This window comes from Mannheimia sp. ZY171111 (genome assembly GCF_017750945.1).
GTDB lineage: Bacteria > Pseudomonadota > Gammaproteobacteria > Enterobacterales > Pasteurellaceae > Mannheimia > Mannheimia pernigra.
Map to the genome: position 1 here is coordinate 2,133,838 of NZ_CP046532.1, position 57,671 is coordinate 2,191,508.

The following is a 57,671-nucleotide window of genomic DNA, read 5'->3' on the forward strand; positions in this document are numbered from 1 at the left end:
CTCAGTTTGATGATGATATATGCAAACAACCTTTTTAGGGGGTGAATAATGAGAGAATGGGGAAAACAAATGCCATTTAGTGCAAATTTACATATAAGACCTGCAGGAAAATTTGAAGTGAAAAATGTAAACATAGAACAAATAATAGAAGAACGAGGCAAAAACTACGGTAGTTTTGATGATGTTGCCACAATGAGCCAGCAGTTAAAAGCAGTGTTACTGGATACTAATACTCAACTTAAACCACATCAAAAAGAGGCAGGCGAGATGATCTGCTTGAAACTGGCTCGCATTTTTGCTGGTCGTAATCCGGATTATGAGGATAACTGGCGAGATATTGCCGGTTATGCGGTGTTGGGAGGACAGTTAAATGAGAAATAAAATGGCGAGTAAATTTATACGAGTCAGAGTTGAGCATCCACAGCCGAAAAAAGAAGATATTGAGCTTATGCAGGATGTGATTGCTTATCATATTTTTAATCTTTTTAAATTTGAGGAAAATGGGTTAAGAGGGTTTAGTCAGTATGATTTGGAAATTGATGTGAAAGTTAAGCCAGTGTTAGAACAAAAAGAAATACCTGTAACGGTTTGGATTGATGATTTAGGTGGTAAAAATGGAACAATTACAAGCGGTCAGTAATGAGCAAGTTTTTGCAAAATTGTGTGAGGTAGAGCAGCTTTTAAAAGTGAAAGGCGTGAATGAACATAGCCGTGAAGTATGGGGGTTAGAAGAAGTCGCTGCCTATTTTGGTTATAGCAAAGAACATACGAGCAGAAGTATTACATCAAGCCCCCATTTTCCTAAACCGATTGCCATTGACGGCTTGCGAGGCAAGGGAAGAGCCTATAAAAAATGGGTTTCGGGGGAAGTGGTGCAGTTTTGTTTAAGATGGAAAGTGAAATAATGGAGAGTAGCAAAGACAATTTTTGGGGAATAATTGGTGCAATATTCAATCTTGGTGAGGCTTTGGGGTATAAAGAGGCAGATATGAATATATCATCTTGGGACGACACGCAAGAAGATTGCATAAAAGTAACATTTGAGCTAGGTAATAGTGGGAAATCATTGGATTTTGTTTTTCCAAGACCTAAAGAATAAGTAGATAAAGGCGTATTAACACGCCTTTATTTTTTACTGATTTTGCTTGAATAGCTGAACAGCCTGAATAATTAGCTGATTTTGTGGAATATTGAGTTTTTGGCTAAGTGCTTCGATTTCTGCGATCACCTCAAGCGGTAGTTTAAAGGATTTTTGCTTTATTCCTCGTTTTGCCTCGCTTTTAGCTTGGATTTCATTTCTTGACATTGCCATAATTTATCCCTATTATAAATTTGTTTGAAGAGCTGGGAGCTTTCGCCCCCAGCGAGTTGCTTCAAATTAGTAAGCTGGGGAGCTAAGGACTAATAAGAAGACAACTAGGATAATGTATTTAAACATTTTCTTATCCTTCTTCGTTTTGTAAGGTTTAAGCCTTACTCTCACTTTCAAGCTATCCGTTGAAAGTGAGGTTATTATAATATAGGGAATCCTATATCTCAACTAATAAATGCAAAAAAAGCCGATAAATTTTCGTTTATCGGCTTTTGTTTTTATTGCAACTTGCTGACAAGCTCTGATATATCGGGGTTATAGTAGGTGTTTTGCAGAATACTTAAATCTCGGTGGCCCGATACTTTGGCAAGCTCCATTACCGTGAGATATTTCGATAAGCGTGTGAGGGCTTCTCGCCGAGTGTCGTGGAAATGGAGATCGCTTTCGTGTAAATTCGCTTTGCGTTTGAGCTTGCGGAATATCGCATCAAGGCTTCTGCTTGAGAGCTGGAAAACGCTGTTTTCTTTGTCTACTTCCAACTCTGCAAGGTGTTTTAGTATTTCCACTGCTTTTGTTGACAAAGGCACGGTGCGTGCGTAGCCGTTTTTAGTTTGTGGCAAGTAAGCGGTGCGTTGTGTTACGTTAATATGCTCCCATTTTAAGCTCGTGATTTCGCCTGCTCGCATTGCGGTTTCTATCGCAAATAATATAGCTGCTCCCACCCTGTTTTGCATTGTTAGTGGTGGTTGGTTAGAGGTATAGCCCGAAACGAAGATCAGCATTTCTATTTCTTCATCGCTATAGCGACGTGTGCGTGGTGGTGGAGTTTTCATTTTTTCTAGCGTTTTTAATGGATTTTCTTTTAAATAATCCCATTCCATTGCTTTTGTGATTACCGCTGATAGCGTGGCTCTCTCCCTTGCGACAGATACAGGCTTCACTTCTTGCAAGCGTTGGTTCTGCCATTTTCTAAAGTGTTCTTTCGTTAAAGTTGGTAGTGGTACGTTGCCTAAATCGCTCCGTGCAATTCGGAGTAAGCGGAAACGCTCTTCTCTTTTTCCTCGCTTGGTTGGGGTAACTTCTTTGAGGTATTTGTCTATCAACTCGCAAAAAAGAATATTTGGGGTAGTGTTGTATTCCCCAGAATCAATTTGTGCTTCCAGTAGGTAAGCCCATCTATTTGCTTCGTTTTTTGTGCTAAAAGTAGCTGTTTTGCAAATGCCTTTTTTGCGAACTTGAGCACGGTATTTGTTACCGTTCTTGATGATTGTCGCCATTTTTTATTCCTTTGAATGTGTGCAGTTTGTGTGTGCAAATGTGTGCAAAGGAATGTTAATAGAGATCATAAACGATCAATAAATATTAAGTTTTCATAAGAAAAACACTTGATTTATTGACATTATGCTACACTCGGGGAAGTGATATAAATCAATAAGTTATTGATTTATTAAGGATTTTTTTAGGAAAAAGCACGAATGGGGATTTTCGTGCTTAAAAATAATGGTGCGACTAGCTGGACTCGAACCAGTGACCCCCACCATGTCAAGGTGGTGCTCTAACCAACTGAGCTATAGTCGCATTAATGGGGTGCATTCTATTGGAAAAAACGCATCTATGCAATATACTTTTTCTTGAATGCTTTTATTTTAAACGCTTTTGCGTGAAAATTTGTTTATCTTCCCAGCGAAGCATTGTTAAATCGTTACCCCAAGCACAGCCTGTGTCCAAAGCATAAATATTAGGAATGGGGCATTTACCCATTAAGCTTGCCCAATGCCCGAAAATAATGTTCTGTTCTTTATATAACGGATTATCTGATTCAAACCAAGCAATCAGCTCTTTTGGTGCTTCTTCAATCGGTAATTTACACTCGAAATCTAACCGCTTGTCGGTATAGCAAAAACGCATTCGTGTAAATACATTAATAATATAACGCCAACGCTCAATACCTTGCAAATCGTCAGACCAGCGTTGAGGGCTATTTTCATACATTTGGGCGATATAATTAGCATATTCTGAACTTTGTAATACCGCTTCGGCTTCTTTGGCACAATGTAATGTTGTAGATAAACTCCATTCTGGGCTGATGCCTGCGTGAACCAGCAGAAACTTATAGGTTGGGTGTTGTATGACAAGCGGTTGATTTCTTAGCCAATTTTGCAATTCAAGACAATCTTCAGATTGAAAAATAGGTTCAACTTTATCATTCGGCTTAATTCGCTTTATGCCAAGTAGGGTGGACAGTAAATGTAAATCGTGGTTGCCTAAAACCATTTTAGTATTATTTGTGGGGTCTTTTACAAAACGAAGACAGGCTAGTGAATCTTTACCACGAGCGACTAAATCGCCTGTTACAAAGAGTTCATCTTGTTTAGGATCGTAGTTCCCTTTTTTTAATAAAAGTTGAAATTCGTCAAAGCAGCCGTGTAGGTCGCCTACAATATAGGTTGCCATTTCTTCTCCTTTTAATTTAATAAGCAAGCGGTTATTTTTTGAAAAAAATTTGCAAAAGATAACCGCTTACCATTAAATGATTTGCCCTACAATTGAACGCGTTTCTAACCGCACTTCTGTTAGTTTTACGCGTACGGATTGTCCTATTTGATAAGCTTTTTCACCTTTAATGTAAATGGCGAGTTCTTCTTGGCGGTATTCCATTTCATCTTTATTATTGTGTAAAGTTGAAAAGGGGACGAAAATTTGTGCACCATTTTGAATTATTTTTGCACGTAAACCGCCTCGGGAGACATCTGCAATTTCACATTCAAATTCGACCGCTTGTGCGACCATTGGGAAAAGATAACGTGCATAAAGCCAGTCGGCAATATCGCGTTCTACTAATCGATTTTGTCGTCGGGCTTCTTGTAGGCGAATTAAAACAGATTCATCAACTGCGGTTACCTCTTGGTTTAATAAGACTTGTTTGATTAAACGATGATTTACCATATCACCATATTTACGAATGGGTGATGTCCAGGTTGCATAGTGGCTGATACCCAAACCAAAATGGGGAGCAACATCTGATTTAAATTCAGCAAAATTTAAATAGCGACGTAACCGAAGTTCTAAAAACTTCTCTGGAAAATCTTGAATATCACGTTGCATTTGACAATAGCCGTCCAATGTCGCTAAGCGTTCAGCAGAATAGCGTTCTTCCAGTTCATTACGGTTTTCGTCTGTGGCTAAGGTTTGTAGTAAGAATGATTTAACCAACTCGTAGTTTTTCGGAACAAATCCTGAATTTGTGTTGAATATGCCTGTTTTTGCATATTTGCTTAAGAATTGAGCACAGCTGATGTTGGCAATAATCATTGATTCTTCGATCATTTGATTTGAGATTCGGCGATATTCAATATGAATATCTTTCACCGAACCATCTTCATTTAATTCAAATGCGTAATCCCCCTGCTCTTTAAATAAAAGTGCATTGTTTGCACGCCATTTTATACGAGCTTGGGTAAATTGATGTAACCAATCAATTTGCTGTTTCGTTTTTTCTGAGGTAGGCTGCCACGCATTTACGGAGCCTTCAAGGTAATCAGACACATCATCATAAGCTAGCTTTTCTTTAGATTCTACCCAAGCTAAAGTGAATTTTGCTTCTTTAGTTAAGTTACCTTCTAAATCGGTCTCAATAAAAGCGACTAAGGCAGGTCGTTTTTCATTCGGTACGAGTGAGCAGAGATCATCAGACAACTCGCGTGGTAACATTGGAATATTAAAACCAGGTAAATAGTTAGTAAAACAACGTTGGCGAGCAGCTTTTTCAATCTCGGAATCTTCAGGAATATAAGCGGTTGGATCGGCAATTGCCACGGCTAAACACCAGCCAATTTGTGCGTTATTTTCTTTGATGGGTTCGATGAATAAAGCATCGTCCATATCTTGTGTGCTTGGGCTATCAATCGTGGTGAAATAAAGGTGAGTTAAATCTTCACGTTCTAATTCATCGTGCAATTCATAACTTTTTTCATTAGCAACAGGTTCACAAGGCTGCTCGTGGCGAGCAAGCGTTACCCACCACGGGGCAAAGTTATCATTTTCTTTACAAATAAATTGAGTTACTTGAGCAAAGAAAAAGCGATCATCACGCAAGGGGTGCGTTTTTAGTTGGGCAACAACCCAATCACCATTTTCTAATTTTTCAGTCACTTTTTTGTGTGTGTTGGCAGGAATATGTTGCTTAATGCTTGGATGATCGACCGATAATTGCAATTTTCCTTCTTTATTTAAATGCACCTGAGCAATAAATCTGTTGAGCATTGGCTCAAGTAGAGTATCAATTTCTACTTGTTCTTTATCACCCTCACGTTTTACCACAGCTTTAACTAAATCACCGTGCATTACTTTTTTCATTTCCATTGGTGGAATGAAATAGCTTTTCTTATCACATTCTAAAAAACCAAATGCTTTTTCTGAGGCTTTAACAAAGCCTTCTACATATTCTTTGCTTGCCTCAATTTGTTGTTTGAGTTGAGCTAAAAGGGGGTTATCTTGAAACATATAATGACATCTTTAAAAATAAATAAACCCTCTTTCGGATCGGCCAGAAAGAGGGACTAGCGGTTAAATTTTCATAAAATTTTGCAATTACTTGAGAAATTACTCTTCTTCGCCTAATTCACCCATTGCCATTACGCTAAAGCCTGCATCAACGTGTAATACTTCGCCTGTTACACCTGAAGCTAAGTCTGAACATAAGAACGCAGCTGAATTACCCACATCGTCAATAGTAACAGTACGGCGTAGTGCGGCAGTTTTCTCAAATGTTGAAAGCATTTTCTTGAAGTTTTTGATGCCTGAGGCGGCTAATGTACGGATTGGACCAGCTGAAATAGCATTGACACGAATGCCGTCTTTACCTAAATCGGCTGCCATTACACGAGTGGCTGCTTCTAGCGATGCTTTTGCTAAACACATTACATTGTAGTTAGGAATGGCACGTTCAGCACCTAAATAGCTCAATGTTAAAAGTGACGCATTTTCATTTAAGAACGGGCGAGCGGCTTGTGCCATTGCAACAAAGCTATAAGCACTGATATCGTGTGCAATACGGTATCCTTCACGAGTTGCTGCGTTTACATAATCGCCATCTAATTGATCACCTGGTGCAAATGCAATTGCGTGAACGAAACCATCAAATTTTTCCCAATGTTGGCTTAATGCCTGAAAGCACTCTGTAATGCTTTCATCTGTTGAAACATCTAATGGGAGAATAATGTCTGAACCAAATTCTTTAGCAAACTCTTCAACACGAGGTTTTAATTTATCATTTAAGTAGGTGAAAGCTAATTCTGCACCTTGTTGTTTCATTGCATTTGCAATACCGTAAGCAATTGAACGGTTACTTGCTAAACCTGTTACTAAGATACGTTTGCCAGTTAAAATACCCATAAAAATTCCTCTATTTGTATTAATTGGGGGTCAAAATTTTGTCGATTATAGCGGATATAGTGAATATCGGCAAATGGAGTTGATGGCTCATCGGATCAGAAATCCCTTCTTTAAAAATCAAGAAGGGATTTTTCAAACGTTACGCTGTTGTTTGGGTAATAATATTTTGTTGGGGTTTGATTGCACCAGCTAATTTAGCCAATTCTTCCATACAGTTAATATGAATATATTTTCCCTGTACGGATATCATACCACTTTTTTGGAAGCGACCAAGTAAGCGGCTAATCGTTTCAATAGTAAGCCCTAAATAATTGCCAATATCGCCACGAGTCATAGTTAAGCGAAATTCTTTGGCTGAAAATCCGCGAGCAGAATAACGTTGGGAAAGATTATATAGGAAAGCGGCCAGCTTTTCTTCCGCATTCATTTTAGAGAGTAACAAGATCATTTCTTGATCGCTTTTAATTTCATTACTCATTAAACGCATAATTTGGTGACGGATTTTGGGCATTTTGCCTGCGAGATCATCTAAAATTTCAAACGGAATTTCGCAGATCATTGAAGTTTCTAAGGCTTGAGCATAGCCTTCGTGCTGCATATTGATAATGGCATCAAAACCAATTAAGTCTCCAGGCAGATGAAAGCCTGTAATTTGTTCCTCACCACTTTCACTTAATGTGTAGGCTTTTAATGTGCCAGAACGAATTGCATAAAGAGAGCGAAGTTCATCGCCAGATTTGAATATTACTTGGGATTTTTGGACTGGTTTTTTACGCTCAATAATATTATCAAGCTGTGTTAGCTCACTTTCATTTAGTGTAAAAGGTAAGCATAGCTGACTGATGCTACAATTCTGACAATGAATTGTGCAAGTATGGCGTCCGCTAATCTTCGATTCTGATACAATTTTCATATATTCAACCTTAGAAGATTAGAAAAATTTTTCTAAAATTTGATTTAGAGCAAAGTCTATCATCAAATTTAGAATGAAGCAAAGTTATAGTTTATTAGAAGAAAAGTTTAGCAACTTGAAACGTAGTAAAAAGAAAATATTGGTACATTTTCAATTTTGCGATCTACTTCAAATTTTTATTTTGAACGGTATGTTAGTATAACTTAAACTTTTAAGACAAGTCTAAAAGGAGATGATTATGTATAAACATATTTTAGTGGCCGTTGATCTTTCAGAAGAAAGTTTGGTATTAGTTCGAAAAGGTGCAGGATTAGCCGAAAAATGCGGAGCTAAATTATCACTTATTCACGTTGATGTTAATTTTGCTGACTTATATACAGGGTTGATTGATATTAATATGTCTTCTGTACAAGATGGCACGATGGCAGAAACGAATTCCGCATTGGCAGAATTAGCAACTAAAGTGGATTATCCTGTATCAGATTGTTTAAATGGCACTGGCGATTTTAGCCAAGTGCTGGAAGAAGCGGTAGAAAAACATAATGTAGATTTATTGATCACAGGTCACCATCAAGATTTTTGGAGCAAATTTATGTCCTCAACTCGTCAAGTAATGAATAATATTACGGTTGATATGTTAGTTGTTCCATTAGCCGATGAATAAATAGTGTAAATTTTTGCATAAAATGAACCGCTTGAAGGTTTGCCTTCTCTACAAGCGGTCATTTTTTAGCAAAATTTTGCAAAAATCCTTTAATTATCAAAAAATAAGCCGAACTTAACTAACAAAATAATATAAAAAATGTGTAAAATAGAGATAAATCAACGTTTATCTTCTATTTAAAAAGAGTATTTTAATGAAAACAACTTCAGAAATCAGACAATCTTTTTTAGCGTTTTTCGAAACTAAAGGACATACCATTGTACCTAGTAGCTCTCTTGTGCCTGAAAATGACCCAACATTGTTATTTACCAACGCAGGAATGAATCAATTCAAAGATGTTTTTCTTGGTTTAGAAAAACGTCCTTATACCCGAGCAACCACAGCTCAACGCTGTGTGCGTGCTGGCGGTAAACATAATGACTTAGAAAATGTAGGTTATACCGCTCGCCATCATACTTTCTTTGAGATGATGGGAAATTTCAGTTTTGGTGACTATTTCAAACAAGATGCAATCAAATTTGGCTGGGAATATTTAACGTCGCCACAATGGCTAGGTTTACCGAAAGAAAAATTGTACGTTACGGTTTATGAAACTGACGACGAAGCATACGATATTTGGCACAAAGAAGTTGGTGTTCCAACAGATCATATTATTCGTATTGGCGACAATAAAGGAGCGCCTTACGCTTCTGATAATTTCTGGGCAATGGGTGATACAGGTCCTTGCGGACCTTGTACCGAAATTTTCTACGATCACGGTCCAGAACATTGGGGTGGTTTGCCAGGCACGCCAGAAGAGGATGGTGATCGCTATATTGAAGTTTGGAATATCGTATTTATGCAGTTTAACCGTTTAGCAGATGGCACAATGGAAAAATTACCAAAGCCATCGGTAGATACAGGTATGGGCTTAGAGCGTATGACGGCGGTAATGCAACACGTAAACTCTAACTATGAAACCGATATTTTCCAAACGCTGATTAAAGAAACGGCAAATTTATTAAATGTACAAGATTTAGATAATAAATCACTACGTGTGATTGCCGACCATATTCGTGCTTGTTCATACTTAGTTGCTGATGGCGTTTTGCCATCTAACGAAGGGCGTGGTTATGTGTTACGCCGTATTATTCGCAGAGCAGTACGCCATGGTAATTTATTAGGTGCTAAATCAGCATTCTTCTATCAATTAGTACCAATTTTAGCAAAAGTGATGGGAGATGCTGGTGAAGTTGTTGCACAAAAACTAGACCTTGTTCAAAAAGCCCTAAAAACGGAAGAAGAACAATTTGCACGTACATTAGAGCGTGGCTTAACGCTGTTAGAAGAGGCGTTAGCAAAAGTGGAAAATAACACACTTTCTGGTGATGTTGCATTTAAACTTTATGATACTTACGGATTTCCACTAGATTTAACGGCTGATGTTTGTCGTGAGCGAAATATTACTATTGATGAAAAAGGCTTTGAAGCGGAAATGACCGCTCAGCGTGAGCGTGCAAAAGCTAACAGTAATTTTGGCGTAGATTATAATAATGTCATCAAAATAGATGGCCAAACGAAGTTCTTAGGTTATGAACAAACAGCACATAATGCAAAAGTAGTGGGGCTATTCTGTAATGGAGTTGCCGTAGAAAAAATTGAATCAGGCGATGATGCGGTGGTGATTTTAGACCAAACGCCGTTTTATGCAGAATCAGGCGGTCAAATCGGCGATGCGGGTGAGATTAGCTCACCTCTCGGTTTATTCCAAGTGAATGACACTCAAAAATATGGACAGGTTTGGGGACATATCGGGAAGCTTAATGGCGGTGTTTTAGCGATTGGTGATGTGGTTTCTGCTTTAGTAAATGTTGAACGCCGTCAAGCTATTAGCTCAAACCATAGTGCTACCCACTTGCTTCATTCGGCACTTCGCCAAGTATTAGGGGAACACGTAGCACAAAAAGGATCGCTGGTATCTGATAGTAGCCTGCGTTTTGACTTCTCCCAGCCAGAGGCGATAACTAAAGCGGACTTAGAAGAAATAGAGCGTATTGTGAATGCGAAAATACGTGAAAATATTCAAGTTCAAATTGAAACAATGGGCATTGAACAAGCGAAAGAAAAAGGGGCAATGGCATTATTTGGCGAAAAATACGGCGATGTAGTGCGTGTAGTCGAAATGGGACCATTCTCAATTGAGTTATGTGGCGGCATACATATAAGACAAACAGGTGATATAGGCTTGTTCAAATTTGTCTCTGAAGGGGCTGTTGCGGCAGGTATTCGTCGTGTAGAAGCCGTAACAGGGGAAAATGCAATTATGTTACTGCACAGCCAGCAACAAGTATTAAACCAAATTGCTGATCTTCTTAAAGCAGATCAAGCCTCTATTGTTGAAAAAGTTCAACAACTACAAGATAAAGTCAAAAAAGCGGAGAAAGAGCTACAAAACTTAAAAGAAAAGCAAGCAACGCAAGCGGGTGGAGAATTGGCAAAATCTGCAAAACAGATCAATGGCGTAAATGTCATTGTTGAAAAATTGAATAATGTAGATAGCAAAGCACTCCGTATCATCGTAGATGACTTGAAAAATCAACTTGGTTCTGGCGTTATTGCTTTTGTAACCGAGGTAGAAGGTAAAGTAAATTTGATTGTAGGTGTAACTAAAGATTTAACCGCTAAACTGAATGCTGGAGAATTAGTTGGTTTAATGGCGGTTGAAGTTGGAGGAAAAGGTGGTGGCAGGGCAGATATGGCTATGGCAGGCGGCACTGAAACACAAAATATTCCTCAAGCACTAAAAGTTGCCCAAGAGTGGATTGCTCAAAAACTTTAAAAAAATAATAACAAGGCGAGATAAATTCGCCTTTAAACTTTACTCTAATGGAGTGATAACTTAGTAAGGAGACAATTATGCTTATTCTAACTCGTAAAATTGGGGAAGTTTTGCTCGTAGGGGATGATGTTGAGATTACGGTACTCAGCATACGAGGAAACCAAGTGAAGCTGGGTGTGAATGCACCGAAAGAGATTTCAGTACATCGCCAAGAAATTTATGAAAGGATTAAAGCCTCAAAAGAGGATAAATTTTAATTCATTAATTATAAGGATTTAAAATGAAAGTGATAATTCCTGTTGCAGGTCTTGGTACTCGTATGTTACCTGCAACAAAAGCAATTCCCAAAGAAATGCTTACCCTTGCCGACAAGCCGTTAATTCAATATATCATTAATGAATGTGTGGCAGCAGATTTTAAAGAAATTGTTCTAGTCACGCATTCCTCTAAGAACGCTATTGAAAACCACTTTGATACTTCTTTTGAATTAGAAACTATGCTTGAAAAGCGTGTTAAACGCCAGTTATTAGATGAAGTTCGTTCGATTATTCCAAAAGATGTGCGATTAATTCACGTTCGTCAAGGTCAAGCTAAAGGGTTAGGTCACGCTGTTTTATGTGGACGAGCGGTAGTGGGTAATGAGCCTTTTGCTGTTGTTTTGCCTGATGTTTTATTAGGTGATTTTACAGCTAACCAAAAAACAGAAAACTTAGCGGCTATGGTTAAACGTTTCAAGGAAACTGGCCATAGTCAGATTATGGTTGCACCTGTGCCAATTGAAAATGTAAGCAGTTACGGTGTGGCGGACTGTAATGGAATCAATATCCCGTTAGGCGGATCGGCACCTATTGCGAAAATGGTAGAAAAACCGAATGTGGAAGAAGCCCCGTCTAACTTAGCCGTTGTAGGACGTTATGTTTTCTCAGCCAATATTTGGGATTTATTAGAGCGAACACCTGTAGGCGTTGGTGATGAAATTCAGCTAACCGATGCGATTGATATGCTTATTCAGCAAGAAACGGTGGAGGCTTTCAATATGACAGGTCGTTCTTTTGACTGTGGTGATAAAGTAGGTTATATGCAAGCCTTTGTGGAGTACAGTTTAAACCACGATAAGTGCGGGAAAGCGTTTAAAACTTTTATTAAAGATTTAGCAAAATCACTGTAACTAAAAATTACTATGAATAATAGGCAGCATAGTGCTGTCTATTTTATTTGAATAATAATTCTTGCTCTAAATCTTCAATTGCTTTTATACATTTCATTTTTCGATATTCTGTTTCCACAATTTGATTTTGCAACGCCTGCCTCAAAATTTCACTGTCCTCATTATAATTTTTCTCCACTAACCAGCTCATTTTTTCATTCAATGCTCGTAATGCTTTGCGATATTCCTTCAAGCGGTTATGTGGTGAAAGACGATGAATGTTGGGCGAAAATTGAAAAGAAGGGCGGAATTTTGCAGCTTTTTTTTGTTCTGGCATTTTTTCAATCGCATTATTTAGGGTATCAAATTGCTTAATCAATTTATCAGCATAAAATTCACTGTATGAAATATCGTTTTGACCTAATAATAGTTCGGCTGTTTGTTCAATTTCAGTAAGAAAAAAGCTGACTAAGCCTGATTGTTTAGAGAAATAGGCAGAATTAAGGGTAATTTTTTGTTCAGAAAATGATGCCAAGACAGCTAAATTTTTTTTTATTTGAGCAAGGAAAAGGTGTTTTTGCATAGTTATAACTTTATCATCAATAGAGGCTATGCCATTTTATATTAACTTGCTACAAAAGCAATGCTGGGTTACAAGCGGTGGAAATTTTCTCATTTTTTGCAAATTGAGCAAAAAACAAGCGAAAGGTTCTATTTTTGATTAAAATACAATCAGAATTGTAAAATGAATGAACTTTTTATGCATTTTATAATGCACAAAATAGAATTATAAAAAAGCCTTATTTTTCAATGAATTACGAAATTTTAAAATATGGAGTGATAATGAAGAAATTCTCTAAATGAAAAATTAGCCATTTAACTTATTGATTTATAAAGGGTATTTCTATGTATGGAAAAGGAACTAATCTATTGACATCAACTTTTGTTTTTGAGATTATGCTCACGCAAATAGTATGAGCCATTATAGCGAATACATTGTGATTTAGGGTGTTGCTCTATACCTTAAAGAGAGTAATAGCTTGTCTATACAACATATAAAAATCTAAGGTGAAAATTATGAAAAAAACATTAGTTGCATTAGCAGTAACTGCATTCGCAGCGTCTGCATCTGCGGTAACAGTTTATGAAGCAGAAGGTTCAAAAATTGATTTCTATGGTTCTGCTCGTGTTCTTGTAGAGAAGAAAACACAAAAAGTAGAAAAAGTAGATGGCGTAAAAAAGGGTAATGATAACACAAAATTACGCAATCAAGGCACTCGTTTTGGTGTAAAAGTAAAGCACGCACTAAGTGATGATGGTTTTTACGCATTAGGTGAAGTGCAAGTTCGCTTCAAAAACAACCAAAACTCTGGCTTCGGTGATGCTTATGCACATAAAGCTTATGTAGGTTTAGGTCAAAAAGAGTTTGGTCAAGTTACTTTCGGTAAACAATCTGTGATTGCTGATGACGTAGGTTTAGCAAATGACTACGTATATGGTTTATTACGTGACTATGTACCAACTTCTAGCACCAGTGCAATTCGTTATGACTATCAAGGCATTGAAGGTTTAACATTAAGTGCTAACTACAACTTTGCTCAAAGCGAAGAAAATGACGGTGAAGCATTAGAAAAAATTAAAAACGGCTACGGTTTTGGTGCAGTTTACGAAGTAAATAACTGGATTTTCCAAGGTGCTTTCGGTCGCACACATTTCAAATCAAACTCAGCGGATAAAATTCGTGCAAACGCTTTTGATGCAGCAATCGGCTACAATGCAAGTGATGTGGTATTAGTAGGTGTTGATGGCGGTTACGAAGTGAAGAAAACGGGTTTAGCTAAAAACAGACAATACTACGTTGGCCCAATGGTTAAAGTTGACTTAACAGATAAATCATCTGTTTACGCTAACTATAGATATGGTAGTGCTAAAGATAACAGTAACAAGAAAACCAAATCTCACGGTTTCTTAGCAGGGACTGATTACAAATTCCACAAAAACGTAGTGGCTTTCGTTGAAGGTAAATATTCGACAGAAAGAGATCATTTTTCAGATGGTACTCGTTCAGGTAAAACAACAGAGAAAGCGATTGGTGTAGGTTTACGTGTAAACTGGTAATCGCTGATTGTAATATTGAACCCCTAACAACTAAAATTGTTAGGGGTTTTATTTTGCCAATTTTTAAGAAAAAATGACCGCTTGTAAGAAAAAGAATTTCTTAATCGTTCTAGTATTTCATTATTTTTCGGATAGAATATAACCATTATTTTTAATATAAGAGGTGAAAAATGACAAAGGTGTATAACTTCAGTGCAGGGCCGGCAATGATGCCGAAAAAAGTGTTAGAAAAAGCACAAGAAGAATTATTAAATTGGCTGGAGCAAGGCACATCGGTAATGGAAGTGAGCCATCGTGGTAAATTATTTGTGGAATTGGCTGCCCAGTCTGAAGCTGATTTACGTAAACTTTATAATGTGCCCGAAAATTACCGTATTCTATTTTTACAGGGCGGAGCAAGAGGGCAATTTGCCGCTATTCCAATGAATCTTATTGGACAAAAAGGTAAAGCACTTTATTTAAACTCAGGGCATTGGTCGGCAACTGCTGCGAAAGAAGCTCGTCATTTTGCTGAAATTGATGAAATTAATATTTTAGAGACTGAACCACAATTAAAAGTAAATCGTTTAGATTTTAGCGATATTAGCGAACAATACGACTATGTGCATTACTGCACAAACGAAACCATTAGTGGTGTGGAAATTTTTGATATTCCCAATGTGGGTAACACGCCACTAGTGGCGGATATGTCATCAAATATTCTAGCCCGTGGCATTGATATCAGTAAGTTTGGCATAATCTATGCAGGTGCGCAGAAAAACCTAGGGCCAGCAGGGATTACGATTGTTATTATCCGTGATGATTTAATAGGTAAGGCACGTAAAGACACCCCATCTATTTGGAATTATGCAATACAGCGTGACGCTGATTCGATGATTAATACGCCACCTACATTTGCGTGGTATTTATGTTCATTGGTATTTAAACACTTATTGGCAGAGGGTGGATTAGAAGCAACTGAAGAGCGTAATTTAGCTAAAGCATCGCTATTGTATGATTATTTGGATAGCTCAACATTCTATTACAACACGGTAGCGAAAGAAAACCGTTCTTGGATGAATGTGACTTTCACTACAGGCAACGATGAGCTAAATGCAAAATTTGTGAGTGAAGCAACCGCTTGTGGCTTACAAGCGTTGAAAGGGCATAAAGTGCTAGGGGGAATGAGAGCCTCAATTTATAACGCAATGCCAATTGAAGGCGTTAAAGCATTGATTGAATTTATGAAAGCGTTTGAACAGCGTAATGCTTAAGCTGTTTACAAGCGGTTAAATTTATTTAATTTTTTGCAAAACTTTCTATTTTTTTAACCGCTTGTTGGGGTAGCTCAACAAGCGGTTAAAATTTTTCAATTTTTTGCAAATCTTATGATTTATCCATCGACTCAAAATCACGTTCGGTATGCCCTGTGTAGATCTGGCGAGGACGAACGATTTTGATATTGCCTTGTAGATACATCTCTTTCCAGTGTGCAATCCAGCCAACCGTTCTTGCTAAAGCAAACATTACCGTGAACATTGAAGTTGGAATACCAATCGCTTTTAATACGATACCAGAGTAGAAATCTACATTTGGATAAAGTTTATGCTCAATGAAGTAAGGATCGTTTAGTGCGATTTTTTCTAGCTCTAGTGCAACTTCAAATAATGGATTATCAATATTCAGCTCTTTTAATACTTCGTGGCAGGTTTCACGCATTACTTTCGCACGAGGATCGTAATTTTTATAGACGCGATGTCCAAAGCCCATCAAACGGAATGGGTCATTTTTATCTTTGGCTCGAGCGATAAATTCAGGAATCCTATCTACAGTACCAATTTCTTCTAACATATTAATACAAGCTTCGTTTGCACCGCCGTGTGCAGGCCCCCAAAGAGAGGCAATCCCTGCTGCAATACAGGCAAAAGGATTCGCACCAGAAGAGGCTGCCGTACGCACTGTTGAAGTAGAGGCATTTTGTTCGTGGTCGGCGTGTAAAATGAAAATTCTATCTAATGCACGTTCTAATACTGGATTGACTTCATAAGGCTCACAAGGGGTTGCAAACATCATATATAAGAAATTACCTGCATAAGATAAATTATTTTGTGGGAACATAAACGGCTGACCGATGGAGTATTTGTAACACATCGCAGCGAGAGTTGGAATTTTAGCTAATAATCGAATTGCAGTAAGTTCACGGTGCGCTTGGTTATTAACATCAATGGAGTCGTGATAGAAAGCCGCTAATGCACCACTTACACCACACATTACCGCCATAGGGTGAGAATCTCGGCGGAAACCAGAGAAGAACTTAGTGAGCTGTTCGTGTACTAACGTGTGTTTTTTGATAAGCTGAATAAAGTCATTATATTCTTCTTTGGTAGGGCGTTCCCCAAATAAGAGCATATAGCTTACTTCTAAGTAGTCAGAATTTTTTGCCAGTTGATTAATCGGGTAGCCGCGATAGAGTAAAACACCTTTGTCGCCATCTACATAAGTAATGCTTGATTCACAAACGGCCGTTGAAACTAAGCCAGGGTCGTAAGCGAACAATTTATGTTTTGAAAAAGGTTTAATATCAACGTTTTGATACCCTAGTGAGCCTTTTTTCATAGCAAGTTCAATTTTTTCACCTGTTTCTAGTGTTAATGTTACTGCTGACATACATACTCCTTTTCTAATTTTAGCTTCCCAATAAACTAGATTATTTTTAACAGAATAACAATATTTTTTTATAATTCATTTACAAAATGTGCGATGGATCACAAATCTTTTCTTAGAGAACTTTCTTTATTTACATTTACAGATTTCCTGTTTATAGTTGATTTGTTATTCAATCATAAACATTTATTTTTCGTCACGACAAGGGGGAGAAAATGCAAACACAAGTCCAAATTCCACAAGGCGAAACCATTCAACTAAATCAAGACGGCTCATTGCAAGTGCCTGATAATCCTATTATCCCATTCATTGAAGGTGATGGTATCGGTGTTGATGTCACCCCTGCAATGAAAGCAGTATTAGATGCTGCCGTTGAAAAAGCTTATCAAGGCAAGCGTAAAATTGCTTGGATGGAAATTTATGCTGGTGAGAAAGCAAATGAACGCTATGGTGAAAATACTTGGCTTCCAGATGAAACACTCGATCTCATTCGTCAATATCACGTTGCAATTAAAGGCCCTTTAATGACACCTGTCGGCGGTGGTATTCGTTCTTTAAATGTAGCAATGCGTCAAGGGTTAGATTTATATAACTGCTTACGCCCAATTCGTTATTACGACGGTACACCTAGCCCAGTTAAACAGCCTGAATTAATTGATATGGTGATTTTTCGTGAAAATTCTGAAGATATTTACGCTGGTGTAGAGTGGGTGGCAGGCTCCCCTGAAGCGAATAAAGTGATTGAATTTTTACAACAAGAAATGGGCGTAAAAAAAATCCGCTTTACTGAAGATTGCGGTATCGGCATTAAACCTGTTTCTAAGCAAGGTACGCAACGCTTAGTGCGTGCAGCATTGCAATATGTGATTGATAATAATCGTAAATCACTTACCCTTGTGCATAAAGGTAATATTATGAAATTTACCGAAGGGGCATTTAAAGAGTGGGGCTATCAAGTGGCGGAAGAATTTGGTGCAAAATTAATTGATAAAGGCCCTTGGATGAGTTTAGCTCACCCCAAAACTGGCGAGGAAATCATTATTAAAGACTGCATTGCTGACGCATTCTTACAAGAAATTTTATTACACCCAGCAGAATATGATGTAATCGCAACCCTTAACTTAAATGGTGACTATATTTCTGATGCATTAGCGGCTCAAGTTGGCGGCATTGGTATTTCTCCAGGAGCGAATATTGGTTTTGATAGTGCAATTTTTGAAGCTACGCACGGCACCGCTCCCAAAATTGCAGGGCATAATAAAGGTAACCCAGGGTCATTAATTTTAAGTGGTGAAATGATGTTACGCCATTTAGGCTGGGTTGAAGCAGCAGATTTAGTCGTTAAAGCTGTCTCTAAAACGATTATGGATAAAACCGTTACCTTTGATTTTGCAGAAATGTTAGAGGGTGCAACATTACGCTCAACATCAGAGTTTGCACAAGATATTATTGCAAATATGTAATTCAAGGAAGGATAAGGAGTAATTTATGGCAAATTTTATAGAAAACTATCAACAGCAGGTTGATGAGCGTGCAAAGTTGGGGGTTGTGCCACAGCCATTAACGGCAGAGCAAACCGCACAGTTAGTTGAGCTGCTTAAAAATCCACCAGAGGAACAAGCGGTCTTTTTATTGGAACTTTTTGAAAATCGTATTCCAGCGGGTGTTGATGAAGCCGCTTATGTTAAAGCGGCATTTCTAGCTGATCTTGTAAAGGGCACCACTTCATCGCCACTTATTTCGCCCACTCACGCCGTGAAATTATTAGGCACAATGCAGGGAGGATATAATATTGAAACCTTGCTTTTAGCATTAGATAAACCTGAACTAGCCTCTGTTGCGGTAGAGGCTTTATCTAAAACTTTATTGATGTTTGATAATTTCCATGATGTGCAGGAAAAAGCAGAACGTGGCAATGCATTTGCAAAACAAGTTTTAGCATCGTGGGCAAATGCAGATTGGTTTACCTCTCGCCCTAAACTTGCTGAAAAATTGACTGTGACGGTGTTTAAGGTAACAGGTGAAACAAATACAGACGATCTTTCTCCAGCCCAAGATGCTTGGTCTCGCCCTGATATTCCACTTCACGCTCAAGCAATGCTTAAAAATGAACGTGATGGTATTTTCCCTGATGATAATGGGCAAGTTGGTCCAGTAAAACAGTTAGAAGCATTGAAGGAAAAAGGTTTTCCACTGGCTTATGTAGGGGATGTTGTAGGCACTGGCTCATCTCGCAAATCTGCGACTAACTCTGTTCTTTGGTTTATGGGGGAAGATATTCCGTATATCCCCAATAAACGTGCAGGTGGTATCGTATTAGGTGGTAAAATTGCCCCGATTTTCTTTAATACACTTGAAGACGCTGGTTCTTTACCTATCGAGGTGGATGTTACGCAACTTAATATGGGTGATGTGATCGATATTTACCCTTACGAGGGTAAAATTTGTAAGCACAATTCTGATGAGGTATTGGCTGAGTTTGAATTAAAAACCGATGTATTATTGGATGAAGTCCGTGCAGGCGGTCGAATTCCACTCATTATTGGACGAGGTTTAACCCACAAAGCAAGAGTGGCTCTTGGTCTGCCCGAAAGTGAGATATTTATCAAACCGCAAGCTGTTTCAGACAGCGATAAAGGCTATACACTTGCCCAGAAAATGGTTGGGCGTGCTTGTGGGGTTGAGGGGGTTCGCCCTGGTCAATATTGTGAACCAAGAATGACCTCTGTTGGCTCTCAAGATACCACAGGTCCAATGACAAGAGATGAGTTAAAAGATTTAGCTTGCTTAGGCTTCTCGGCTGATTTAGTTATGCAGTCATTTTGCCATACCGCGGCTTATCCAAAACCAGTTGATGTAGTCACACACCATACATTACCTGATTTTATTATGAATCGTGGTGGCGTTTCACTTCGTCCAGGCGATGGTGTTATCCACTCTTGGTTAAACCGTATGTTATTGCCTGATACGGTTGGTACAGGTGGCGATTCTCATACTCGTTTCCCAATCGGGATTTCATTCCCTGCAGGTTCTGGTTTAGTCGCATTTGCAGCCGCAACTGGCGTGATGCCGTTAGATATGCCAGAATCCGTTTTAGTCCGTTTTTCAGGCACAATGCAACCAGGTATTACACTACGCGATTTAGTTCACGCGATTCCCTATTATGCAATTAAGCAAGGGTTATTAACCGTTGAGAAAAAAGGTAAGAAAAACATTTTCTCTGGGCGTATTCTTGAAATCGAGGGTTTAGAAGATTTAAAAATCGAACAAGCCTTTGAGCTATCCGACGCTTCTGCAGAGCGTTCTGCAGCAGCTTGTACTATCAAACTGAATAAAGAACCCATCATTGAATATCTAAACTCTAACATTACGCTATTAAAATGGATGATCGCAGAAGGTTATGATGATAAACGTACTCTTGAGCGTCGTATTGCTAATATGCAAGCGTGGTTAGATAATCCGCTGTTATTAGAAGCGGATGAAAATGCAGAATATGCGGCAATTATTGATATCAACCTAGATGAAATTAACGAGCCGATTGTATGTGTGCCAAATGATCCAGATGATGCTCGCCTGCTTTCTGAAGTGCAAGGCGATACCATTGATGAAGTCTTTATCGGTTCTTGTATGACCAATATCGGACATTTCCGTGCGGCAGGTAAATTGCTAAGCCAAGAGAAAGGGGAGTTACCGACTAAACTCTGGATTGCACCGCCAACGAAAATGGACGCCGCTTTATTGACCGAGGAAGGTTATTACAGTATCTATGGTAAAAGTGGGGCAAGGGTTGAAATGCCAGGCTGCTCGCTCTGTATGGGCAACCAAGCCCGCGTTGCGAATAATGCAAATGTGGTTTCAACCTCAACCCGAAACTTCCCGAACCGTTTAGGGCAAGGTGCAAATGTGTATTTAGCCTCAGCGGAATTGGCGGCAGTTTCTGCCTTGTTAGGTAAATTACCTACACCAGAAGAGTATCTTGGTTATGTAAACGGTCTGCAAAAAGACAAAGACGACATCTATCGCTATATGAACTTTGACCAAATCAGCAGTTATGTGAAAAAAGCGGATAATGTGATTGTGCAAGTAGCTGTTTAATTATACAAACAGAACCTTTGCTTTTTTAATCAGCACGTTATTTTTTGAAATAAGATAATGTGCTGATTTTTTATGCGCCATTTACAAGCGGTCTAAATGTCTTTATTTTTTGCAAATTTCAATAAAAAAACAACCGCTTGCAGTTGCAACTTTCCACTTAATCCAGTAAATTCCAAACAATTTTTACCTTTAAAAGGCACATTAAATGAATACAGCATTAGAAAAAGGCAAATTTGTTTACCTCGATAAACCCCAAAATACGATTACCACTGCAGCCCACTGGGGGGCGTTGAATGTGACGGTGGAAAATGGAAAAGTGATTAAATCGGAGGGCAGTTTAGCGAAAAATCATCAAAATGAACTGCAAGATGTAGTCGCTGATCAACTTTATAGCCCTGTGCGTGTGAAATATCCGATGGTGCGTAAAGGTTACTTGGATGGCACCCCAGACACCACTTTGCGTGGACGTGATGAATGGGTTAGAGTCTCTTGGGATAAAGCCTTTGAGCTGATTTCAACCGAGATCGAACGTGTACGGCGAGATTATGGTAGCGAATCCATTTTTGGTGGTTCTTACGGTTGGTATAGTTGTGGGGCATTACACGCCTCTCGCACGCTATTACAGCGTTATTTAAATGTAACTGGCGGTTTTATCAACACCAAAGGGGATTATTCTACAGGTGCCGTTCAAGTAATTATGCCTTATGTGTTGGGCAATATTGAAGTTTACGCCCAGCAAACCAGCTGGCACACTATTGTTGAAAATACGGAATTATTGGTCATTTGGTCATCGAATCCACTCAATACGCTACGCATTGCGTGGACTTCCGCTGAGCCCGAAGGAATTGATTATCTGGCTAAATTAAAAGCAAAAGGCAAGCGAATTATCTGTATTGACCCAGTAAAAAGTGAAACCTGCCAATTTTTAAATGCCGAATGGTTGCCAATTAACACAGGAACGGATGTTGCTTTAATGTTGGGCATCGCTCATACCTTAATCACTGAAAACAAGCACGATCACGACTTTTTAACCAAATATACCGTAGGTTTCGAGCCATTTAGCGACTATGTACTTGGTAAAACGGACAATCATCCTAAAACGGCTCAATGGGCAAGCCAAATTTGTGGCATTCCTGCAGACACAATCCAAGCATTAGCCCACGCTTTTGTTGAAAACCGCACGATGCTGATGGCGGGTTGGGGCTTGCAACGCCTACAGCACGGCGAGCAAAGTCATTGGGCGTTAGTGACATTAGCCGCAATGCTTGGACAAATCGGCTTACCTGGTGGTGGCTTCGGGCTGAATTATCGCTATTCAACAGACGGTTTAAACACCCATTCAGGTGTGCGGATTGGTTCGATTAACGCAGGCAAACCAAACCCAGCAATGCCATTTTTCCCTGTTGCTCGCATTGCCGATGCGTTGCTCAAGCCAAATCAACCCTTTGAGTACAATGGACAAACATTTCATTACCCAAATATCAAATTAGTCTATTGGGCAGGAGGCAATCCATTTGTTCATCATCCGGACACCAACTATTTAGTGAAAGCGTGGCAACAGCCTGAAACGGTGATTGTAAATGAATGCTATTGGACGCCAACGGCCCGAATGGCAGATATTGTGTTGCCTGCCACCACGAGTTACGAACGCAACGACGTCACGGTTTCTGGTGATTATGTGGTGAAAAATATCATTCCGATGAAGCAAGTTGTGCCACCGCAATTTGAAGCGAAAAACGACTATGATATTTTTGCAGAACTAGCGAAACGAGCAGGCAAAGAAGCTGAATTTACCGAAGGTAAAAGCGAAATGGAGTGGCTGCAAGCGTTCTACCAAATTGCCTTTGAAGCAGCAGAAAAAATGAATAATCCCTTACCAACATTTGATGAATTTTGGGCAGAGAACAAAGTGCTCAGTTTTGATACTGAAAATAAAAATAGCTTTGTTCGCTATCAAGATTATCGTCACGACCCGATTAAGCACAAACTCGCCACGCCATCAGGCAAAATTGAGATTTTTTCTGAAACTGTCGCAAAAATGAATTATGACGATTGCAAAGGGCATCCAACGTGGTTTGAACATCAAGAATATTCAGGCAAAACCACGACAGCAGAACCGCTGGCGTTAGTCACACCACACATTAAATATCGTCTGCATAGCCAGCTTGCGTACTCTTCTCTCCGCCAATATTACGAAGTCAATGGCAGAGAACCCTTGCTTATTCATACCCAAGATGCCGCTGCACGAGGCATTACAAGCGGTGATATTGTGCGAATTTTTAACAAACGAGGGCAAGTACTGGCTGGAGCGGTGGTAACAGATGGCATTATGCCAGGCACGGTTGCTCTTTACGAAGGCGGTTGGTACGACCCACAAGATCTTGGCTCAACATCACCACTTTGCAAAAACGGCAACCCGAATGTGCTGACTAGAAACGACGGTTCGTCCAAGCTCGGGCAGGGCAACGCCCCAAACACCACCACGGTGCAAGTCGAGAAGTTTGAGGGAGAAGCCCCGAAAGTGACGGTGTTTGAAGCACCTAGCTTTATTACGCTCTAAATAACCTACAAGCGGTGATTTTTTGTAAAATTTTTGCAAAATTTCACCGCTTGTAAGCTCTCACAATATGATATAGTAAATTATTTATCACTCTCTCTATTTAAATTTATGAAAAACAAATTTATTACCCTTGCTGCATTAAGCGGTTTATTTACCGTGGCGTTTGGGGCTATTGCCAGCCACGCATTATCAGCCCAATTAGTAGAACCCAAAGCATTAGGTTGGATTGATACAGGCATTAAATACCAAATGTTCCACACTCTTGCCATTTTTGCCTTGGGCTTATTCCAAATTGCCAATGCTTCGCAAAATTCGCCCGCTTGTAGAGCAAAAGCCTTTAATATAATTGGCGATAGTTGGGCGTTAGGAATTTTATTATTTAGCGGAAACCTCTATCTATTAGCCTTGGGAATACCAACAATCCATTGGCTAACGCCAATTGGTGGGCTGAGCTTTATGCTTGGCTGGGTGGTGTTAATTTATATCAGCGTGAGACGTCGAAATGTTCAATAAATTAGCCCTATATTGCCGTGCTGGTTTTGAAAAAGAAGTGGCTGGAGAAATTAGCGATAAAGCCGCTCAACTTGGCATTTTTGGTTTTGCTAACCTCAAAGAAAACAGCGGTTATGTGATTTTTGAATGCTACCAAGCAGGGGAGGCGGATAAATTAGCTCAACAGTTAAAATTCGAGCAATTGATCTTTATTCGCCAAATGGTCGTGGTGGGGGATTTGCTGCAAAACTTACCCGAAAATGATCGAATTTCGCCGATCTTGGCACAATATGCAGAGTTAAATCCTCGCAACAGTTCGGACGTTTTAGTGGAAACGCCAGACACCAATGAAGCCAAAGAATTATTAACGTTCTGCCGAAAATTCACCGTACCGTTGCGTTCTGCATTGAAAAAACAAGGCTGGCTTGGCAAAGCTGAAACGGCAAAGGGTAGTGTCAGCTTGCATATTCTGTTTGTTCGCTCAGGAGCTTGTTATGTGGGATATGCTTATAATCACAATAAATCGCCGTTTTTTATGGGCATTCCTCGCTTAAAATTTCCTGTCGATGCACCGAGCCGCTCAACACTGAAATTGGAAGAAGCTATCTTAACGTTTATCCCACCAGCGGAAGAGAAAAAACGTTTTAATGATACGATGACAGGAGTAGATCTTGGTGCTTGCCCAGGCGGTTGGACGTATCAACTGGTGAAGCGTGGTGTATTTGTGTATGCGGTCGATCACGGCAAAATGGCAGCCAGTTTGCACGATACAGGACGAATTGAACATTGCCCTGAAGATGGTTTTAAATTCCAGCCACCAAAACGTAAATCTGTAGATTGGCTAGTTTGCGATATGGTCGAACAACCGATTCGGATTGCTAAATTAATCGCAAAATGGCTAATTAACGGCTGGTGTCGAGAAACCATTTTTAATCTAAAACTGCCGATGAAAAAGCGTTATCAAGAAGTGCAGCTGTGCCTAAATTTTTTGGAAGAGGAACTCACAAAGCAAGGGTTTTGGTTCAGCATTCAAGCAAAGCATTTATACCACGATAGAGAAGAAATCACCGTACACATTGCGGTGCTAGGAAAATCGGAAAGGCATCATTAGAAAAATAACCTACAAGCGGTAAAATTTACACAATTTTTTGCAAATTTCTTGTAAAATCAGACCGCTTATTATTGTCGTACACACATAACAAAAAAGGAAAAAAGATGGCATTAAAAATTGGAATCGTAGGGGCTGGTGGCAGAATGGGACGCCAATTAATTCAAGCCGTTCATAATGCAGAGGACGTTGAATTAGGTGCTGCTTTTGAGCGTAAAGGCTCATCATTAGTTGGTAGCGATGCAGGTGAACTAGCTGGTGTTGGTGCGTTAGGCATTATGGTGTCTGACGATGTAGCAAAAAACGTAGCGAATTTCGATTTGTTAATTGATTTTACCCGCCCTGAAGGAACCTTAGAACACATCGCAATTTGCGTTGAAAATAAAAAGCAGATGGTGATTGGTACAACAGGTTTTGATGATGCAGGCAAAGAGGCAATTAAAGCGGTGTCTAACAAAATCGGTATCGTGTTTGCTTCAAACTACAGCGTGGGCGTAAATTTAGTGTTCAAACTGTTAGAAAAAGCAGCGAAAGTAATGGGGGATTATTGCGACATCGAAGTGATTGAAGCGCATCATCGCCACAAAGTGGACGCTCCATCTGGCACGGCATTATCAATGGGGGAACATATTGCGAAAACCCTTGGGCGTGATTTAAAAACGCACGGCGTTTTTGAGCGTAATGGTATTACTGAACGTAAACGTGATGAAATTGGCTTTGCCACCATTCGTGCAGGCGATGTAGTGGGCGAGCATAGCGTTTGGTTTGCTGATGAGGGAGAGCGTGTAGAGATTGCCCATAAAGCCTCTAGCCGTATGACATTTGCTAATGGTGCAGTGCGTGCTGCAAAATGGTTAAGCACCAAACAAAATGGCTTATTTGATATGACCGATGTACTTGATTTAAACAATTTATAATTGAAGGATAATAAAAATGACAACGTTCAATAATATTGAAACCACATTAGTACAAATTGGTAACCGCACCGACCCAAGAACAGGGGCGGTTGCAATGCCAATTATTTTATCGACTGCTTATGGGCGTGATGGGCTAGGCGAATCAACGGGCTGGGATTACACACGCACCAAAAACCCAACCCGTGCCGTGTTAGAGCAGGGTATCGCTGATTTAGAAGGTGGCGATGCAGGCTTTGCAATGGCATCGGGAATGGCAGCAATTCAGCTAATTATGTCTTTATTTAAAGGCTCTGATGAATGGATTATTTCAAGCGATGTATATGGTGGATCATACCGCTTGTTCGATTTTAGCCATAAAAATCACCATACATTAAAGCCTGTTTATGTAAACACCGCAGATTTAGCCGCGATTGAAGCCGCAATTACACCCAATACCAAAGCGATTTTTGTTGAAACGCCATCTAATCCATTAATGGAAGAGTGTGATGTTGCTGCAATTTCTAAAATTGCAAAAAAACACAATTTAATGTTAATTGTAGATAATACATTTTTAACACCCGTATTGTTCCGCCCAATTGAATATGGTGCTGATATTGTTGTGCATAGTGCAACCAAATATCTTTCTGGCCACAATGATGTATTAGCGGGTTTAATTGTGGCAAAAGACTCTGAAGCCACTAAAGTAAATGGTCAAAACTTAACAGAGCGTTTATTCTATTTCCAAAACTGTGCAGGTGCGGTGCTTTCGCCATTTGATTCATACCTTGCGGTGCGTGGAATGAAAACTTTGGCATTACGAATGGAGCGTCATCAAGCTAATGCAACAGAATTAGCCGCATTTTTAGCCGAGCAACCTGAAATTGACAGCGTATTATATTCAGGTAAAAGCGGTATGTTATCTTTCCGCTTACAAAAAGAAGAATGGGTACCTAAATTCCTTAAAGCAATTAAATTAATCACTTTTGCGGAAAGTTTAGGCGGTGCAGAGAGTTTCATTACTTATCCAGCAACCCAAACCCATATGGATATTCCAGAATCAGAACGTATTGCTCGTGGCATTACCAACACCTTATTGCGTTTCTCCGTTGGTTTAGAACATATTGAAGATATTAAAATGGATTTACTACAAGCATTTAAGCAATTAAGCTAAATCCCAACAAAAAATACAAGCGGTCATTTTTGTAAAAATATGTGCAAATATGATCGTTTTTTAGAACTATAAATAAAAGGAAGGTAGTTAGTAGTTAGTAGTTAGTAGTTAGTAGTTTTTATAGAATAATTCGTTACCTTTATTATTTATTTAACATAATGTTGATTATGCGAAATTATTAGAGTGGTAAAAAACATTAATCAAGCTATCATTATCTAGATACAGCCTCAGTTTTGTTGTACTCGCAAGCTCCGTGCTACTTTTTACTTGGTGATTTTTTGAAGTCGTGCTGGGCTTCTTGTAGTCTTTTTTGAACTTCATTATAATGATTTCTTGTAGAAAGAGCATAAAATGCTCTAACTGTTCTAACCTCTTATCTGTTTCCTCTTTTGACTCAAAACGCTTTTGCTTAAAACGAACTTCTATTGAATCTACACCAATATAGATTCTATGTTCCTGCATTTTAAGTAGTCGGACAGTTTCAAAAAAATGTTGGGGAGTGATGTGGGAAAGGGTTATATCTGCCATAGTTTTGCTTGAAAACATTATTTGGTATTTGTTTTAGCAACATACAAGAAATGTATTTTTAAAGCCTCTAGCATTTCTGAATTAGGCTCTTTAGGATTTTCTAAACACTCAAGAATTCGCATTCGATCTTCAAGAGAAAGATTTAGAACAAGATTCGAACTCTTCTCTACTTTTTCCATTTTAATTATCTCATTAGATGACTTTCGCATAACCTGTAGGCCATTATGCGAATTTTTATTGAGGGTTATTATTTTGGGTTTATTCTCATTTTGTAATAAACACTTTCCATTTTAAACTAAGTTATGTTAGGCTTTAGCAACTTAAAATGACATAAGGAATTTGCCAAATGAATAGCATATTAGATAAAAAAATCAAATCTACTGCAATCCCATCATTATTATGTGATTTTTACAAAACCTTGCACAGAATACAATATCCAGAAGGTTCACAATTTTTATATAGCACCTTTACACCTCGTAGTAATGCAAAGGCTCCATTTCTGCATCGTATTGTTTCATTTGGTTTTCAAGCCTTTATTATGAAATACTTAATTCATTATTTTAATGATAATTTTTTCTCTCGTTCAGAATCTGAAGTTGTGACTGAATACACGAAATTTATTGCAGATACATTACACATTGAAGATTCTGGCGAACATATCGCACAATTACATCAATTAGGTTATTTGCCAATTAGAATTAAAGCTATTCCTGAAGGTAAATCAGTGGCAATTAAAGTGCCGATGATGACTATTGAAAACACGCATCCTGATTTCTTTTGGCTTACCAATTATTTGGAAACGTTGATTAATGTTTCGTTATGGCAGCCGATAACATCAGCCTCTATTGCTTTTGCTTATCGTAAAACATTAATGCAGTTTTCCGAGCAAACCTGCGATGATCATCGCCATCTACCCTTCCAATCGCACGATTTTTCAATGCGTGGAATGAGTTCATTAGAATCAGCTGAAACCTCTGGAGCTGGGCATTTAACCTCATTTTTAGGTACAGATACCATTCCTGCCATTTCATTTGTGGAAGCCTATTATGGCTCTAAAAATTTAATCGGTACATCAATTCCAGCTTCCGAGCATTCTGTAATGAGTTCGCACGGGGTTGATGAATTGCCAACCTTCCGCTATTTAATGAATAAATATCCGAATAATATGCTCTCTATTGTAGCGGATACTACCGATTTTTGGCATAACATCACGGTAAATCTGCCATTACTCAAAGAGGAAATTTTAGCTCGTCCAGAATCAGCAAAAGTTGTTATTCGCCCTGATAGTGGCGACTTTTTTACCATTATTTGTGGCGATGTTACCGCCGGAACCGAACACGAACGCAAAGGATTAATTGAGTGTTTATGGGATATTTTCGGTGGAACAATCAATAACAAAGGCTATAAAGTGCTTAATTCGCATATTGGGGCTATTTATGGCGATGGTGTAACCTATGAAAAAATGGTTAAAATTTTGGAGGGATTGGAAGCGAAAGGTTTTGCTTCAAGCAATATTGTATTTGGTGTTGGGGCTCAAACCTATCAACGCAATACAAGAGATACGCTTGGTTTTGCGATTAAAGCGACTTCCATCACCATTAATGGCGCTGAGAAAGCTATTTTCAAAGCTCCAAAAACCGATGATGGCTTGAAAAAATCGCAAAAAGGCCGAGTAAAGGTAACGACTTTAGAGAGTTATATCGATGGTTTAACTGCCCTAGATGATTGTTCTGATGATCTTTTAGAAGTGATTTTTGAAAATGGTAAATTGGTTAAAGAAACTAATTTTGATGAAATTCGTCAAAATATTGCTGAACAGTTCTAGTTAAAATAAGCGGTTGAATTTTATAAAAATTTTGCCAAAAATTTAGAAAATCCAACCGCTTGTTATTTTATATTACTTCGTTAAATCAATACGATACACCGCAAAGCCTGTTTCATCGTTTTCGACATATTCCATCGGATATTGTGCATTCTCTTTAATAAAGGCTTTTGCTTTTTCCGTCGGCGAGGTTTCAACGCGGATATCGAGTTTTACGGTTGAGTTGATGGATGCAATTCGCCAGTTGTTATCGGCTTTTGGACTTACTTGTCCGTGAGCTTTACTTTCAGAAGTAATGTAGTTTGCTAGCACTTGGCGGTTTTCATCAGGGGCTGCAAAAACAATATGTTTTTCACCCGTCCCTGGGAATTTAGCACCATAAGCTCGGTAGTTGTTTGTGGCAATTAAGAACTCTTGGTTTGGGGCAACCGGTTTACCTTCAAAAGTTAGATTAATTACACGGTGAGCGTTTTCATTAATTAACTTGCAATCGCCGTCATAACGGGCTGGTTGCGTTAAGTCAAATTGATAATTTACGCCATCAATCACATCAAAATTGTAGGTGCGGAAGCCTGTCCAATCTAGTAGATGTTGTGGTTTATCGCTCGTGGTATCAATTTGTTTGAACATACCTGCACTACATTCTAACCACTCTTTTAATTCTGCGCCGCTTACTTTAACAACCACTAACGTATTTGGATAAAGGTATAAATCTGCCGCATTACGGAAAGTTAATTTGCCTTTATCAACTTCGGTATAGCCCGTTGGATCATTTTTACGACCACCCGCTTTAAATGGTGCGCCTGCACTTAAAACGGCTAATCCTGCAAGTTCAGGTAAGCCTTTAACGACATTTTCTACATAAGCTTTTTGTGCTTGGTTTACAATTTGGATTGTTGGATCATCTTGAATTAAGGCGAGGTAGCTGTACATATTATCTGTGGCTGTACCAATCGGCTGAGCAACAAATTTACGGGTCTCTTCGTGTGTTTCTTTTAATAACGCCGCAATTTCTGGGTGATTTTCAACCGTAGATTTTTTCGCTTCAGCATCATAAATTGGACGTAGTTCTGCCCTGCCATCTACAACGCTCCATTTACCATTGTGTTGAGCTAAACTTAAATCAATCACGCTGATATTATTTGCCCAATAACCAGCCATACTTTGTGCTACACCTTTCATTGTGCCTTTTGCAATATCAGCATTTGGTGATGTGGCAAATTCTTTATTTGGGAACAGGCGGTGTGCGTGTCCAAAAATCACTGCATCAATACCTTTTACATCAGCAAGGTAAAAGGCGGCATTTTCTGCACCTTCTTGATAAGGTTCGTCAGATGGGCCTGTGTGAGCAAGGGCAACAATCACATCAGCACCCGCCTCTTTGAGAAGAGGAATATATTTTTGTGCTGTTTTGACAATATCTCGTGCTTCTACTTTGCCTTCAAGATTCGCTTTATCCCAAATCATTATTTGCGGTGGTACAAAGCCAATGTAGCCGATTTTGATCGTTTGCTCCATACCCTTTTCGTCAATGACTTTTTTCTCTTGAATATCATAAGGCTTGAAAAAAGGTTCATCTGTTCCAGGTTTAACAATGTTTGCATTAACAATGGGGAATTTTGCTTGTTTGATGGCATTGTCTAAATAAGCTAAACCATAGTTAAATTCGTGATTACCTAATGTGCCTGCATCATATTGCATCGCATTTAATGCCATAATTGAAGGCTCTGCTCTGCCCTCTTTTGAACCTTTGCTAGATTGGTAATCTGCAATTGGATTGCCTTGAATTAAATCACCATTATCAACTAGAATGCTGTTTTTCACTTCCTCTCTTGCTTGTTTGATTAGCGTTGCTGCACGAGTAAAGCCAAATTTTTCAGTTGGGGCGTCTTTGTAATAGTCAAAGTCTGTTAAATAACTGTGAATATCTGTTGTTGCAATGACACGTAATGCTGCTTTGCGTTGGGCATTTGCAAAAGCAGAGGGGGTTGTAGCTAATACGAATATTGCACTTGTACCGAGTTGAATAAACTTGCGTCTTTTAAGCATAAATAAATCTCCGAATGAAATAAAATTGTCAGTTGCAATATATTCTAGAAAAATAACCGCTTGTTTACTATATTTTTTTGTATTTATACTCTGTTATATCAAATTTTAAACACATTTTTGCCTTTCTTTTCACTTCAAGGATTTATTTTAGCTGCTGAAAGGTGTATCCTTTGTGGCTGAATGTACAAATAGAAATTTTTGTATTTTATTCAAAGTCATTTCATAAAATAAGGTAATTTCACCATGTCTAAAAACTTAATCTTAATCCTTAACTGTGGTAGTTCATCTCTTAAATTCGCTATTTTAGATCCTAAAACGGGTGATGAGAAATTATCAGGCCTTGCTGAGGCATTTAATTTAGACGATGCTCGTATCAAGTGGAAGTTAAATGGAGAGAAAGGTAACGCTGATTTAGGTGCAGGTGCAGCACATAGTGAAGCACTTACATTTATTGCTGAAAAATTATTATCTGATGAATTAAAAGCAAACATTGGCGCAATTGGTCATCGCATTGTTCACGGTGGCGAGAAATTTACTTCTTCTGTTTTAATTACCGATGAAGTCATTAAAGGTATTGAAGAGGCTGTTCAATTTGCTCCATTACATAACCCGGCTCATTTAATCGGTATTGAAGAATCTTTTCGTATTTTCCCTGAATTAAAAGATAAGAATGTGGCTGTTTTTGATACTGCTTTCCATCAAACTATGCCTGAGCACGCTTTCTTATATGCCCTTCCATATAAATTCTATAAAGAAAATGGTATCCGTCGCTACGGCTTTCACGGCACAAGCCATTTCTACATTACCTTACAAGTGGCTGAGATGGTAGGTAAATCAGTTGAGCAAACCAACGCCATTATTTGTCATTTAGGCAACGGCGGTTCTGTTTCTGTGGTGCGTAACGGTCAATGTATTGATACCTCAATGGGGTTAACGCCGCTGGAAGGTTTAGTAATGGGGACACGTTCAGGTGATATCGATCCCGCCATTATTTCTTTCTTATACAATAACTTAGGTATGTCAATGGAAGAAATTGATACTACTCTAGTTAAAAAATCAGGGCTTTTAGGTTTAACTGAGGTAACAAGTGACTGTCGTTATGCTGAAGATAATTATGATGATGCAAGCAAACCAGAAGCGAAACGAGCGTTAGATGTGTTCAGCTACCGTTTAGCAAAATATATTGGTTCATATATGGCAATTTTAGGTGCAGAGCACTTAGATGCTATCGCATTTACAGGCGGTATTGGCGAGAATTCAGGCTTAGTGCGTGAATTAACGTTAAATCATTTAAAATTATTCGGTATTAAGTTAGATAATGAAAGTAATCTTGCTGCTCGCTTTGGTAAAGAAGGCGTAATTACAAGCGATGACTCAGCATTTAAGGCTGTTGTTATCCCAACTAACGAAGAGTTAGTGATTGCACAAGATACTGCTAAATTAGCACTATAATGATTTACAGGGGCAGATATTCTGCCCTTTCAATTTCTAAAACTGGAAATAATTATGTCTAGAACAATTATTCTTATCCCTGTTTCAACAGGTGTTGGTTTAACCAGTGTAAGCTTAGGCTTAGTTCATGCACTAGAACAAAAAGGTGCTAAAGTCGGATTTTTAAAACCTATTGCTCAACCTATTAGCGGTGAAGATACTTTAGACCGCTCCACAACCATTATTCGAGCAGATCAAACTACTGAAGTTGGTGAGCCATTTATGTTAAGTGAAGCAGAGTCATTAATTGGTCAAAACCAAACTGATGTATTATTAGAAAAAGTGGTAGAACGCCATCAAAAACTGTCTAAAAATAATGAAATTATCATTATTGAAGGTTTAATTCCAACTCGTAAAAATTCTTATGCAAATAGCATTAACTATGAGATAGCTCAATCTCTTGATGCTGAAATTATCTTAGTTGCAACACCTGCTTCAGATACCTCAAGCCAATTAAAAGAACGTATTGAAGCCGCCGCATCACTGTTTGGAGGTCGCCATAATCCGAATTTATTAGGTGTAATCATCAACAAATTCAATGCACCTGTTGATGATTCAGGCAGAACTCGTCCAGACTTAACTGAAATCTTTGATTCATTCCAACACTCTAATAACAGTGTCTCTGAAATAGAAAATCTTTTTGCGAAAAGTCCAATTAAGTTGTTAGGCTGTATTGCTTGGAAAGCAGAGCTCATTGCAACTCGATCCATTGATGTTGCTAAACATTTAGGTGCTGCTATTATTAATGAAGGGGAACTTAAAACTCGCCGTATTCGTGGTGTAACCTTTTGTGCTCGTAGTTTGCCACATATGGTGGATCATTTTAAAGCTGGTAGCTTATTAGTCACCTCTGCTGATCGTCCAGAAGTGTTAGTGGCTGCCTCATTAGCAGTGATGAACGGTGTGAAAATTGGTGCGATTTTATTAACTGGTGGTTATAAAATCGATAGCATTATTGGGAAATTATGCCAACAAGCCTTTGAAACCGGTGTGCCTGTATTCCGTATTGAAGGAAACACTTGGCAGACTGCATTAAGCTTACAAAGCTTTAGCCTAGAAGTGCCTGTAGATGATAAAGAGCGTATTGCTGCGATTAAAGAATATATGGCGAGTCAATTTAATGCTAATTTCATTGATGATATGTCTAAAGCAGGCACGCGTACTCGTCGTCTTTCTCCTGCTGCATTCCGTTATCAATTAACTGAATATGCTCGTCAAGCGAAAAAACGCATTGTTTTACCAGAAGGCGATGAACCTCGTACAGTAAAAGCCGCCGCATTATGTGCTGAACGTGGTATTGCAGAATGTGTACTATTAGCATCACCTACAGAAGTAGAGCGTGTAGCTGAAGCACAAGGTGTAACCTTAGGCAAAGGCATTACGATTGTTGAGCCTGCCTCTGTTCGTGAAAATTATGTTGCTCGATTAGTTGAATTGCGTAAAGCAAAAGGTATGACAGAAGTAGTTGCTCGTGAGCAATTATTAGATAACGTAGTATTAGGTACTATGATGCTTGAAGCAAATGAAGTGGATGGCTTAGTATCAGGGGCTGTACACACTACCGCTAATACTATTCGTCCGCCAATGCAAATTATTAAAACCGCACCAGGCAGTTCTATTGTTTCTTCAATCTTCTTTATGCTTTTACCTGATCAAGTATTAGTATATGGTGATTGTGCGGTAAACCCAGATCCAACCGCAGAGCAATTAGCAGAAATTGCGATTCAATCTGCTGAATCGGCGAAAGCATTTGGTATTGAACCTCGTGTTGCGATGATTTCTTACTCAACAGGTACATCAGGTTCTGGTGCAGATGTTGAGAAGGTGAAAGAAGCAACTCGTATTGCACAAGAAAAACGCCCAGACTTAATTATTGATGGTCCGTTACAATATGATGCTGCAATTATGGAAGATGTTGCTCGTTCTAAAGCACCAAACTCTCCAGTAGCGGGTAAAGCAACGGTATTTGTATTCCCAGACTTAAACACGGGCAATACCACATATAAAGCGGTACAACGTTCTGCAGATCTCGTCTCTATCGGTCCAATGTTACAAGGTATGCGTAAACCAGTAAATGACTTGTCTCGTGGGGCTTTAGTTGATGATATCGTCTATACTATTGCACTCACTGCTATTCAGGCGACTCAATAATTCGCTTTCAATCGATCAATAAATGCCCAGAGTTAAGGGCATTTTTTATTTTCACCTACCCGACTATTTAATTTAGTCATATAATCTCAGCTGGCTAAAATAGCATATTAAAAGGAGAATTTATGGAAAAAATTGAACGCCTATTTACGAATAATTATACTTGGGCAACTCAGATGAAAGATGAAAACTCTGATTACTTTAAAAAGTTAGCAGAGCATCAAAAGCCAACTTATCTATGGATTGGCTGTTCTGATAGCCGCGTACCCGCTGAAAAATTAACAGGATTAGAACCTGGTGAGTTATTTGTTCATCGAAATGTTGCCAATATGGTTATTCATACCGATTTTAACTGTTTATCTGTGGTGCAATATGCGGTAGATGTATTGGAAATTGAGCATATTATCATCTGCGGACACACAAACTGTGGGGGTATTAATGCCGCAATGATACAAAATGATCTTGGGTTAATTAATAACTGGTTATTACATCTGCGTGATATCTGGTTTAAACACAGCCATTTATTAGGTAACCTTCCCTATGAAGAAAGAGCAAATGTGCTAACTAGATTGAATGTGGCTGAACAAGTTTATAACTTAGGACAATCAGCGATTGTCAGATCCGCTTGGGAACGAGGTAAATCCCTCTCTCTGCACGGGTGGGTTTATGATGTCAAAGATGGCTTCTTACTCGATCAGGGGGTAATCGCAACAAGCCGAGAAAGCCTAGAAATTACTTACCGCAATGCAATTGCGAAAATTACTACAGATGCCAATGAAAAATTAACGTTAATTGATGAAGCCTAATGTTACAAGCGGTCATATTCTGTTATTTTTTTGCAAAATTTAAAATTATTAAAATGGCTATTTTTTACCCGAAAAACAATTTTAGCAATAAAAGTTTTAAATTTTGACAAAAGTATAAAATATAGAATATAAAATCAAAAACCCAAATTTAATTTAAATTATCTTTATAAAAATCTAAATTTTTTATATTTTTAGAAAATAAAACCATATTAGTTTAAGCTTGATTCAAAAAACACCACTAGACAGCCATAAAAAATTCCTGCACAATCCAACCAATTAAACAGCATTTTTTGGTTGGAGGATTTAATGAAAAAACTTTCTGGTGCAGAAATGGTTGTACAGTCCCTTAAAGATGAAGGCGTTGAATACGTTTTCGGTTATCCAGGTGGATCTGTATTAGATATTTATGATGCTATTCATACACTTGGCTTAAACCACGTTTTAGTTCGACACGAACAAGCCGCTGTGCATATGGCAGATGGCTATGCTCGTTCTACGGGTAAAGTTGGTTGTGTATTAGTGACTTCAGGACCTGGAGCAACAAATACCATTACTGGTATCTTAACAGCTTATACTGATTCTATCCCAATGGTGATTTTATCAGGGCAAGTTCCATCAAGTCTTATTGGCAGCGATGCTTTCCAAGAGAGTGATATGATAGGTATCTCTCGCCCTGTGGTAAAACACAGCTTCTTGGTAAAAAATACCGAAGATATTCCACACATCATCAAAAAAGCATTCTATATTGCTTCAAGTGGCCGCCCTGGCCCAGTGGTTATTGATATTCCAAAAGATATGGTCAATCCATTAAATAAATATCCGTATGAATATCCCAAAACCGTCGCAATGCGTTCATACAATCCAACAGTACAAGGTCATAAAGGGCAAATTAAAAAAGCATTAAAAGCCTTGTTAGTAGCCAAAAAGCCTATTCTCTATATCGGTGGTGGCGTGATTAATGCTGAGTGTTCTGCGGAATTAACTGAATTTGCTCAAAAATTAAATCTTCCTGTTACGACTTCATTGATGGGATTGGGGGCCTATCCTGCTTCTGATAAGCAATTTTTAGGAATGCTGGGTATGCACGGAACTTATGAAGCCAATAATGCTATGCACGAAAGTGATTTGATTTTAGGCATTGGTGTTCGTTTTGATGATCGTACAACAAATAATTTAGCCAAATACTGCCCGAATGCTAAAGTTATTCACGTTGATATTGATCCTGCTTCTATTTCTAAAACCGTCGCAGCTTATATTCCAATTGTAGGCAGTGCAAAAAATGTGATGGATGAGTTTTTATCGTTACTTGGCGATGAAAGCCTTACAAAAAGTCAGACAGATTTGACCGCTTGGTGGCAACAAATTGATGAGTGGAAAGCCCGTAATTGCTTAGCTTTTGAAGAAAGCTCAGAAGTGATCAAGCCACAACAAGTTATTAAGATGATCCACAAGCTCACTAATGGCGAGGCTTATGTTGCTTCAGACGTTGGACAACATCAAATGTTTGCGGCACTACATTATGGTTTTGACAAGCCACGCCGTTGGATCAACTCAGGCGGTGCTGGCACAATGGGCTTTGGATTACCCGCAGCAATGGGGGTGAAATTTGCTCACCCAGAAGCAACGGTTGTGTGTGTAACAGGTGATGGCAGTATTCAAATGAATATCCAAGAGCTTTCTACCGCAAAACAATATGATACGCCAGTTGTGATTATAAGCCTTAATAACCGTTTCTTAGGTATGGTGAAACAGTGGCAAGACATTATCTACTCTGGCCGCCATTCACAGGTGTATATGAATTCACTACCAAACTTCGCTAAATTAGCTGAAGCTTATGGCCATATTGGCATTCAAATTGATCACCCTTCCGAGCTTGAAGCAAAATTAACAGAAGCCTTTTCTATCAAAGATAAATTAGTTTTTGTCGATGTATTAATTGACGAAACGGAGCACGTTTACCCAATGCAAATTCGTGGCGGTGCAATGAATGAAATGATGTTAAGTAAAACGGAGAGAACAGATGCGTAGAACATTAGCAGTATTATTAGAGAATGAGTCAGGTGCTTTATCTCGTGTGGTTGCCCTTTTCTCACAACGTGGCTTTAACATTGAAAGTTTAACCGTTGCCCCCACTGATGACCCAAGCCTTTCAAGAATGACGATTGTTGCTCAAGGTGAAGAGCAAGTTTTAGAACAAATAGAAAAGCAATTACACAAATTAGTTGATGTGTTTAAAGTGAGTAACCTAAGTGCTTACGAACACGTTGAACGTGAGGTGCTGTTAGTAAAAGTGCGTGCAACAGGCTCATCTCGTGATGAATTAAAACGTATGGTAGATATTTACCGTGGGCAAATTGTGGATTTAACGCCGAAGCTCTACACCATTCAATTAGCTGGCTCAAGCGAGAAACTGAATGCCTTCATTGAAGCGGTGAAAGAAGAAACATCTATCGTTGAAATCGTCCGCTCAGGTGTAATTAGCCTCTCTCGTGGTGAGAAAAACGCCTTGTAAGCGGTTAAATTTCCGCTAAAAATTGCAAATCCGCCTCTTTTAAAAAAGGCGGATTTTTTTACCCATTATTTCATAAGACAAAGTTACAACGCGATTAGAGTGTCAAAATCAACACTTTGGAACGGCGTTGGTAGTTATAATTTTCTCGCTTATAACGTGGTAGATCTTGGGCGTCTGCCAATCTAAAGCCACGCTCTTGGAACCATTGCGTGGTTCGGGTGGTTAGCACAAAGAGTTTTTCCACGCCTAACTGCTCTGCTCGTTTGCAAATGTTTTCGAGCAAGACATCGCCTCTTGAGGAATCCCGATAATCAGGATGCACTGCCACACACGCCATTTCCGCCATTTTTTCTTCTGGATAGACATTTAATGCCGCACACGCAATCACCACGCCATCACGCTCAATAATCGTATAATTGGCAATTTCCATTTCTAATTGTTCACGAGAACGTTTAACTAGAATACCTTGTTGTTCAAGTGGGTGAATTAAATCAAGTAATCCTGGAATATCGCTTGAGTTAGCAATACGAATATTTTCTGAGTTTTCCATAGAGAACTGTGTACCAATACCATCACGAGAGAATAATTCTTGCAGGAGCGAACCATCTTCTTTGTAACTTAGCAAATGTGAACGTTTTATCCCTTCTCTACAGACACTAATCGCTGCCTGTAAAAAACGGGCTTTTGAAGTGTGGTACTGCCCTTGCTCAATTAAATTATTTAGCACTTTTTGAGCTTCTTGCGGAAAAATATCGGAAATCACATTACCAGCTTCATCTAAAATACCTTGCTCTTCACAAAACCCGATTAATTTATCTGCTCTTAGCTTAATCGCAACTTGAGTAGCAATATCTTCAAACGGTAAATTAAACATTTCCCCTGTTACGGAAGGGGCAATAGGCCCAAGTAATACTATTGAATTTTGTGAAAGTTGCTGCTTGATACTTTCTACATTAATGCGGCGAATTTTACCGCTTAAGGCATAATCCACGCCATCAACTACGCCTATTGGCTGGGCTAAAATCATATTACCACTCACTACATTAATCACATCTGAATGCGGTAAACGCAGTGAAAGGCGAGCAAACAAATCATAATGAACCTTCCCCACCGCTTGTTTCACATAATCTAGTGATTGTGGGTTTGTGATCCGAATATTGTTGTAATATTCAGGCTCAATACTATTTTGTTTTAAAAGCATATTAATTTGTGGTCTTGCACCAAATACAATCACTAACTTAATATTTAAACTATGTAATAGACTAATATCATTAATAATGTTGATAAAGTTTGGACTTTCTATCACATCGCCATCAAGCATAATAACAAAGGTTTTCCCTCTGTGCATATTCACATAGGGCGTAGATTGTCTAAACCATTGGGCTAAAGCTAATTCTGTGTTACGCATAATTCCCTCTTAATAATATCAATTATATTAGCTTTTTTAGAAAAATCCGCAACCATTAAATTGCATAATTAATCATATTTTCTGCATAAAACAAAAACCATTTGTTAATATCAGGGCTTTACTTACTTTAACTTGTTACTCTCAGGCTTAAGCAAATTAAGAAGAATATCAAACAAGCGGTTATTTTTTAAAATAATATTGCAAATTTATGATTGCATCAGCTGCTCAATATCAGCAATGTCTTTTGGACAGCCACTGGTTAGATTTTTATTACCATATTCGGTAATCAGCAAGTTATCCTCAATTCGGATACCAATGCCCTTATACTGTTCGGGGACATCTGCTTCTGTTGAAATATAAATGCCAGGCTCAACTGTAAGCACCATACCAATTTGCAATGGGCGATTACGCTCTGCACCATAATCTCCAACATCATGCACATCTAGCCCTAACCAATGACCTAAACCGTGCATATAAAATTGACGATACGCTTTTTGTTCAATCAGATCCGTCACATTGCCTTTTAGAATGCCTAAACGCACCAGACCTTCGGTTAGAATCTGTACCGCTTTGTCATTCGCTGCTTTAATAGAACTTTGTGGTACAAGTAGCTTTGTAGCCTCTTGTAACATCATCAAAGTTAATTCATATAGTTCTTTTTGTGGTTCAGAAAATTGACCACTTATCGGAAAGGTTCGAGTAATATCGCCTGCATAATAGGCAAATTCTGCACCTGCATCAATCAGCAATAAATCTCCATTTTTTAGTATGCCATCATTTTCATTATAATGCAGAATACAAGCATTTTCTCCGCTTGCAACAATGGGGTTATAAGCAGGAAATCTTGCCCCAAAGCGAGTAAATTCGTGCAACATCTCACCTTCAATTTCCAACTCATAACGATTAGGGCGAGTTTGCTTCATCGCTCGAATATGTGCCATTGAAGAAATATGACAAGCCTGTTGAATAAGTGCAATTTCAAATTCTGACTTAATTAATCGCATTTCAGATAATATTGGTTGCCAATCAATCAAAGTCGGTATTTTATGATTATTTGCTGCAATTTCATCTAATACATCATCTCCCCACTTCTGCAAGTCTCTTACGTAATAACAAGCGGTCAAATTGGCTAATTTTTTTGCAAGAACAGTTTTAATTTCTTCTATATCAAATGCTTCGTTAAACTGTAACGTTTTAGGGGCATCTTCAACACCTAATCGTTTTCCATTCCACGTTTCCATTAATGGATCTTTTTTACGAACAAAAATAATACTTTCTGTTTTATTTGTTTGTTTCACCAATAATATTGCTGATTGAGGTTCTGCAAATCCTGTTAAATACCAGAAATAACTATCAGGTCTGAATAAATAATCACAATCACTATTACGGCGTTTTTCTGATTCCGTAAAAATTAACAACGCTGAATTATCTTGCATTTGCTCTAAAATACGCTCACGACGAGCCGTAAATTCTTCTTGTGGCATTTTTGCCAAATAGGAGAGATCCATACATTATCCTGTTTATTTTCTTTTAGTATTTCATATTTTAACACAAGCGATGCGATATTTTTAATTGGCTTCAATCTTTACAAAGTTTATAATTGACACCACCACATCTTATAAAAATAAAATTTAGCTCACATACGAACAATAAAAATAAAATAAACCACAAATGACCTTAAACATCAAAACAAACAGAAAAATAAGCCAAAAACAAACCATCAAGATTACAAAGGAAAAATAATGAAACTTTCAGTAGAATTACAAAATCAAATTAACCAGTTAAACCAATTAAGAAAACAAGCATTAAAGCAAGAGCAAGAAGAGCAGAAATTATTTGAAAAGAATAAAATTAATGATTTGGTCGATTTCGGGAAGCAATTAAATGCTCAAAGAAAATTATTAGGGATTGAGCTTATTACACTTGAAATGCAAACAGGGGTTTCTAGCTCTACCCTTAAACGTTTATTTAAAGATCCAAGCCAAGTCAAATTTCAGACGGTTTACGTGGTAGCGGAAACATTAGGATTTAATTTATGTGCAATTAATACTCATAAATCAGAAGAATCGTGACGCTGTAGTGAAAGTAAAATCGGGCATTGCCCGATTTGATAGAAAAGTTTATAAATCCATTAATGAAAGTAATTCATTATCTTTACGATCAATATAATGATGAGATTGAATTCTACGGATAGTTCTTGATTTACCGCGAATTAACAAAGTTTCTGTGCTGGCAATATTGCTTCTACGTTTAATACCGTTGAGTAAATCGCCAGATGTGATTCCCGTTGCAACAAAAACGATATTATCATCACGCACCAACTCTTCTAATTTTAGTACCGTGTTAATTGGCACATTCATTTCTTTACAGCGAGAAATCTCTTTTTCAGTCGCTGTTAAATGCTCAGGACTATTCCCTTTTACTTGATTACGAGGAATCAGTTTTGCATTCATATCACCGCCTAATGCCCGAATGGCTGCACCTGCTACAACCCCTTCAGGTGCTCCACCGATACCGTAAAGCAAATCAAGTTCGTTATCGGGTAAACAACATTGCACGGCTGCTGCAACATCACCATCTGGAATTGCTATCACTCTAACCCCGAGCTTTTGTACGTCCGCAATAATCTGCTCGTGTCGAGGTTTAGCTAAAATAGCAATCGTTAATTGAGAAAGTAGTTTTCCTTTTTTAGAAGCAATTCGACGAAGGTTTTGTTCCAGTGGCAAATTTAAATCAATCATTCCTTTACATTCAGGACCAACGACTAATTTTTCCATATACATATCAGGGGCTTTTAAGAATGTTTCTTTCCCTCCTGCCGCAAGAACAGAAAGTGCATTCGCCTGCCCCATTGCAGTCATTCGTGTACCATCAATCGGATCAACTGCAATACTGATTTCATCATCTTCAAGACGAGATAAACCAATTTTTTCGCCAATATACAGCATTGGTGCTTCATCAATTTCTCCCTCACCAATCACGACTTCGCCTCGTATTGCCATTTGATTAAGCATAAAACGCATAGCTTTAACTGCCGCTTCATCTGCCGAATGTTTATTACCACGCCCAAGCCAAGAATATGCCGCAAGTGCAGCAGCTTCTGTTACACGAGAAAATTCAAAAGAAAGAGTTCGTTTCATTTTATTCCTTAGTTTCTTGAAAGAAAAACTTTAAAAGAAGAGAAGCTGTATTTTATCAGCAACTAAGAAGCGATGTTACTAAAAAATCATCATTTGAATAGAAATTCATAAATAGGCAAACTTTTTTATAAAAATAAGGTCAGATTTAGAGTATAATCTTCGCAATTTTAAATATTTTAGAGGGAATTTATTATGTCATTATCGGTTTTAGATCAATTAGAAGAGAAAATTAAACAAGCTGTTGAAACAATTCAATTACTTCAATTAGAAGTAGAAGAATTAAAAGGCAAAAATGATGCGGCTAAGCAAGAAAACGAAACATTACGTCACGAATACGAGCAATTAAAAGTTGAACAGCAAAACTTCCAAGAGCGTTTACGTTCACTTCTAGGTCAAATTGATAACGTTTAATTTTTAATCCGCGAACGGCTAAATTGTTAGCCGTTTTTTTATTGTTTTATATATTATGGCAAAGCTCTATTTTTACTACTCATCAATGAATGCAGGAAAATCAACCACGCTACTTCAATCTTCTTATAATTACCAAGAGCGCGGTATGAATACGTTAGTTTATACTGCTGCAATTGATGACCGTTTTGGTGTCGGAAAAGTCAGCTCACGCATCGGCATTTCACAAGAAGCCACATTATTTAATGTTGAAACGAATTTATTTACAGAAATTAAACAATCTTGTAGCAATCAAACGTTACACTGTATCTTAATTGATGAGGCACAATTTTTAACAAAGGCCCAAGTTTACCAATTAGGTGATGTGGTTGATAAATTAAACATTCCTGTACTCTGCTACGGGCTACGCACCGATTTCCAAGCTGAATTATTTGAAGGCAGTAAATACTTATTGGCGTGGGCAGATGAATTAGAAGAACTTAAAACCATCTGTGATTGTGGCAAAAAAGCCCATTTTGTTATTCGCTTAAATGAGAAAGGCGATGCAATTAAAGAAGGCGAGCAAATCCAAATTGGTGGTAATGATAAATATCTCTCGGTTTGTCGTTATCACTACAAGCAAAAATTGGGTAAATTATAGTAGATAAACAAGCGGTTAAAAATTTCTCTGAAAATTTGCAAATTGCAAAAAAATGTAGAAATTTAACCGCTTGTCATTATCGTTTATTGGGTAATTTTTCCCAAGTTACTTCATTTCTTAAATAAACAGGCTCTATTTCTAGGGCAGATTGTATATTTCCTTGCTGAATTTCAGTTTGTGCAAGAGATAACATATATTCGCTAGAAGGTAAGGTAATTTCACTGACTACAAGCGGTAGATTTTTCTCGGAAAATTGCGAATAAGCCGCCCAGCCTGTGCCTACGACAAGGGTATTTTCAGTTATTTGAAATTGTTGAATTGCCGCTTCTGGCGAGCAGACTTGTTCTGTGACGATTTCAGTCCACTTGTCGCCATTTCTTGAAAATTGAGCAAAATAAACTTCATTCATTCGAGCATCAATTAAGGCAATGACGTTTTCTGCCCCCAGTTTTTGGTAAGCTTCTTCTGCCATTGCTTTTAAATTGGAAATAGCAATGACCGGCAAGTTTGCCCCCATTGCCAAGCCTTGGGCAACACTTACGCCTACTCTTACCCCAGTAAAACTACCTGGACCACGCCCAAATACTAAATAATTCACGTCTTTAATTTGAATATTAGCTTGAGTGAGTAACTCATCCACCATGGGTAAAATACGTTGCGTGTGGGAGCGAGGGCTGATTTCATCAAGTGTGAACACTTTTTCATTATGAAGTAAGGCAACCGAACAGGCTTCTGTTGCAGTATCTAAAGCAAGAATTGTTGTCATAATCTCTCTAAAAATAAAAGGCATACGTTTAAACGTACGCCATTATATAAAAATTAGATGAAAATTGAAATTTTATGGGCGATTTTTACGGCGTTGTTCTACCGCTTCGGCTAAGGCAAATAGAGCTTTTTCGCTATCTTCCCAACCAATACAACCATCGGTAATGCTTTGCCCGTAAACTAACGCCTCTAAACCTTTTCCTTCAATTAAATCTTGACGACCTTCAACTAAATGGCTTTCAATCATCACCCCAGAAATAAATTCTGAACCGTCTGAAATTTGTTTACAGATATCTTCACATACGTCCATTTGGCGTTTAAATTGTTTTTGGCTATTAGCGTGACTAAAATCAACCATTACGTGTGGGCATCCTCCTGATTTTTCGATAGCAACACAAGCCTCTTGAATAGAGGTTGCATCGTAGTTAGTGCCCTTATCTCCGCCACGTAAAATAATATGGCAATCTGGGTTACCTGCGGTAGTTACAATAGCAGAATGCCCGAATTTATTAACAGATAAGAAATGGTGTGGTGATTTTGCTGAAGAAATGGCATCTAGTGCAATTTTTACGCTACCATTTGTGCCATTTTTAAAACCAACTGCACAAGATAAACCAGAAGCAAGTTCACGGTGAACTTGTGATTCTGTTGTTCTTGCTCCAATTGCTCCCCAACTCATAAAATCTGCCATATATTGTGGAGTGATCATATCTAAAAACTCGCCAGCAGCGGGGACGGTTAAATCATTAATATCAGATAAAACTTTACGAGCAATGCGTAACCCATCATTTAACGAATATGTTTCATTCAAATATGGGTCATTGATTAAGCCTTTCCAGCCTACCGTCGTACGCGGTTTTTCAAAATAGACACGCATTACTACTTCTAAATGTTGATTAATTTTAGGATTTGCACGTATCTCTTTAATTTTCTGTGCATATTCCAATGCAGCATTTGGATCGTGAATGGAGCAAGGTCCGATGACAACCAATAAGCGGTCATCTGCACCGTGTAAAATTTTATGGATTGCCTTGCGAGTTTGCTCAACGGTTGCTGCGGCTATATCACTGGCAGGATAACGCTCTAATAATGCAACTGGCGGTAATAATTCCTCAATATGGGTAATTCTCACATCGTCATTTTTGGTATCTGTATAAGCCATTTTTTTACTCTCTAATTTCTATATTTACAACAAAACCGCACTATCATAATAGTGCATTAGTATTTTTGCAAATGTATTTTTATATTTTTTTAAACGTATTACAAACTGACGGATTACCTGTTGTTAATCCTTTTTTAAACCAGGCTAGACGCTGGGCGGATGAACCGTGTGTAAAGCTATCAGGCACAACATAGCCTCTACTTTGCTGTTGTAATCTATCATCGCCTACTGCTTGTGCTGCATTAAAGGCATCTTCAATATCGCTTTGCTCTAGCCTGTTTTGCTGAGTCAGTTGATGACCCCAAACACCCGCAAAACAGTCTGCTTGTAATTCCACATTTACTGAAATTTGGTTAGCCGCCGCTTTAGATGTTGCTCTCATCTGTTCACGTTGTGTTTTACTTGTGATACCTAATAAATTCTGAACGTGGTGACCTACTTCGTGTGCAATCACATAAGAAAAAGCAAATTCGCCTGATGCTTTAAGTCTTTTACGCATATCATCATAAAATGATAAATCTATATAGACTTTTTGATCTACAGGGCAGTAAAAAGGCCCCATCGCAGATTGACCTGTACCGCAAGCAGTTTGAGTTGCCCCACGGTAAAGTACTAAAGTGGGCTCTTTGTAAGCCATACCATTTTGTTTGAAGTATTCACCCCAAATATCTTCTGTGCTGGCTAATACTTTAGAAGATAGCTCTTCTAAGTGTGCTTCTTCACTACTCTCCAACTTTGAAGTTTGTTGATAGCTCTCTTGCCCGCTCATTAATCCACTTAAATCCACGCCATAATAAGCCCCAACTAGTACAATAATAAAGGTAAGAATACCGCCTTTACCTCGCCCAACAGACATTCGCCCTGAGCCACTCGCTCGTCTGTCTTCCACATTTTTACTGCGTCTTAAATCACCTAATCGCATAATTTTCCCCAATTTCAACATAAAATTAGATTGATTTTAGCTCAACAGCACTTTTTATACTACGGTTTATTTTAGTGAAATAAAAAACAAGCGGTCAGATTTTGGTTAAAAGTTGCAAACTTTTGATGAAATCTAACCGCTTGTTATTGATTATCTTGCAAGCACTTCTCGTTTTCCGCCTTTGCCAGGTTCAGATACAATCCCTTGTGCTTCCATCTGATCTACAATTCTGGCTGCTCGGTTAAAACCAACTGCGAATCGGCGTTGAATATTGCTGATAGAGACAGAACCCGTTTCGATAATATATTCGACTACCTCATCAAATAGCGGATCTAAATCGCCCCCAGAATTATCATTTTTTGTATCGTTATCATCTGATTTTGATTCCACGATGCTATCTAAATAATTTGGCTTGCCTCTGGCACGCCAGTTATCTGCTATACGTTGTACTTCATCATCTTTCATAAACGCACCGTGTACTCGAATAATATCTGGGCTGCCTGCACCAGAGTACAGCATATCGCCTCGTCCTAATAATGCTTCAGCCCCGCCAGAATCTAAAATCGTTCTCGAGTCTATTTGGCTAGCGACGGTAAAGGCGATACGGCTTGGAATATTTGCTTTGATTACGCCTGTAATCACATCAGTTGAAGGACGCTGTGTTGCAAGAATTAAATGAAGGCCCACTGCTCTTGCTTTTTGTGCAATACGCATAATGTACTCTTCTACTTCCTTACCAGCAGACATCATTAAATCGGCGAACTCATCAACAATTAAGACAATATAGCTCAATTTTTGTAATGATGGAGGCAAACTATCCATTGAATCACCAGGTCGCCACGTTGGATCGGGAATTGGCAAGTTCATTGTTGCTGCTTGATCTATTTTAGCATTGTAACCTTCTATATTACGCACCTGCAAATGGCTAACTAAAATATAACGGCGTTCCATTTCCTCAACTGCCCAACGTAACGCATTTGCTGCCTTTTTCATATCGGTTACCACTGGCGTTAATAAGTGAGGAATATCATTGTAAATTGAAAGTTCCACCACTTTAGGATCAATCATAATAAAGCGAACTTGTTCTGGAGAAAGTTTAAACAAGAGGCTTAAAATCATCGTATTTACCCCCACCGATTTTCCACCACCTGTTTGCCCTGCAACTAATAAATGTGGCATTTTCGCCATATCTACCACGACAGGGTTACCGCTAATATCTTTACCGAGTGCCATTGGTAGGGTTGCGGTAGTATGACGGAATTCATCGCTATCTAACACATCACGCAACCAAACCGTTTCACGGTATTTGTTTGGCGTTTCAATGCCCATATAAGGTTTATTCGGAATAACTTCTGTGATACGAATTGCTTTAAACATTAAAGCACGAGCAATATCACTAGCTAAATTTGTGATCTTGGCAGCTTTAACGCCTGCTGCAGGTTGAATTTCATAGCGAGTCACTACTGGCCCAACCAATACATCTTCTACGGTTGCTTTTACACCAAAATTGGCTAATTCCGATTCTAAACGCACGGAAATATCACGAATTTCTTGCTCGGTAATTTGTTGTGTTTGAATCGGTGCTTTATCTAGCAAATCTAATGTAGGTAATGGTGTTGTTGGTTTTTCTATGTTTACTTTTCGTTGTAACAGTGGGTGAATTAAGGTTTCGCCATAGCCTTTGGGATAATTCGTCTGCTCGGCAACCTCTTTCATCATTTTAGGTGGCGTAACCATAAATGCAGGCGTCATTTCATGGGTATCATTAATGTCATCTTCAACGGCATACTCTTCCTCAAGACTATTTTCAGCATAAATTTGAGCACGCGTAGTTTCATTTGACGCTTTATTTATAAGCGTTATCGTTGGCTCTATTTCATTTTCAACTATTTTATTTAAACGAACCGTTGGCATTTCAACGTCGTCCATCTGAATACGTTGGGTGCGATAATCCATCGCTTCAGCCTGTTCTTCAACAATTTCATTTGTGGTTTCAAACTGAGCGTTGATATTAATTGTTGGTAGCTCTAAATCTCGCTCAATATTATACATTTCACTATCATTAGGTGTTTCCGCCATAGTTTGTCTTAAACCACTAATATTTGGCCGAGTGAAAGCAGAAATATCCGTAAATTGTGGCTGTTTTTCTTCCTCAATTTCAGCCGTGGCTTGCTCTTTATCTGCTACAAGCGGTTGATTTTGCTCTGCGTTTTGCAAATTATGCGTTATTTCATCAAAGTGTTGCTCTTCTTTCTTTGCCATTACCCAATCATAGAATTGCGATAAGATAGGTAATAGCGATTGAACTGAACAGAAATATAAACCTATGACGGTACAAATCATCGCAATCAGCAATGAGGCAAATTGTCCTAAGGTTTCAGAAAGTAGAGAATGCCAAATACCACCAACAAATCCACCAGAAAGATAATAAGTACTATTTGAGAAAAGCACACTAAATAATGCTGAAAGCCCTACTAATAGTAAGAGAAAACTTACTAATCGTAAGAAAACGATTTTCCATTTCATTTCCCCACTTAAGCCCATACCTAAAATATAAATTGATGAAATAATTAATGCAAAAGGTATTAATACCGTTACCTTGCCAAACATAGCATAAAGCATATCAATGCTCCAGGCACCGAAACTACCTGCTTTATTTAAAGTAGTCGGAGTAAAGGTACTTGCTGTAGACCAAGCATTATCCAATGGGCTATAACTTACCCATGCAATAAGTAAATAAATACCAAGTACGCAAGCTAATAAAAGCACTAATTTCATCAGTATAGCTTTACCTTTTAAGTGTGGTTTGAGTTGCTCAATCACTCAATTCTCCTTACTTTAACAACAAATAGTTGGTTTGTTTCACTTCTTCCATTACCACATAGGTTCTGGTGTCGTTTACACCTGGCAAGCGTAATAAAGTTGTACCGAGTAATTTGCGGTAGGCGGCCATATCAGCCACACGGGTTTTTAATAAATAATCGAAATCGCCCGAAACTAAATGGCATTCTTGAATTTCATCTAGTTGCTGAATCGCTTTATTAAATTCCTCAAATACATCTGGCTTACCACGCACAAGCGTGATCTCTACGATAACCAATAAAGGGGCATCTAATAACTCTGGGTTCAATAAGGCTTTGTAACCTGTAATCACATTGTTTTTTTCAAGGCGTTTTACTCGCTCTAAACAAGGCGTAGGCGAAAGCCCTACACGTTTAGATAACTCAATGTTTGATATTTTTCCGTTACGCTGTAATTCGTTTAATATTCTTAAATCAATAGCATCTAGTGCTTTAGGTAGTTTTTTATGTTCCATATTTACTCCTTTTTAGGCAATTATACTTTGCCAAATACAAATAGTCCTAATAATTTTGCGATAAAACGGATAATAGTTGCTCGCCAAACGGCGTTCGCCAACCCACTAACAGCTCTGGCATTTTGTTTTGTGGCTTTCCATCAATAAACCATTTGAAGAGTTGGTTTAATTGACGTTTACTCGCAATCAACTCTGGGGCAAGATCAAGCGGTCGAATTTCGGCTAATTTTTGCAACATTGCCTGCATATTATATTTGTAGCCTTTTTCGTCCACTAAACGTTTGATCGGTTGAGGATAATCATCAGGTTTAACCGCCTTACCCTGTTCGACTAACCATAGAATTTTTTTACCGTGAATTCTAACCTCATTTGGGTGCATAAATTCTAATAATTGGGACGTATGTTTTGGTTGTATCTTCGCAATTTGAAATAGATTTACTTCCTTAACCACAAAATTTAATGCAAGGTTGCGTTTTTGAGCTTCCTCAATTCGCCATTTTGCTAAAATCTGCAAAATCGCTAATTCTTGCTGATTTAATCGCCACGCATTAGCAATATTTTTATACGCTTTCGTTTTATCTTCAAATCGCGTAATTTTAGCTGAGATTGCACTACATTCCTCTACTACCGCGTTTAACCAATTACCTTTGGCTAAAGTGTCAGTCAGCCTTTGATAAATCGGTAATAAGTACCACACATCTGCTGCGGCATATTGCAATTGCTCATCAGTTAAAGGGCGGGCAAGCCAATCTGTGCGAGAAGCTGCTTTATCCAGTTCAATATTTAAATAATGAGAAACCAATTTTGCAAAACCGATTGATATTCCAACCCCCGCAAAACCAGCCATAATTTGTGTATCCAGTATGGGCTCAGGGAGTTGTTTGAATTGATGATTAAAAACCTCTAAGTCTTCACTACAGGCGTGCAGCACTTTTACTGTATTTTTATCTGCCAATAAGGATACAAAGGGTGAAAAATCAGAAATCGTAGTTGGATCAATTAGGCTAAGGTGTTTGCCATCATATAACTGAATTAAACCTAATATGGGGTAATAGGTGCGAGTGCGGATAAATTCTGTGTCAAGTGCTACGGCATCTGCTTTTTTAGCCTCTTCGCAGACTTTCGTTAGTTGTTCGTTTGTTTCAACCCAGTTATAGCGAATTAAAGATTTCATATTCGTTTTCCGTCATTTTTAAGAATAAAATAATTATGTGATCTGCTTCTCATTATAAACAAAAAAAGATTGTTATTTTTTTCAGATCAAAAAATAATTGCCAGCATCAAAATGAAAAGGGATTTTTTAGATGTTTTCGGATAACAAAGCGCTGCATTTAGGTAAGATTTATCGCCTTATTGAGCAATTTGAATTAATTTCAAGGACAGATCTGGCGAAGCTCTCTGGCTTAGCTCCAGCCTCTGTGACTAACCTTACTAAGATCTTAATAGACAACCATTTTATTTTAGAAAGAATAGTGCAAAACACGCCATCTCGAGGTCGCCCTTCTGTTGGCTTAGCCGTTTCCAATTTCTTCTGGCAATTATTCTGTATAACCGTTTCACCACATCAGGTAGAAATTTCGCTCTGTCAATTAAACGGCAAGCAGATTCATCATCAAGATTATACAATCTCGCCGCAAAATTATGCTCAATTAGACGATAACATTTTGAAATTTATTGAAAACTTCCAACAAATTCATACCATAAAAAAAGAGCGACTACTTGCAGTTTCTGTCAGTGTGGTTGGTAAAATTAATACAGAAAAAGAGAGTATTACGCACTTAGGCAATATGGAGATTCACTCCAACATTACATCCACTATCTCTCCATTATTTAATTGCCCAATTTTATTAATGGAGCATTTTCAGCTATGGCTATTAGCAGAATCTACCGTAGGTTCTTTAATCAGCCAGAACAATGTTATTTTTCTTGAATTAAATGATACGCTGAATGTGAACGTGCTACTAGGCGGCAAGTTGCTTTATAAACAATCGAAGATGAATATTGATAATATTGCTATGCCCAAATTCAGCCCATTAAGTGACGACATTTTCCCCGAGTTAGCAGACATTGATCGTTATAAGCTGATTAATCAAGTTACTTTCCCTGCTATTGTGAAATTAATCGATAAATATTTACCCAATAATTTCGCAAAACCAGAGCAAAAAATCCGTTTACTTTGTCAAAAAATAGTACAAAATCAACCGCTTGCACTTAAAATCCTGGCACATATTACTGATAATTTAGCCTATGCGTTAATGAATTTAGTCAATATTTTCTCTAGTGAGAAAATTATGTTTAACTCACCACTACTCCAGATAAAAGATCCATTATTTAACCAACTTTCGGCAAAACTACATAAAAATTTACTAAAGCACGATTTAAACATCGATTTAGTTACTAGCCAATATGAATGGAATAGCCCACTAATTGCTTGTTCGGCAATAAAACAGGGAATTTATAACGGAAATTTGATCAAAGACAGTATAAATTAATTATTTCTTAGTTAAACTACAAGGTATAAACTTTTATTAAAGGAATTTGTAATGCCCTCATTATTTATTACTGGAACAGATACTAGTGTAGGGAAAACTGTGGTCACTCGTGCAATTATACAGACATTAGCAGGACACAATTTTCCCGTTGTTGGCTATAAGCCTATTGCCTGTGGTGGCGATGATTCATTACCCACCGAACCCACTCAATATGATTATGCAACGGAAGATAACCCTGATGTTTTAACTATCTTAGATAGCTGTCCTAATAAAGTAAATTATCGCGATATTAATAGTTATACTTTTATCCACTCTAGCACTCCCGTCTTTGCTGCGTTGGATGCGGTGCATCATATTCAATTAGAAAAATTGAATAGCGATTTAGCTCGCTTGGAAGAAAAATTCCCTAATGTGGTCGTTGAAGGCACTTATGGCTGGCTGACTCCGATTAATAAAAATTACTGCTTTGCGGATTGGGTCGAACAAAATAATATGCCCGTATTGTTAGTTGTTGGCATTAAAGAGGGTTGCGTAAATCACGCACTACTGACTGCCAATCAAATTTTGCAACGTGGTGTTAAATTAGTAGGCTGGATAGCAAATCGGGTCAATCCAGGGCTTCGCCACTACCACGAATTAATTGAGTTATTAACGCAAAAAATTGATGCTCCTCTGCTTGGGCAAATTCCCTATATGGGACATCCTGAGCGTAAAGATTTATCCCCTTTTATTCAAAACCCAACGCCATTATTTGAATATTTCAAGCAAAGCTAAAAGTCAAAACAAGCGGTCAAAAAATACCAAAATTTTGCAAATTATACATAGCAATAGAAATATAATGCCACCTTTGCTGGTATAGTATTTAAAAATAGAAACCCCATTTAAAAAGACACTTAAGCATATTTTTAAATGGGGTTTCACCTTTTCCATAAGACACATTTTTATGTTTTTCTTGGCGTCGGTAACTGCCCTTTCCTTTACGATTTCGCTCAATTTTATGACTAAAAAGCGGATCAGTTACCAATGCTTTCACCGCACTCTCTTTAATTTTTCCTCGTTGATGAGCGTAATGCTCGTTTTGTTTTTTCATTCGCTTTCCTCTTATTAAAAACAAGAGGCATTCTGTCAAAATCTGGCTCTGTTGTATATAAGAAAATGAAAAAATTGAGTATAATTGCAAACATTTCAATAATATAAAAGAATAGGAAGTTGAGCATTTCCAAGTACAAAAGCAAATGCAACAAGGCTCCCATTTCATAAGGTAATAAGAAATATGTTTCAAATGTTGCAAGAATGGTATCAAAGAAGATTTTCCGATCCACAAATAGTTGTTCTACTGAGCATTTTGTTAATTGGCTTCGGCATTATTTATTTTTTCAGTGATTTATTGATGCCCCTGCTGGTTGCCCTTGTATTTGCCTATTTGTTGGAATGGCCTACACGCTTTTTATCCGTTAAATTAAGTTTACCCAGAACACTTAGCGTTATTTTAATTCTAGGGAGTTTTATCGCCTCATTATCGTTTTTAGGCGTAGTTTTACTCCCTACACTTTGGAATCAAGCGGTAACCTTTATACAAGATTTACCCTCAATGTTTAACTTGCTGAATGCTTGGTGGCAAGGCCTGCCAGAACATTATCCAGATTTAATTGATTATGCCACTATTGATTCAATTATGAATACCGCCAAGAGCAATATTTTGAGTATGGGAGAATCGCTTTTAACCCTTTCTATCAATTCAATTATCAGCTTGGTTGGATTAGGTATTTATACTTTTTTAGTCCCCTTAATGGTGTTTTTTTTATTGAAAGACAAGCTAGTCTTAATGCGTTCATTTAGCAAAATGCTACCACAAAACCGCCGCTTAGCGACACACGTTTGGTTTGAAATGCAACAACAAATTGCTAACTATATTCGGGGTAAATTTTTGGAAATTATTATTGTGGGCGTTGTAACCTACATCATTTTCCTCTTTTTTAATTTACGTTATCCTCTGCTTCTTTCCGTTGCAGTGGGAATCTCAGTATTAATTCCATACATTGGTGCTGTGTTGGTCAGTATTCCTGTGATGCTCATCGCCTTATTCCAATTTGGCTTCTCCTCCGATTTTTATTATTTAATGCTTGCTTTTGTTATTAGCCAATTGTTGGACGGAAACTTACTTGTGCCCTATTTATTTTCTGAAGCCGTTAATCTCCATCCGCTGATAATCATCATCTCAGTGCTGATTTTTGGCGGTCTATGGGGATTTTGGGGCGTATTCTTTGCTATTCCTCTAGCAACGCTGGTTAAAGCAGTTGTTCAAGCAATACCGCCTAGCCATTCGGAAGCGATTATTTTAAATAAATAATACTCAAATGAAAAAGGACTAAGCCTGTGCAATACAGAACTTAGTCCTTGAATTAAGAGAGCCAATAAACCTCAGCGTTTACCATTTGCAAAAGTGTAACGAAACTTAACCGCTTGTAGATCTCTTCACAGATTATTTAGCACGCTCTACCCATTTACCATCAACGTAATCAACAGCCCATTTAGTCACTTTACCATTTTTCTCTGAAGTCACATATTGACGCTTCTCTTTACGACTAAAGCGAATAATCGCCTCATTGCCTTCAGGATCTGTCTGTGGCGCATCAGCAAGATATTGCAATTTTTCAGGCAATCTATCACGATATTTCGCAAGCTCCGCCACTTTTGGTGCTCGGCTTTCGCGTACTTTCGGGAAGTTGTGGGCAGACATAAATACGCCACTTGCCCCATCTCTTAAAACAAAATACGCATCTGCTTTTTCACATTTTAATTCAGGGAAGGCAACAGGATCCTCTCGTGGTGGTGCAACTTCACCATTTTTCAATACTTTACGGGTATTATCACAACTCGTACAGCCCATATATTTGCCAAATCGACCTAATTTTAGGTGCATATCTGCACCACATTTATCACATTCTACAACAGGCCCATCATAACCCTTAATTTTAAATGAACCTTGCTCAACAATATGTCCATCGCAATTCGGATTATTACCACAAACGTGCAATTTACGCTCAATATCAATTACATAGCTATCCATCGCAGCATCACATTTCGGGCAACGCTTGCGAGCCATTAATGCTTTAGCTTCTGAATCAGCATCTAATACATTTAGAAACTCAGCCTCTGGAATTAAATTCATTGTCGTTTTACAACGCTCTTTCGGTGGCAAGGCATAGCCTGTACAACCTAAAAAAACACCTGTAGAGGCAGTACGAATTGCCATTTTTCTAGCACAGGTCGGACAATCAATTTCAGTTGGAACGAGACTATTTGGTTTCATTCCACCTTCTAGCTCATCTAATTCAGCCTGTGTTAGCTCTTCGGAAAAATGTTTAAAGAACGTATTTAATTCCTCTTTCCAATTCTTGTTCCCTTCTGCAATTTGGTCGAGCACTTCTTCCATATTGGCAGTAAAATCGTAATTCATTAAATCTTTAAAGGATTGATTTAAACGATCTGTTACCACTTCACCAATTTTCTCCACATAAAAACGCTTGTTTTCGGTACGAACATAGCCACGTTCTTGAATAGTTGAGATAATTGAGGCGTAAGTTGAAGGGCGGCCAATTTTGCGTTCTTCAAGCTCTGCTACCAATGAAGCCTCATTAAAACGTGCTGGCGGTTTAGTGAAATGCTGAGTTGGTACAACCTCATCAAGTTTTAATTTTTGATTTATTTCTACTGCGGGTAATTCTTGATCTTCAGGATTTTTACCTTGCACTGGTAATATTTTTGTCCAGCCATCAAAACGCATAACACGCCCATTCGCTTTTAATTCATAATCACCCGCACGAACGGTTAGTGAGGTAGAATCATAACGAGCAGGTAACATTTGACAAGCTAAAAAACGACGCCAAATTAAATCATATAAACGCTCAGCATCCTTATCCATTCCTTTCAAATCTGCCATATTTACATTCACATCAGACGGACGAATTGCCTCGTGTGCTTCTTGTGCATTGCCTTTGCTACGATACACATTAGCTTTTTCAGGCAAGTAATTTGCACCAAAATTCTCTTGAATGTAGTGACGAGCCATTGCCAACGCTTCACCGCTTAAGTTTGTAGAGTCAGTACGCATATAAGTAATATAACCAGCTTCATACAAACGTTGCGCTAACATCATAGTTTTCTTTACTCCAAAGCCTAAACGTGTACTTGCGGCACGTTGTAACGATGACGTAATGAATGGTGCAGAAGCTCGAGAGCTCGTTTCTTTTGATTCAATGTTAGAAACAATAAAATCACTTTGCTCTAAAGCGTGGGCTGCAATATTTGCTTCTTTTTCATTCTCAGCTGAGAACTTTTTACCTTTATAAGAGGTTAATTCAAGCGGTAATTTTTTACGATTAATTTGCGTATTGGCTAAAATTGTCCAAAACTCTTCGCTTTGAAATGCCTTAATTTCACGCTCACGCTCAACAAGAAGTTTCACTGCAACAGATTGCACACGCCCTGCTGATAAGCCACGAGCAACTTTTTTCCACAATAACGGAGAAACCATAAAACCCACGACACGATCTAAAAATCGGCGAGTTTGTTGAGAATTGACGCGATCAATATTGAGTGGTTGCGGAGCTTCAAAAGCTTTTTTAATCGCGTCCTTCGTTATCTCATTAAATACCACACGGCTAAAACGGCTATCCTCTCCACCAATGATCTCACGTAAATGCCAAGCAATCGCCTCTCCTTCTCTAT

The 57,671-nt window shown here is 38.3% G+C and carries 52 protein-coding genes and 1 tRNA gene (2 of these 53 only partly in view); 30 read left to right on the forward strand and 23 right to left on the reverse strand.

Annotated elements, in window-relative coordinates; all coding sequences use genetic code 11:
* The 5 genes in view from GM698_RS10250 to GM698_RS10270 are tightly spaced (at most 31 nt apart) and all read left to right on the forward strand, a layout consistent with a single transcriptional unit that may run on beyond the window.
* Nucleotides 1–38, forward strand: the final stretch of a protein-coding gene (locus GM698_RS10250) for a single-stranded DNA-binding protein (RefSeq protein WP_209289403.1). It extends 415 nt beyond the left edge of the window; 38 of the gene's 453 nt are visible here — the last part of the coding sequence; its start codon lies off the left edge, out of view; it ends in the stop codon at nucleotides 36–38.
* A 31-nt stretch (nucleotides 39–69) separates the two neighbouring features.
* Nucleotides 70–381, forward strand: a complete 312-nt coding sequence (locus GM698_RS10255; protein WP_245189270.1) for a DUF6378 domain-containing protein — start codon at nucleotides 70–72, stop codon at nucleotides 379–381.
* Nucleotides 371–640 (forward strand): hypothetical protein, encoded by a 270-nt coding sequence (locus GM698_RS10260; RefSeq protein ID WP_209289405.1) that lies wholly within the window; start codon nucleotides 371–373, stop codon nucleotides 638–640. Before GM698_RS10255 ends, GM698_RS10260 begins: the two co-directional genes overlap by 11 nt.
* A complete protein-coding gene (locus GM698_RS10265; RefSeq protein WP_209289406.1) occupies nucleotides 615–905 on the forward strand; it encodes a hypothetical protein in 291 nt (96 codons plus the stop codon). The genes GM698_RS10260 and GM698_RS10265 overlap by 26 nt, the downstream gene beginning before the upstream one ends.
* The gene (locus GM698_RS10270; RefSeq protein ID WP_209289407.1) at nucleotides 905–1,099 is read left to right on the forward strand and encodes a hypothetical protein; all 195 of its coding nucleotides are present in this window, start codon (nucleotides 905–907) and stop codon (nucleotides 1,097–1,099) included. Before GM698_RS10265 ends, GM698_RS10270 begins: the two co-directional genes overlap by 1 nt.
* A 33-nt stretch (nucleotides 1,100–1,132) precedes the next feature.
* On the opposite strand, the gene GM698_RS10275 is transcribed toward GM698_RS10270, so the two are convergent.
* The 7 genes from GM698_RS10275 to GM698_RS10305 form a co-directional block, all read right to left on the reverse strand.
* Entirely contained in the window at nucleotides 1,133–1,312 is a 180-nt protein-coding gene (locus tag GM698_RS10275; protein WP_209289408.1) for a ribbon-helix-helix protein, CopG family, read from the reverse strand.
* Nucleotides 1,313–1,590: 278 nt separating this feature from the next.
* On the reverse strand, nucleotides 1,591–2,589 hold the full coding sequence (locus tag GM698_RS10280; RefSeq protein WP_209289409.1) for a site-specific integrase: 999 nt from the start codon (nucleotides 2,587–2,589) through the stop codon (nucleotides 1,591–1,593).
* Nucleotides 2,590–2,813: 224 nt separating this feature from the next.
* A tRNA-Val gene (locus GM698_RS10285) sits at nucleotides 2,814–2,890 on the reverse strand.
* A gap of 63 nt (nucleotides 2,891–2,953) precedes the next feature.
* Nucleotides 2,954–3,766 (reverse strand): bis(5'-nucleosyl)-tetraphosphatase (symmetrical) ApaH, encoded by an 813-nt coding sequence (gene apaH / locus GM698_RS10290; RefSeq protein ID WP_209289410.1) that lies wholly within the window; start codon nucleotides 3,764–3,766, stop codon nucleotides 2,954–2,956.
* Between the two features lie 72 nt (nucleotides 3,767–3,838).
* Entirely contained in the window at nucleotides 3,839–5,815 is a 1,977-nt protein-coding gene (locus GM698_RS10295; protein WP_209289411.1) for an exoribonuclease II, read from the reverse strand.
* Nucleotides 5,816–5,914: 99 nt separating this feature from the next.
* Nucleotides 5,915–6,706, reverse strand: a complete 792-nt coding sequence (locus tag GM698_RS10300) for an enoyl-ACP reductase (protein ID WP_159630155.1) — start codon at nucleotides 6,704–6,706, stop codon at nucleotides 5,915–5,917.
* A gap of 139 nt (nucleotides 6,707–6,845) precedes the next feature.
* Nucleotides 6,846–7,619 (reverse strand): FNR family transcription factor, encoded by a 774-nt coding sequence (locus GM698_RS10305; RefSeq protein ID WP_159630157.1) that lies wholly within the window; start codon nucleotides 7,617–7,619, stop codon nucleotides 6,846–6,848.
* Nucleotides 7,620–7,857: 238 nt separating this feature from the next.
* Between GM698_RS10305 and GM698_RS10310 the strand changes: the two genes are divergently transcribed.
* The 4 genes from GM698_RS10310 to galU all read left to right on the forward strand — a co-directional run bounded on the left by GM698_RS10310 (nucleotide 7,858) and on the right by galU (nucleotide 12,269).
* Complete coding sequence (locus GM698_RS10310; RefSeq protein ID WP_159630159.1) at nucleotides 7,858–8,283, forward strand: universal stress protein; 426 nt, start codon at nucleotides 7,858–7,860, stop codon at nucleotides 8,281–8,283.
* Between the two features lie 193 nt (nucleotides 8,284–8,476).
* A complete protein-coding gene (gene alaS / locus GM698_RS10315) occupies nucleotides 8,477–11,101 on the forward strand; it encodes an alanine--tRNA ligase (RefSeq protein ID WP_176808448.1) in 2,625 nt (874 codons plus the stop codon).
* 77 nt (nucleotides 11,102–11,178) lie between these two features.
* Nucleotides 11,179–11,358: a carbon storage regulator CsrA gene (csrA, locus tag GM698_RS10320; protein WP_176808447.1), complete on the forward strand. Its 180-nt coding sequence runs from the start codon at nucleotides 11,179–11,181 to the stop codon at nucleotides 11,356–11,358.
* Nucleotides 11,359–11,381: 23 nt separating this feature from the next.
* Complete coding sequence (gene galU / locus GM698_RS10325) at nucleotides 11,382–12,269, forward strand: UTP--glucose-1-phosphate uridylyltransferase GalU (RefSeq protein ID WP_176812572.1); 888 nt, start codon at nucleotides 11,382–11,384, stop codon at nucleotides 12,267–12,269.
* A 43-nt stretch (nucleotides 12,270–12,312) separates the two neighbouring features.
* Here galU and priC read toward each other — a convergent pair whose 3' ends face one another.
* A complete protein-coding gene (priC, locus tag GM698_RS10330) occupies nucleotides 12,313–12,831 on the reverse strand; it encodes a primosomal replication protein PriC (protein ID WP_176812571.1) in 519 nt (172 codons plus the stop codon).
* Nucleotides 12,832–13,325: 494 nt separating this feature from the next.
* On the opposite strand from priC, the gene GM698_RS10335 reads away from it, so the two are divergent.
* Both GM698_RS10335 and serC read left to right on the forward strand, forming a co-directional pair.
* Nucleotides 13,326–14,366 (forward strand): porin, encoded by a 1,041-nt coding sequence (locus GM698_RS10335; RefSeq protein WP_209289412.1) that lies wholly within the window; start codon nucleotides 13,326–13,328, stop codon nucleotides 14,364–14,366.
* A 170-nt stretch (nucleotides 14,367–14,536) separates the two neighbouring features.
* On the forward strand, nucleotides 14,537–15,619 hold the full coding sequence (serC, locus tag GM698_RS10340; protein ID WP_176809982.1) for a 3-phosphoserine/phosphohydroxythreonine transaminase: 1,083 nt from the start codon (nucleotides 14,537–14,539) through the stop codon (nucleotides 15,617–15,619).
* Between the two features lie 112 nt (nucleotides 15,620–15,731).
* On the opposite strand, the gene GM698_RS10345 is transcribed toward serC, so the two are convergent.
* Nucleotides 15,732–17,012, reverse strand: a complete 1,281-nt coding sequence (locus GM698_RS10345) for a citrate synthase (RefSeq protein WP_176808442.1) — start codon at nucleotides 17,010–17,012, stop codon at nucleotides 15,732–15,734.
* A 212-nt stretch (nucleotides 17,013–17,224) separates the two neighbouring features.
* Here GM698_RS10345 and icd point away from each other — a divergent pair, with 212 nt between their 5' ends.
* The 7 genes from icd to GM698_RS10380 all read left to right on the forward strand — a co-directional run bounded on the left by icd (nucleotide 17,225) and on the right by GM698_RS10380 (nucleotide 27,331).
* Nucleotides 17,225–18,472 carry an NADP-dependent isocitrate dehydrogenase gene (gene icd / locus GM698_RS10350; protein WP_176808441.1) on the forward strand — a complete coding sequence of 416 codons (1,248 nt, stop codon included), beginning with the start codon at nucleotides 17,225–17,227 and terminating at the stop codon, nucleotides 18,470–18,472.
* A gap of 25 nt (nucleotides 18,473–18,497) precedes the next feature.
* The gene (gene acnB, locus GM698_RS10355; RefSeq protein WP_209289413.1) at nucleotides 18,498–21,104 is read left to right on the forward strand and encodes a bifunctional aconitate hydratase 2/2-methylisocitrate dehydratase; all 2,607 of its coding nucleotides are present in this window, start codon (nucleotides 18,498–18,500) and stop codon (nucleotides 21,102–21,104) included.
* Between the two features lie 205 nt (nucleotides 21,105–21,309).
* A complete protein-coding gene (locus GM698_RS10360; protein ID WP_176812567.1) occupies nucleotides 21,310–23,664 on the forward strand; it encodes a molybdopterin guanine dinucleotide-containing S/N-oxide reductase in 2,355 nt (784 codons plus the stop codon).
* Nucleotides 23,665–23,772: 108 nt separating this feature from the next.
* Complete coding sequence (locus GM698_RS10365; RefSeq protein ID WP_176812566.1) at nucleotides 23,773–24,177, forward strand: DUF423 domain-containing protein; 405 nt, start codon at nucleotides 23,773–23,775, stop codon at nucleotides 24,175–24,177.
* The gene (gene rlmM / locus GM698_RS10370; protein ID WP_176808437.1) at nucleotides 24,167–25,267 is read left to right on the forward strand and encodes a 23S rRNA (cytidine(2498)-2'-O)-methyltransferase RlmM; all 1,101 of its coding nucleotides are present in this window, start codon (nucleotides 24,167–24,169) and stop codon (nucleotides 25,265–25,267) included. The genes GM698_RS10365 and rlmM overlap by 11 nt, the downstream gene beginning before the upstream one ends.
* Nucleotides 25,268–25,371: 104 nt before the next feature.
* Nucleotides 25,372–26,181, forward strand: coding sequence for a 4-hydroxy-tetrahydrodipicolinate reductase (dapB, locus tag GM698_RS10375; RefSeq protein ID WP_209289414.1), 810 nt, complete (start codon nucleotides 25,372–25,374; stop codon nucleotides 26,179–26,181).
* A gap of 16 nt (nucleotides 26,182–26,197) precedes the next feature.
* On the forward strand, nucleotides 26,198–27,331 hold the full coding sequence (locus GM698_RS10380) for a methionine biosynthesis PLP-dependent protein (protein WP_159630187.1): 1,134 nt from the start codon (nucleotides 26,198–26,200) through the stop codon (nucleotides 27,329–27,331).
* A gap of 165 nt (nucleotides 27,332–27,496) precedes the next feature.
* Here the strand turns inward: GM698_RS10380 and GM698_RS10645 are convergent, their stop codons facing one another.
* Both GM698_RS10645 and GM698_RS10390 read right to left on the reverse strand, forming a co-directional pair.
* On the reverse strand, nucleotides 27,497–27,859 hold the full coding sequence (locus tag GM698_RS10645; protein ID WP_245189271.1) for a hypothetical protein: 363 nt from the start codon (nucleotides 27,857–27,859) through the stop codon (nucleotides 27,497–27,499).
* Between the two features lie 17 nt (nucleotides 27,860–27,876).
* A complete protein-coding gene (locus tag GM698_RS10390; protein WP_176808435.1) occupies nucleotides 27,877–28,038 on the reverse strand; it encodes an antitoxin in 162 nt (53 codons plus the stop codon).
* Nucleotides 28,039–28,205: 167 nt separating this feature from the next.
* Here GM698_RS10390 and GM698_RS10395 point away from each other — a divergent pair, with 167 nt between their 5' ends.
* Nucleotides 28,206–29,684 (forward strand): nicotinate phosphoribosyltransferase, encoded by a 1,479-nt coding sequence (locus GM698_RS10395; protein ID WP_209289415.1) that lies wholly within the window; start codon nucleotides 28,206–28,208, stop codon nucleotides 29,682–29,684.
* A gap of 72 nt (nucleotides 29,685–29,756) precedes the next feature.
* On the opposite strand, the gene cpdB is transcribed toward GM698_RS10395, so the two are convergent.
* Nucleotides 29,757–31,730 (reverse strand): 2',3'-cyclic-nucleotide 2'-phosphodiesterase, encoded by a 1,974-nt coding sequence (cpdB, locus tag GM698_RS10400; RefSeq protein ID WP_209289416.1) that lies wholly within the window; start codon nucleotides 31,728–31,730, stop codon nucleotides 29,757–29,759.
* A gap of 243 nt (nucleotides 31,731–31,973) precedes the next feature.
* On the opposite strand from cpdB, the gene GM698_RS10405 reads away from it, so the two are divergent.
* From GM698_RS10405 to ilvN, 5 genes are all read left to right on the forward strand, one after another.
* On the forward strand, nucleotides 31,974–33,182 hold the full coding sequence (locus GM698_RS10405) for an acetate kinase (RefSeq protein ID WP_209289417.1): 1,209 nt from the start codon (nucleotides 31,974–31,976) through the stop codon (nucleotides 33,180–33,182).
* A gap of 54 nt (nucleotides 33,183–33,236) precedes the next feature.
* Nucleotides 33,237–35,372: a phosphate acetyltransferase gene (pta, locus tag GM698_RS10410; RefSeq protein ID WP_209289418.1), complete on the forward strand. Its 2,136-nt coding sequence runs from the start codon at nucleotides 33,237–33,239 to the stop codon at nucleotides 35,370–35,372.
* A gap of 122 nt (nucleotides 35,373–35,494) precedes the next feature.
* Nucleotides 35,495–36,175 (forward strand): carbonate dehydratase, encoded by a 681-nt coding sequence (gene can, locus GM698_RS10415; RefSeq protein ID WP_176812562.1) that lies wholly within the window; start codon nucleotides 35,495–35,497, stop codon nucleotides 36,173–36,175.
* A 306-nt stretch (nucleotides 36,176–36,481) separates the two neighbouring features.
* A complete protein-coding gene (locus tag GM698_RS10420; protein WP_209289419.1) occupies nucleotides 36,482–38,203 on the forward strand; it encodes an acetolactate synthase 3 large subunit in 1,722 nt (573 codons plus the stop codon).
* Complete coding sequence (gene ilvN, locus GM698_RS10425; protein ID WP_159630205.1) at nucleotides 38,196–38,687, forward strand: acetolactate synthase small subunit; 492 nt, start codon at nucleotides 38,196–38,198, stop codon at nucleotides 38,685–38,687. Before GM698_RS10420 ends, ilvN begins: the two co-directional genes overlap by 8 nt.
* Nucleotides 38,688–38,781: 94 nt before the next feature.
* Here ilvN and argA read toward each other — a convergent pair whose 3' ends face one another.
* Together argA and pepP are read right to left on the reverse strand one after the other, a co-directional pair.
* On the reverse strand, nucleotides 38,782–40,095 hold the full coding sequence (gene argA, locus GM698_RS10430; RefSeq protein ID WP_176812560.1) for an amino-acid N-acetyltransferase: 1,314 nt from the start codon (nucleotides 40,093–40,095) through the stop codon (nucleotides 38,782–38,784).
* A 206-nt stretch (nucleotides 40,096–40,301) separates the two neighbouring features.
* Nucleotides 40,302–41,603: a Xaa-Pro aminopeptidase gene (gene pepP, locus GM698_RS10435; RefSeq protein WP_209289420.1), complete on the reverse strand. Its 1,302-nt coding sequence runs from the start codon at nucleotides 41,601–41,603 to the stop codon at nucleotides 40,302–40,304.
* A gap of 234 nt (nucleotides 41,604–41,837) precedes the next feature.
* Between pepP and GM698_RS10440 the strand changes: the two genes are divergently transcribed.
* Complete coding sequence (locus GM698_RS10440; protein ID WP_176812558.1) at nucleotides 41,838–42,167, forward strand: transcriptional regulator; 330 nt, start codon at nucleotides 41,838–41,840, stop codon at nucleotides 42,165–42,167.
* Nucleotides 42,168–42,215: 48 nt separating this feature from the next.
* Here the strand turns inward: GM698_RS10440 and glpX are convergent, their stop codons facing one another.
* A complete protein-coding gene (gene glpX, locus GM698_RS10445; protein WP_159630213.1) occupies nucleotides 42,216–43,235 on the reverse strand; it encodes a class II fructose-bisphosphatase in 1,020 nt (339 codons plus the stop codon).
* A gap of 192 nt (nucleotides 43,236–43,427) precedes the next feature.
* On the opposite strand from glpX, the gene zapB reads away from it, so the two are divergent.
* Nucleotides 43,428–43,646: a cell division protein ZapB gene (zapB, locus tag GM698_RS10450; protein ID WP_176808426.1), complete on the forward strand. Its 219-nt coding sequence runs from the start codon at nucleotides 43,428–43,430 to the stop codon at nucleotides 43,644–43,646.
* Nucleotides 43,647–43,701: 55 nt separating this feature from the next.
* Nucleotides 43,702–44,283 (forward strand): thymidine kinase, encoded by a 582-nt coding sequence (locus GM698_RS10455; RefSeq protein WP_176808425.1) that lies wholly within the window; start codon nucleotides 43,702–43,704, stop codon nucleotides 44,281–44,283.
* Nucleotides 44,284–44,359: 76 nt separating this feature from the next.
* On the opposite strand, the gene tsaB is transcribed toward GM698_RS10455, so the two are convergent.
* From tsaB to rnd, 6 genes are all read right to left on the reverse strand, one after another.
* The gene (tsaB, locus tag GM698_RS10460; protein ID WP_209289812.1) at nucleotides 44,360–45,052 is read right to left on the reverse strand and encodes a tRNA (adenosine(37)-N6)-threonylcarbamoyltransferase complex dimerization subunit type 1 TsaB; all 693 of its coding nucleotides are present in this window, start codon (nucleotides 45,050–45,052) and stop codon (nucleotides 44,360–44,362) included.
* A 69-nt stretch (nucleotides 45,053–45,121) separates the two neighbouring features.
* Complete coding sequence (aroG, locus tag GM698_RS10465) at nucleotides 45,122–46,210, reverse strand: 3-deoxy-7-phosphoheptulonate synthase AroG (RefSeq protein ID WP_209289421.1); 1,089 nt, start codon at nucleotides 46,208–46,210, stop codon at nucleotides 45,122–45,124.
* Between the two features lie 79 nt (nucleotides 46,211–46,289).
* Nucleotides 46,290–47,132, reverse strand: coding sequence for a neutral zinc metallopeptidase (locus GM698_RS10470; protein ID WP_176808423.1), 843 nt, complete (start codon nucleotides 47,130–47,132; stop codon nucleotides 46,290–46,292).
* Between the two features lie 150 nt (nucleotides 47,133–47,282).
* Nucleotides 47,283–49,955, reverse strand: coding sequence for a DNA translocase FtsK 4TM domain-containing protein (locus tag GM698_RS10475; RefSeq protein ID WP_209289422.1), 2,673 nt, complete (start codon nucleotides 49,953–49,955; stop codon nucleotides 47,283–47,285).
* 10 nt (nucleotides 49,956–49,965) lie between these two features.
* Nucleotides 49,966–50,448 (reverse strand): leucine-responsive transcriptional regulator Lrp, encoded by a 483-nt coding sequence (gene lrp / locus GM698_RS10480; protein WP_176808421.1) that lies wholly within the window; start codon nucleotides 50,446–50,448, stop codon nucleotides 49,966–49,968.
* A gap of 46 nt (nucleotides 50,449–50,494) precedes the next feature.
* Complete coding sequence (rnd, locus tag GM698_RS10485; protein ID WP_209289423.1) at nucleotides 50,495–51,622, reverse strand: ribonuclease D; 1,128 nt, start codon at nucleotides 51,620–51,622, stop codon at nucleotides 50,495–50,497.
* 130 nt (nucleotides 51,623–51,752) lie between these two features.
* On the opposite strand from rnd, the gene GM698_RS10490 reads away from it, so the two are divergent.
* Both GM698_RS10490 and bioD read left to right on the forward strand, forming a co-directional pair.
* Entirely contained in the window at nucleotides 51,753–52,940 is a 1,188-nt protein-coding gene (locus GM698_RS10490; protein ID WP_176809965.1) for an ROK family protein, read from the forward strand.
* A 51-nt stretch (nucleotides 52,941–52,991) separates the two neighbouring features.
* The gene (gene bioD / locus GM698_RS10495) at nucleotides 52,992–53,714 is read left to right on the forward strand and encodes a dethiobiotin synthase (protein WP_209289424.1); all 723 of its coding nucleotides are present in this window, start codon (nucleotides 52,992–52,994) and stop codon (nucleotides 53,712–53,714) included.
* 88 nt (nucleotides 53,715–53,802) lie between these two features.
* Here the strand turns inward: bioD and GM698_RS10500 are convergent, their stop codons facing one another.
* Nucleotides 53,803–54,030 carry an alternative ribosome-rescue factor A gene (locus tag GM698_RS10500; RefSeq protein WP_209289425.1) on the reverse strand — a complete coding sequence of 76 codons (228 nt, stop codon included), beginning with the start codon at nucleotides 54,028–54,030 and terminating at the stop codon, nucleotides 53,803–53,805.
* Nucleotides 54,031–54,213: 183 nt separating this feature from the next.
* Here GM698_RS10500 and GM698_RS10505 point away from each other — a divergent pair, with 183 nt between their 5' ends.
* Nucleotides 54,214–55,290, forward strand: coding sequence for an AI-2E family transporter (locus GM698_RS10505; protein WP_176808416.1), 1,077 nt, complete (start codon nucleotides 54,214–54,216; stop codon nucleotides 55,288–55,290).
* 132 nt (nucleotides 55,291–55,422) lie between these two features.
* On the opposite strand, the gene topA is transcribed toward GM698_RS10505, so the two are convergent.
* Nucleotides 55,423–57,671, reverse strand: partial view of a type I DNA topoisomerase gene (gene topA / locus GM698_RS10510; RefSeq protein ID WP_176812551.1) — the 3' portion only. It continues 358 nt past the right edge of the window; only the last 2,249 of its 2,607 coding nucleotides appear in the window; the start codon falls outside the window, past its right edge — the gene reads right to left on this strand; its stop codon occupies nucleotides 55,423–55,425.

Bases quoted from the DNA above. Each gene is read 5' to 3' on its own strand.
- GM698_RS10500 (WP_209289425.1), bottom strand. From the start codon at position 54,030: ATGAAAAAACAAAACGAGCATTACGCTCATCAACGAGGAAAAATTAAA.
- GM698_RS10405 (WP_209289417.1), top strand. From the start codon at position 31,974: ATGTCTAAAAACTTAATCTTAATCCTTAACTGTGGTAGTTCATCTCTT.
- cpdB (WP_209289416.1), bottom strand. From the start codon at position 31,730: ATGCTTAAAAGACGCAAGTTTATTCAACTCGGTACAAGTGCAATATTC.
- GM698_RS10380 (WP_159630187.1), top strand. From the start codon at position 26,198: ATGACAACGTTCAATAATATTGAAACCACATTAGTACAAATTGGTAAC.
- GM698_RS10310 (WP_159630159.1), top strand. From the start codon at position 7,858: ATGTATAAACATATTTTAGTGGCCGTTGATCTTTCAGAAGAAAGTTTG.
- ilvN (WP_159630205.1), top strand. From the start codon at position 38,196: ATGCGTAGAACATTAGCAGTATTATTAGAGAATGAGTCAGGTGCTTTA.
- icd (WP_176808441.1), top strand. From the start codon at position 17,225: ATGCAAACACAAGTCCAAATTCCACAAGGCGAAACCATTCAACTAAAT.
- GM698_RS10645 (WP_245189271.1), bottom strand. From the start codon at position 27,859: ATGGCAGATATAACCCTTTCCCACATCACTCCCCAACATTTTTTTGAA.
- GM698_RS10280 (WP_209289409.1), bottom strand. From the start codon at position 2,589: ATGGCGACAATCATCAAGAACGGTAACAAATACCGTGCTCAAGTTCGC.
- rnd (WP_209289423.1), bottom strand. From the start codon at position 51,622: ATGAAATCTTTAATTCGCTATAACTGGGTTGAAACAAACGAACAACTA.
- GM698_RS10275 (WP_209289408.1), bottom strand. From the start codon at position 1,312: ATGGCAATGTCAAGAAATGAAATCCAAGCTAAAAGCGAGGCAAAACGA.
- serC (WP_176809982.1), top strand. From the start codon at position 14,537: ATGACAAAGGTGTATAACTTCAGTGCAGGGCCGGCAATGATGCCGAAA.
- GM698_RS10440 (WP_176812558.1), top strand. From the start codon at position 41,838: ATGAAACTTTCAGTAGAATTACAAAATCAAATTAACCAGTTAAACCAA.
- priC (WP_176812571.1), bottom strand. From the start codon at position 12,831: ATGCAAAAACACCTTTTCCTTGCTCAAATAAAAAAAAATTTAGCTGTC.
- GM698_RS10345 (WP_176808442.1), bottom strand. From the start codon at position 17,012: ATGTCAGCAGTAACATTAACACTAGAAACAGGTGAAAAAATTGAACTT.
- zapB (WP_176808426.1), top strand. From the start codon at position 43,428: ATGTCATTATCGGTTTTAGATCAATTAGAAGAGAAAATTAAACAAGCT.
- GM698_RS10420 (WP_209289419.1), top strand. From the start codon at position 36,482: ATGAAAAAACTTTCTGGTGCAGAAATGGTTGTACAGTCCCTTAAAGAT.
- argA (WP_176812560.1), bottom strand. From the start codon at position 40,095: ATGCGTAACACAGAATTAGCTTTAGCCCAATGGTTTAGACAATCTACG.
- GM698_RS10305 (WP_159630157.1), bottom strand. From the start codon at position 7,619: ATGAAAATTGTATCAGAATCGAAGATTAGCGGACGCCATACTTGCACA.
- GM698_RS10295 (WP_209289411.1), bottom strand. From the start codon at position 5,815: ATGTTTCAAGATAACCCCCTTTTAGCTCAACTCAAACAACAAATTGAG.
- GM698_RS10255 (WP_245189270.1), top strand. From the start codon at position 70: ATGCCATTTAGTGCAAATTTACATATAAGACCTGCAGGAAAATTTGAA.
- GM698_RS10300 (WP_159630155.1), bottom strand. From the start codon at position 6,706: ATGGGTATTTTAACTGGCAAACGTATCTTAGTAACAGGTTTAGCAAGT.
- can (WP_176812562.1), top strand. From the start codon at position 35,495: ATGGAAAAAATTGAACGCCTATTTACGAATAATTATACTTGGGCAACT.
- GM698_RS10360 (WP_176812567.1), top strand. From the start codon at position 21,310: ATGAATACAGCATTAGAAAAAGGCAAATTTGTTTACCTCGATAAACCC.
- GM698_RS10490 (WP_176809965.1), top strand. From the start codon at position 51,753: ATGTTTTCGGATAACAAAGCGCTGCATTTAGGTAAGATTTATCGCCTT.
- lrp (WP_176808421.1), bottom strand. From the start codon at position 50,448: ATGGAACATAAAAAACTACCTAAAGCACTAGATGCTATTGATTTAAGA.
- GM698_RS10505 (WP_176808416.1), top strand. From the start codon at position 54,214: ATGTTTCAAATGTTGCAAGAATGGTATCAAAGAAGATTTTCCGATCCA.
- apaH (WP_209289410.1), bottom strand. From the start codon at position 3,766: ATGGCAACCTATATTGTAGGCGACCTACACGGCTGCTTTGACGAATTT.
- csrA (WP_176808447.1), top strand. From the start codon at position 11,179: ATGCTTATTCTAACTCGTAAAATTGGGGAAGTTTTGCTCGTAGGGGAT.
- GM698_RS10395 (WP_209289415.1), top strand. From the start codon at position 28,206: ATGAATAGCATATTAGATAAAAAAATCAAATCTACTGCAATCCCATCA.
- GM698_RS10365 (WP_176812566.1), top strand. From the start codon at position 23,773: ATGAAAAACAAATTTATTACCCTTGCTGCATTAAGCGGTTTATTTACC.
- galU (WP_176812572.1), top strand. From the start codon at position 11,382: ATGAAAGTGATAATTCCTGTTGCAGGTCTTGGTACTCGTATGTTACCT.
- dapB (WP_209289414.1), top strand. From the start codon at position 25,372: ATGGCATTAAAAATTGGAATCGTAGGGGCTGGTGGCAGAATGGGACGC.
- rlmM (WP_176808437.1), top strand. From the start codon at position 24,167: ATGTTCAATAAATTAGCCCTATATTGCCGTGCTGGTTTTGAAAAAGAA.
- GM698_RS10270 (WP_209289407.1), top strand. From the start codon at position 905: ATGGAGAGTAGCAAAGACAATTTTTGGGGAATAATTGGTGCAATATTC.
- alaS (WP_176808448.1), top strand. From the start codon at position 8,477: ATGAAAACAACTTCAGAAATCAGACAATCTTTTTTAGCGTTTTTCGAA.
- pepP (WP_209289420.1), bottom strand. From the start codon at position 41,603: ATGGATCTCTCCTATTTGGCAAAAATGCCACAAGAAGAATTTACGGCT.
- aroG (WP_209289421.1), bottom strand. From the start codon at position 46,210: ATGGCTTATACAGATACCAAAAATGACGATGTGAGAATTACCCATATT.
- glpX (WP_159630213.1), bottom strand. From the start codon at position 43,235: ATGAAACGAACTCTTTCTTTTGAATTTTCTCGTGTAACAGAAGCTGCT.
- GM698_RS10470 (WP_176808423.1), bottom strand. From the start codon at position 47,132: ATGCGATTAGGTGATTTAAGACGCAGTAAAAATGTGGAAGACAGACGA.
- GM698_RS10455 (WP_176808425.1), top strand. From the start codon at position 43,702: ATGGCAAAGCTCTATTTTTACTACTCATCAATGAATGCAGGAAAATCA.
- GM698_RS10265 (WP_209289406.1), top strand. From the start codon at position 615: ATGGAACAATTACAAGCGGTCAGTAATGAGCAAGTTTTTGCAAAATTG.
- acnB (WP_209289413.1), top strand. From the start codon at position 18,498: ATGGCAAATTTTATAGAAAACTATCAACAGCAGGTTGATGAGCGTGCA.
- bioD (WP_209289424.1), top strand. From the start codon at position 52,992: ATGCCCTCATTATTTATTACTGGAACAGATACTAGTGTAGGGAAAACT.
- GM698_RS10260 (WP_209289405.1), top strand. From the start codon at position 371: ATGAGAAATAAAATGGCGAGTAAATTTATACGAGTCAGAGTTGAGCAT.
- GM698_RS10335 (WP_209289412.1), top strand. From the start codon at position 13,326: ATGAAAAAAACATTAGTTGCATTAGCAGTAACTGCATTCGCAGCGTCT.
- GM698_RS10390 (WP_176808435.1), bottom strand. From the start codon at position 28,038: ATGGAAAAAGTAGAGAAGAGTTCGAATCTTGTTCTAAATCTTTCTCTT.
- pta (WP_209289418.1), top strand. From the start codon at position 33,237: ATGTCTAGAACAATTATTCTTATCCCTGTTTCAACAGGTGTTGGTTTA.